Below are 55076 nucleotides of genomic sequence, written 5' to 3' on the forward strand. Positions count from 1 at the left end.
GGGCGGAAGCCCCGCGTGCGGCGCCCAGCCCCCGAGGCGGCGACCAACTCGTCCACCGACGGGCCGGCCGGGACCGGTGTGGTGACGATCTCGTCGCGCCAGTCCGCGAGCAGCGACGCGAGCGCGAACTCGGTCTGATCCGCGGTGGTGACGGCGCCGCCCGCGGCGAGCGCCTCGATCAGGTCGTCGTCGCGGCGGACTGCGGCGACGTCGACCGGAGCACCGTCGTCGGTGACCCGGTCGATGAAACCGGTGTCGTCGCTGCCCAGGTCACGGGGAGCGCCGGGCCGCATCGGGCGGATCGGCGGACCAAGACGGTGAGCGGCCGTGCGCTCGGGGTCGTGCGGGTCGAAGCGCCCGCGGTTCTCGCCCCGCTCGTCGTTGTCGTCGGCCATGTCAGTTCTCACCTTCTTTCGCGATCTGGTTCTTCAGCTTGGTCAGCGCGCGGTGCTGAGCCACGCGGACGGCACCGGCGGTGCCGCCCACGGCCTCCGCGGTCTCCTCGGCCGACAGGCCGACGACCACGCGGAGGATCAGGATCTCGCGCTGCTTCTCGGGGAGCGTGCTCAGCAGTCGGGCCATGTCACGGCTCGCCTCGGTGGCGAGCGCGTGGCTCTCGGGCCCGCCTTCCAGCGACGCTCTCTCTGGAATCTCGCCCACGGGGTCGGATTTGTTACGCGAGGCGTTCCGGAAGCCGTCCGCGACCTTGTGCGCAGCGATGCCGTACACGAACGCCATGAACGGACGCCCCTGGTCCTCGTAACGGGGCAGCGCCGTCATCACAGCCATGCACACCTCCTGCGTGAGATCCTCAGCCGACAGCGAGTGACGCTCGCCGCCCCCGACCCGCGCACGGCAGTACCGCACGACGAGGGGTCGGATGGTGTCGAGAACATCTGCGAGCGCAGACCTGTCGCCGCGCGCTGCCTCGCGCACGGCCCGGTCGAGCTCCTCACCTGTCAGATTCATCGCCAGCCTGCATTCCGCCGTTACACCCCTGCCAGATCCGCGCCATCACGAATCCATTCCTCCTCCAGAACAGCGGCGATCCGCGCCGCAGCCGCCCCCCGCTCCTGTCCTGACGTGCCGCTCATCATTTTCGCACCGGCCCACCTTAGAGGATTCAGTGCCGACTCCGTGGCGACCTGGTACGCGCGCTCGACGAGTTCGCGGGCCCGGCCGGCCTCCCCCGAGGCCATCGCGGCGGCGCCCGCGATGAGGAGCGTCTTCGCGTGGTGACGCGGCCGGCCCGGCCCCGGATCGGCCGTGAGCAGGGCCTCGACGGCGACCCCCGTTCCCTCCGCGTCCCCGGAGTAGACGGCGAACTCGGCGGCGACCCAGTCCCGGCGCAGGCGCGCGCGGGGCACCGTCCACCACGGCGGCGGCACCGGCGGAGCGCTCGCTCCCCCGGCCCGCGCGGCTGCTTCGGCGTCGTACGCCGCGAGGTGCTCGTCGGCGCGGGCGAGGAGGCGCGCACTCAGCGCGTACCGCCCGGTCCCGAGCGCGTCCGCCGCCAATCCCACCGTCGCATCGATCGTCGATGCCACAACCAGCCCGTACGCCGGTTGCCCATCCGTGCCCACCGCGGCGGCGAGGGCGGCACCGTCGGGGACGGCGGCGGCGCGGTGCCGGCCGGACTGCCGCAGCATGGACGCCTCGAGGCACCGCGCGGCGGAGGCGAAGGGGCCGTCGGCCACCCCGGCGGTCAGGGACCGCGCCGCGGCGAACCGTCCGGCGCCCGCGAGCGCCACGGCCCGGAGCCACGCCCGCCCCTGCGGCCCGTCGGCGGGCCCGACGGGACCGCAGTCCGCACCGAACGCGGCGGCGAGGAGCACCGCCGAGGGGGCGCCCGAGTGTCCAGTTTCCAAAGATTTAACCTTCCAGAATTTGCAGCCCGACAATGGATCGGCGGCGCTCTTGACGGGCGACGACGTTAACGTCGTGTTAGAGGATTCCGGTCCCTCAACGGGGTCCGGGCACGCCCGCGTTACACCGTACGATAATTCAAAACAGTAGCACTACCTGCAGAAACCCGCCCCATGACACGCGCTTCGCGGCCGTAATTCCACAGCTGCACTCCGATCCGATGAATGAACACGACGTTAATTCTCACGCTGATCGAATCACCCCCCGGATACCCGGGAACGGGTTGACCTTCGTCTAGCGAACTGCCTACGGTGAGTGCGCGAGAGGAACAACGACGTTTCCACGCCCGCGAGAACGCCGAGTGTCTGGAGAATGCGCATGCCTCAACCCAACGAGCTCCCCGGTCCCAACTCGGACTTCTGGGACTGGCAGATGCATGGCGTGTGTCGCGGGGTCGACAGCTCGGTCTTCTTCCATCCCGACGGTGAGCGCGGCCGCGCCCGCGCCCAGCGCGAGCGGCGCGCCAAGGAGCTGTGCCGCACCTGCCCCGTTCTCGTCCAGTGCCGCGCGCACGCGATCACCGTGGCCGAGCCCTACGGCATCTGGGGCGGCCTCTCGGAGTCGGAGCGCGCCGCCCTCACCGCGAAGTCGCGGGTCAAGACGAGCCGCATCGCGGGCTGAGCCGCACTCCCCCGGAACGCCGGAGCGCCCCCGACCTCGCGGTCGGGGGCGCTCCGTTTCGGTCGAGCCGGGGTCTCCTAGTGGGAGTGTCCCGCGTGCGCGTCCTCGGCCTCCTCGGCCGGCTTGTCGACGACGGTGGCCTCGGTGGTGAGGATCATCCGCGCCACGGACGCGGCGTTCACCACGGCGCTGCGGGTGACCTTCACCGGGTCGATGACGCCGTCGGCGATCAGGTCGCCGAAGGCCAGCGTGGCGGCGTTGAAGCCCTTGCCGGTCTCGGTGACCTCGTTGACGATGACCGCGCCGTCCTCGCCCGCGTTGGTGGCGATCCAGAACAGCGGGGCGGTCAGCGCGCGACGGAACGCGCGCACGCCCAGCTTGAAGTCGCCCTCGGCGCCGTCCTCGAGGTCGGCGAGCTGCGCGCTGACCTTGACCAGTGCGGTGCCGCCGCCGGAGACGATGCCCTCCTCGACCGCGGCGCGCGCGGCGGAGACGGCGTCCTCGACGCGATGCTTGCGCTCCTTGAGCTCGGTCTCGGTGTGCGCGCCCACGCGGATCACGGCCACGCCGCCGGCCAGCTTCGCGAGGCGCTCGGAGAGCTTCTCGCGATCCCAGTCGGAGTCGCTGTTCTCGATCTCGGCCTTGATCTGCGCCGCGCGCTGCTTGACGTCCTCGGAGGAGCCGGCACCGTCGACGATGGTGGTGGCGTCCTTGGTCACCTCGACGCGGCGGGCGCTGCCCAGCAGGTCGATGCCGGCCGTGGCCAGCGAGAGGCCCAGGTCGGTGTTGATGACGGTGCCGCCGGTCACGATGGCGAGGTCCTCGAGGAAGGCCTTGCGGCGATCACCGAAGAACGGCGCCTTCACGGCGACGGCGCGGATGGTCTTGCGCAGGGTGTTGAGCACCAGGGTCGACAGGGGCTCGCCCTCGACGTCCTCGGCGACGATGAGCACCGGCTTGCCGGTCTCGACGATCTTCTCGAGCAGCGGCAGGAAGTCGGGCAGCGACGTGATCTTGTCGCGGACCAGCAGCACCAGGGCGTCGTCGAAGACGACCTTGCGCTCCTCGAGATCCGTGACGAAGTTCGGGGAGATGTAGCCCTTGTCGAACTGCACGCCCTCGGTGACGACCACGTCGGTCTCCACGCCCGAGCTCTCCTCGACGGTGACGACGCCGTCGGCGCCGACCTTGCCCATCGCGGCGCCGATCATCTCACCGAGCTCGGCGTCGCGCGAGCTGACGGTCGCGACCTGCGCGATCGCCTTCTCGCCGTCGACCGGAGTGGCCTGCGAGATCAGGATCTCGGAGGCCTTGTCCGCGGCCGCGCCGATGCCCTTGCCGAACTCCATCGGGTTGGCGCCGGCCGCGACGTTGCGCAGGCCCTCCTTGACGATCGCCTGCGCGAGCACGGTGGCGGTCGTGGTGCCGTCGCCGGCGATGTCGTTGGTCTTGGTCGCGACCGACTTCACCAGCTGGGCGCCCAGGTTCTCGACCGGGTCCTCCAGCTCGATCTCCTTGGCGATGGTCACACCGTCGTTGGTGACGACGGGGCCGCCGAAGGCCTTCGCGAGCACCACGTGGCGGCCGCGGGGGCCGAGGGTGACCTTGACGGCGTCGGCGAGTTCGTCGACACCGGCCTCCAGGCTGCGGCGCGCCGACTCGTCGAATGCGATTTGCTTAGCCATATTTCAAAGCTCCTCAAGCTCTGCTGAAACGGCCGGACCGCCCGTCCCCGGCGGTTTCCCAGGGGCCGGGCGGTCCGGAATTCGCACGTGTGCGCCGTTACTTGCCGATGACGGCCAGGACGTCGCGCGCGGAGAGCACGAGGTACTCCTCGCCGTTGTAGTTGAACTCGGTGCCGCCGTACTTGCTGAACAGCACGGTGTCGCCCTCGTTGATGCCGGTGGGAACCCGGTTGCCCTGCTCGGTCACGCGGCCCTCGCCCACGGCGACGACGGTGCCGGTCTGCGGCTTCTCCTTGGCGGTGTCCGGGATGACCAGGCCCGACGCGGTGGTGGTCTCGGCCTCGGTGGCCTTGACCAGGATCTTGTCGTCAAGCGGCTTGATGTTCACGCTCGCCACAGTTCGCCTCCATGTGTGGAAAATCTTCGTCTCATGTTGGGTGGCCCGAAAGTCACAGCCGTCGTCGCGGGTGCCGGCGTCACCTTGTATGCGCGGATGTCCCCGCACACACGAACCACTTAGCACTCTACCGATGGGAGTGCTAGCACTCAAGGGCGGTCTTCCGACAACTCAGTGCGTGAGGTGCTCCACCATCAGAACCTGCAGCTCACCGACGAGGAAGCCGAGGATCGCGCCCACCATGATGAGCGTCTTCTCGTCCGCTTGGAAGGCGGGGCGCAGCACGCCCTCGAACTCGTCGGGGGTCATCGCCGCCATCTTCTGCACCATCGTCGTGCGGATGTCGAGCTTGGTGTCGAGGTAGTCGTTCGCGTCCGCGAGCATCACCGGCATCGACGCGACGAAGTCCTCCGCGCCCGCCCGCGACATCGGGCCGATCTGCGTCATGTCCAGGCCGCCCGCGACCTTCCCGACCTGCCCGCCGACGGCGCCGCCGACCATCCCCACGGCATCGGCGACCACGCCGACGAGGTTCCCGGCCGTGAGCGGCCCGACGCCCATCCTGTCGAGGCCGAAGCTCTGCGCGTTGCTGCGCAGCGCCTTCTCGACGCTCGGCATCTCGTCCTCCATGGCCTCCCGCAGCACCGCGGCCACGACCGTCACCAGTTGATCGCGCTGCGGACCGGTGAACAGCGAGCGCACCAGCCGCTCCGCGGTGAGCACGCGGGTGGCGATCAGCGCGCCGTACTCCTCCGAGACCGGGATGCGGTGCTTCTGGAACAGGCCCTGCCACGGGATGAAACCGAGGTACTTCTTCGGCTCCTTGGGATTGAAGATCAGCCGCAGCGCCGCCCAGTCCGTGAACCAGCCGGTGAACAGGCCGAACAGCGGCATGATCCAGGGATTGCGGAAGACCGCCCAGCACGCCGCCTGCAGGAGACCGATGAAGAAGCCGAAGACGAGGCCGCTGTTGCGGATGAACGCGAACTCGCGCCGCCCGACGTCGAGGAACATCTTCTCCAGCACGTCGGGGTCGGCCAGCACCTCGCGCGTGACCATCTCCTTGAGATCGAAGACCTCGTCGATGTTCTCCCGGATCGCCACGACCAGCTTCGGCACCAGGTCGCGCGCGATCACCTGCGCGCGCTGGATCACCAGGTCGCGCGCCGCCGTGGGGAGCAGGTTCCACAGGGCGGGCTGGTACTCCGCGGCGACGACCGGCACGATCCGCGCGACCTCGCGCCGCAGCTGCCGCTCCATCCGGTCGCCCAACTCGTCCGCGTCGACCTTCTCGAGGATGTCCGACGCCGAGACCAGCCGGTCGGTGAGGGTGTCGCAGAGCACCTCGACCATCTGCGGCGCCCGCTTCGGGATGATGCCCTGCCACCCGAGCTTGCCGATGCCTTTGAACTGATGCGGCCGGAACATCATCCGGATGGCCACGACCTTGGTCCCGTAGCCGATGAGGGCAGCGATGACCGGCATGGACAGGTAGATGAGCCAGTTCCGCTGAACGTCCGCAGTGATCTCGGCCCAGGTCTGCATGGCGTCACCCTACGCACGGCGATCGGTAAACGTGATGTGAATCACACGAGGGACAGGTATCCCGTGAGATGCGGCGCCCGCTCCAGGACCTCCTCGATCCGCGTGTCCCGCCGACCCGCGGCGCGGTCGAGCCGGCGGCGGGTCGCGTCGTCGATCGGGTAGAAGGCCTCGAGCACGAGGCTCTCGAGGATCACGTCGTGCGGGCCGCCGAAGGTGGTGAGGGTGCTGACGAAGGCGAGCTCGGCCCCGTCGTCGTCCCGCATCCGGAAGGGGACGAAGACGCCCGGCGCGGGATCAGGGTCGACGGTGTCCGTAGGCGCCGGGTAGTCGTTCAGCTCGCGGTACAGCTCGCCGAGTCGCGGGTCCGCGGTGCGCTCGTACGAGCGGCGCACCCGGGCGAGCACGGAATCCCGCACCTGCGCGTGGTTGAGCAGCCGCGGCGCGAGGCCGTCGGGATGCAGCGTCAGCCGCAGGACGTTGAGCGGGGCGGCGAGCAGCGCCGCATCGACGCCCGTGACGAACAGCGCGGCCCCGGCGTTGGCGGTCACCAGGTCGAATCCAGCACCGAGGACGAGGGCGGGGTACGGGGCGTGAGCGGCGAGGACGGTCTCGAGCGCCGCGCGCACCGGACGCATCGGCGCGTCGTCGAGTCCGTGCGCGGTGTAGGCGGGAGCGAACCCGGCGGCCAGCAGGGCCTCGTTGCGGGCGGCGAGCGGCATGTCGAGGTGCTCCCCCAGCGCGGCGACGAGGCGCCGGCTCGGTCGCGCGCGGCCGGTCTCCACGAAGCTCAGATGGCGCGCCGAGACGCCCACCGCCAGCGCGAGGTCGAGCTGCGTCCGGCGCCGCCGCACGCGCCAGTCCCGGATCAACTCGCCGCACGTCACGCCACCGACGGTAGCCCGCGCGGTAGGCGCCCGCTTTACCTCGAAGGTAATCGACGCCCCTGCGCCGCAGCGGAAGACTCCGCACCATGACGACCACGATCACCACCTCCGACCCCCTCTCCCCCGCGTTCACCGCGATGGCCGCGGGCCGCATCGCCTGGGGCGCCGCCGCCGTGCTCGCTCCCCGGACCAACCTGCGGCTCGCGGGCGCCCCGTCGCTCGGCGCGCCGCACACCGACTACCTGATCGGCGTGTTCGGGGTGCGGGCCCTCGCGATCGGGCTCGGCTACGTCACCGGTGACGTCGCGACGCGGGCCCGGTGGCGCCGCCTCGGCCTGCTCATCGACGTGGTCGACACCGCCAACGGGCTCGCCCGGTTCGCGGCCGCGGACGACGCCGAGTCGCGCCGCGCCGGCCGCCTGATGGTGGCGATCACCGGCGCGTACGCGACCGTCGGGCTGGCGGACGCCGTCGCAGGAATCGTCCGATCCCGTCAGGCGGCCCGCCTCGGGCGCTCCGACCGGGCCGCATAGGCGGCGCCGACTCCGAGGAGGGTGACACCGACCAGCAGGAAGGCGATCACCCGCACGGCCCCGTCGAGGGCGGCGAGGTCGAAGAGGAAGAGCTTCGCGACGGCGCCGCCGATGAGCGCGAGGCCCGCGACGGTCCCGGCGGTGCCCCAGGCGTGGCGGCGTTGCAGCAGCAGGTACGCGCCGGCCGCGATCCAGGCGACGGTCGCGATGCCGTGGCCCCAGCGGGCGCCCTCCGCACCCCCGAGCGCCCAGCCGAGGTTCGCGAACAGCGCGGTGGCCGCGCCGAGGGCGGCGACGCCGCAGGCGGCGCCGACGAGGTTCCGGGAATCCGCGGGCACCCGCGGCACCAGGCGCCACGCCGCGACGACGGCGAGGACCAGCGCGAGGGCCGCGGTCGCGAGGGCGGGGGCGGTACCCGCGCCGCGCCGCGCGGCGTCGTCGAGCAGGGTCACCGTCGGGCCGTACCGCTCGAGCGCGGCCGCGAGGCCGACGCCGCCGAGGGCCGCCCCGGCCCAGCAGGCCGACGGTTCGCGGCCGGCCGCGNCCAGTGCGCCGATGCCGAGCGCGAGGACGACCGCCGGCAGCGACGCGGACGGGGTGGCGACGAGGGCGCCGATGAGCGCGGCGAAGGCGGCGACGCCGAACCACACGCCGCGGACGGCGGGCGCGGTGCCGGGCATCAGGCCGAGCGCGACCGTCGCGGCGACCAGGGCCAGGGCGCCGAAGGCCGCGGCCCAGTCGGGCGCGCCGATCAGCGCGAGCAGCACGGGCGCCGACGAGACGATCCCGGCGGAGACCAGGGCCCAGGACCGGCCGGCGCGGGCCTGCGGGTCGGCGGCGGCGAGCAGGCCGACGACGGCGCCGAGCACGGTCGCGCCGAGGATCGGCAGGGCGTCGGACGGCCCGGCGGCGAGCGCGAGCACCGCGAGGGTGAGCGACGTGCCGGTCGAGCGGACCACGTGCAGCCACGGCCAGGCGGCGGGCCGGGAGACGCCGATCGAGGCGATCGCGAGGATGAGCGTGAACCCGGCGAGCAGGTAGGCGTCGTCGGCGAGCGGCGGCGCCAGCAGGTACACCGGGGCGTAGAGCGCGACCCCGAGCCACTGGCTGCGCCAGCGCATCGCCAGCGCGAGGCCGCCGAGGGCGATGAGGCCCGAGAGCGTGAGGCCGACGACCGGCGGCACCCACTCGTAGATCCCGGTGACCGCGACGGTGTCGAGGTAGGCCGCGGCGACACCGGTGGCGGCGAGCGCGGTGGAACCGATGCGGCCGCCGGGCCGGCGGTGCAGCCACAGCGCGGCGCCGAGGAGGCCGGCGGCGAGCNCGGCGNCGAGGCCGACGGGGACGGCGGGGCCGAGCAGGCCCGCCTGCGCGGCGAGGACGAGGAGCAGCGCGACGCCGATCAGCGTGACCAGCACGCCCGCGCCGGCGAGCCGCGGGCACGGGCCGCTGCGCCTGGGTGATGAGGACGGGGACGGCGGCGGGCCGCTGCACGGCGGCGAGCTCCGCCTGCATCCACTGCAGCCGCTGGACGGTGATGGCGAGTTCGGTGGACAGCCGGGCGAGCCGGGCGTCCGTCTGCGGGGCGTTCTGAGGCATGCCCTTACGCTGCCGCGCCGGAACGCGGCGCGGCAGCGTAGGACTACTCAGTGGGTGGCGGTACTTCCCACCTCGGCGGGTGCCTCGTCGAGGTCCGCGGCGGGCGCGGCACCGTCGGACCGGCCCGGGCGGGCCAGGGCGAGGACCGTCACCGTGCCCGCGAGGCCGACGAGGGTGAGCCCGACGACCACCGCGATGGCGGTGATCATGCCGGGCAGCAGCTGTCCCGGCAGGGCCTCGCTGCCCGCGCTGGTGGTGATCGCGGTGACGACCGCCATCATCACGGCGCCGCCCACCTGGATGAAGGTGTTGAGCAGCCCGGAGGCGAGACCCTGCTCGTCGTCGTCCACGCCCTCGGTGGCCTGCGAGTTGACGGCGGGGAAGGTGAGGGCGAAGCCCACGCCGAGCAGCAGGATCGTCGGGAACAGGAACAGCCAGTAGCTGGCGCCCGCCTCCGCCCGGAGGAACCAGACGTATGCGCCGAGGAAGGCGGTGAGGCCGACCGCGACGAGGACGGTGCTGTTCACCCGGTCGAGGACGGCGTCGATCTTGGTGGCCGAGGCCACCACGAGCAGGCCGGCGGGCAGGAAGGCCAGCGACATGGCGACGGGGCTCCAGCCCAACGAGTCCTGCACGTACAGCGTGACCAGGAACTGGAACGCCGCATAGCCGCCGAACATGACGAAGCCGGCGAGGTTGGCGTGCACCAGCCGGACGGAGCGCAGGATGCCCAGCCGGACCAGCGGGTGCCGGTGCTTGGCCTCGATGACCACGAAGGCCACCGCGAGCAGGGCGGACACGGCGAACAGGGTCAGCACCGTCGGCGAGGTCCAGCCGAGGTGGGGCGCCTGGACCACCGTGTAGACGAGGATCAGCAGAGCGCCGGTCGAGGTGACGGCCCCGGCCACGTCGAAGCGCTTGAACGCGAAGGTCTCCGACGGTGCGGTGCGCGGGATCACCTTCCAGCCCAGCACGACGAGCGCGAGCGCGACCGGGCCGGGGAACAGCAGGGTCAGCCGGTAGGAGACCTCCGTGAGGAGGCCGCCGAAGACGAGCCCCATCGAGAAGCCGGAGGCGCCGGCCACCGTGTAGATGGAGAAGGCCTTGTTGCGCGCGGGCCCCTCGGCGAAGGTCGTGGTGATGATCGACAGGCCCGCGGGAACGGTGAACGCCGCGGCCACGCCCTTGACGAAGCGCAGCGCGATCAGCGCGGCGGGCAGGTCGATGAAGGCGGTGGCGACGGAGGCGACGCCGAAGACGAGGACCGCGCCGAGGAAGACCGGGCGCCGGCCGATCAGGTCGGCCGCCCGGCCGCCGAGAAGCAGCAGGCCGCCGTAGCCGAGCACGTAGCCCGAGACGATCCATTGCAGCGCAGACGGTTCCATGCCGAGCGCGGATTTGATGGAGGGCAGTGCCACACCCACCATCGAGATGTCGAGGGCGTCGAGGAACAGGGCGCCGCAGAGGACGAGCAGGAGCAGCCAGGTGCGGGACGTCCACCCGGACGCGGTGGTGACGTGGAGCTCTTCCGGCCCGGGGTTCGGGGTCGACGGTGCTGTCGGGGGTTCGTGTGTCGTGGTCACTCCGCAGACTCTATGCGTGCGCATTAAATGTGTCTACATTTAATGCGTAGGAATATTTTGCGTCGGTCCGGTGTAGACTGCGGGCATGAGCGTCAAAGGCGACGTCGTTCCGGTCGACGCGAGTACCTGCACCCCCGCGGATGACGCGCTGGCCGAGCAGTGGCACCGGCTCATGCGCGACTACTCCCGCATGACCTGCGCCCTCGACCGTGCGCTCTCGGCGCACCAACTCACCTCGTCCGAGTTCGAGGTGCTGGAGCAGCTGGAGCGGGCCCGATCGGGTGCGCTCGACGGTGGCGAGAAGGTGCGGATGGCCGACCTGGCCGAGCACGTGCACCTCTCCCAGTCCGCCCTCTCGCGCCTGGTGGCGCGCCTCGAGAAGGACGGCCTCGCGACCCGCAGCATGTGCGAGAGCGACCGCCGGTCGGTGTTCACCGCCATCACCGACAGCGGCCGCGCGCGCTACGACGCGGCGCGGNCGACCCAGCGCGCGGTCCTGCGCGCCGAGTCGGCCGAGTGCGAGATGCGGGAGTACCTCTGCGGCGAGGAGTGAGCCGCCGCCCGGCCCGACCGTCCGTCCGGAGGTCTACTTCGCCGCGGCCGGAACCTCCTCCTGCGCAACGCTCTCGGCCTGCTCCACCTGCGGCTTGGGAATCAGCAGCGCGATGACGCCGGCGAGCAGCGCGGCGACGGCGGCGACCACGAAGATCGTCTCGAAGGCGCCCTGCGTCGGGATCACGTGGCCCGCCATGGTGACCGACTTCGCGGAGATGATCGCGGCGGCGACGGCGGAACAGATCGTGGTGCCCAGCGAGCGCATCAGCGCGTTGAGGCCGATGGCGGCGCCGGTCTCGTTCTGCGGCACCGACGACATGATGATCGTCGGCATGGCCGCGTAGGCGATCGCGACGCCGACGGTGCCGACGATCGACGCGAGCGAGAGCTTCCAGGCGGCGTCCATGAGGAAGTAGGCGAGCACGTAGCCGCCGGCCACGACGAAGGCGCCGATGGCGAGGGTCACGGCGGGGCCGACCTTCGTGATGAGGATGCTGGAGACCGGCGCGAAGATCATCATCATGATGCCGCCGGGCATCATCCACAGGCCCGCCTCGAGCATGCTCTTGCCCAGGCCGAAGCCGGTGGCGGTGGGGTACTCCATGATCTGCGGGACACAGAGCATCATCGCCATCATGCCGAAGCCGATGGTCACGGTCGCGATGTTCGTGATGAGCACGCGCGGCCGCGCGGAGGTCCGCAGGTCGACGAGCGGATCGTCGTGCCGCATTTCGTAGGCGCCCCACGCGAGCAGCACGATCAGGCCGCCGACGAGCAGGCCGAGGGTGGTGCCGGAGGTCCAGCCCCAGTCGTTGCCCTTGGAGACCGCGACCAGGGTGGCGACCAGTCCGACGGCGAGGCCGATCGAGCCGATCACGTCGATGCGGCCGCCGACGCCGGGGGCACCGTCGGGCAGGACGAACAGGACGGCGGCGAGGATGAGCCCGGCGAGCACCGTCGAGACCCAGAAGAGCATGTGCCAGTCGTAGGTCTGCGCGATCCACGCCGACAGCGGCAGGCCGATGGCGCCGCCGACGCCGAGGGTCGCGCTCATGGCGGCGACGGCCGTCGCGGTCATCGCCGGGGGCGTGACCTCGCGCATCATCGAGATGCCGACGGGGATGAAGGCCATGGCCAGGCCCTGCAGCACGCGGCCGACGAGCATGAGCAGGAGCCCGGTGGACAGCGCGGCGGCGAGCGAGCCCGCGACGAGCAGCGCAGCGCTCAGGATGAGGACGCGGCGCTTGCCGATCATGTCGGCGAGGCGGCCGCCGATGGGCATGGCGACCGCGGCGGCGAGCAGCGTGGCCGTGATGACCCACGAGGCGTTCGCCGTCGAGGTGTTGAGCAGCTGCGGCAGCTCGGGCTGGATCGGGATCACGAGCGACTGCATGAGCGCTGCGACCATGCCGCCGAAGCACAGGATGATCACGGTCACGAGCGGGTGGTTCCGGCGGGAGCCGCTCGATGCGAGCGCGCCCTGCCCGGTAACGGTGCTGGTCACGAGGACCACCTCTCTACGTGGGAGAACGACTGAATGTGTGTAACATACATATCGTTGAACTGTGCAACCATATGCCTCGTGTCCGCACCGTGCAACACGGACATTCCGCCGGCCTGACAGAATCGGCGGATCGATCCTCGAGGGAGGAAGCATGGACGACGCGGCGCGCCGCCTCGAGCGGGAGATCAACGCCCTCGGGCGGCACATGCGGGCGCGCCCGCGGTCGATGGAACTGCACCTCGACCGCTCCGCCTACCTCGTGCTCCTGCTCCTCGACTACGCCGGGCCGAGCACGCTCAAGGAGATCGCGCACGAGCTCGAACTCGAGCAGTCCACCGTGAACCGGCAGGTCAACAAGGCCATCGAGCACGGACTGCTCGAGGCCGACGGTGCCGTCTCCGGCCCGAAACGCATCCGCGCGACCGCGGCGGGGAGGGCGGCCTTCCAGCGCGACCGCGACGTCAAGCTGCGTGGCATCGGCTCGATCATGGCCGACCTCGAGGAGAGCGATCGCGAAGCGCTGATCTCCGGTCTCACCGCGTTGAACGCGGCCCTGGCCGCCCGCGCCGGGGAGCCCTGAGCCTCAGAGCTTGGTCAGGGTGACCGAGAGGCCCGGGTCGGTCGCGGCACCGAGGTCCGTGGGCGTGGGATCGGCGTCGATGACGTGCGCACCGAGCGCCGCGATCATGACGCCGTTGTCGGTGCACAGCCGCGGCTTGGGCACGCGCAGTTCGATGCCCGCGGCGTCGCAGCGCTCCTGCGCCAGCGAGCGGATGCGGGAGTTGGCGGTGGCGCCGCCGCCGAGCACCATCGTCTCGACGCCGACGTCCTGCGCGGCGCGGATCGCCTTGAAGGTCAACACGTCCGCGACGGCCTCCTGGAACGAGGCGGCGATGTCGGGCACGTTGAGCGCGCGGCCCGCGGCGTTCTCCGCCTCGACGTGCCGGGCGACGGCCGTCTTGAGCCCGCTGAAGGAGAAGTCGTGCCGCGCGTCCTGCTGCCGGGTCATGGCGCGCGGGAAGCGGATCGCCCGCGGGTCCCCCTGGCGCGCGAGCTCGTCGATGACGGGCCCGCCGGGGTAGCCGAGGCCGAGCAGGCGGGCCACCTTGTCGAAGGCCTCACCCGCAGCGTCGTCCACGGTGGTGCCGAGCTCGGTGATCGGGGCGCCCAGGTCGGTCACGTGCAGCAGATGCGTGTGCCCGCCGGAGACCAGCAGCGCGACGCAGGGCGGCATGGGGCCGTGCTCGAGGGTGTCGACGGCGACATGCCCGCCGAGGTGGTTGAGGCCGTAGAAGGGCACGTCCCACGCCGCCGCATAGGCTTTCGCGGCCGCGACGCCCACGAGCAGGGCGCCGGCGAGGCCGGGGCCGATGGTGACCGCGAGCGCGTCGGGCCGGTCGACGCCGGCCGCGGCGAGGGCGCGGCGCATCGTCGGGACGATGGCCTCGAGGTGCGCGCGCGAGGCGACCTCGGGCACGACGCCGCCGTAGCGGGCGTGCTCGTCCTGCGACGAGGCGACCTCGTCGGCGAGCAGTCGCGCCGTCTTCGACTCCGGATCCCAGTCGACGATGCCGACCCCGGTCTCGTCGCACGAGCTCTCGACACCCATGACGATCATCGCTGTCCCTGCGCTTCCCGCTTCATCGTGTACGCGTCCGCCCCGGACGGCCGGTAGTAGTTCTTCCGCACCCCGACGGTGGCGAATCCGTTGCGCTCGTACAGGGTCCGGGCAGCGTCGTTGTCGGTGCGTACCTCGAGGAAGACGGCGCCGCCGTGCCGGTCGGCCTCGTCGAGGAGGGTGCGCAACAGCGCGTAGCCCACTCCCCTGCCCTGGTACTCGGGATCGACGCCGATGGTGAGGACCTCGGACTCGGGGAAGAAGGTATTGCCCAGCAGGCCTATTCCGGCGTAGCCGACGAGCCTGCCGTCCGCGTTCTCGTCGCGGGCGGCGAAGAAGCGCGTGTGCCGCTCGGGCACGAACGCCGAGGCGGGCCAGGGGCTGTCGCCGGCGAAGAGGACGGTCTCGAGTTCGGCGCAGCGCTCCGCCTCGTCGGGACGCAGCGGTCCGATCGGGATGTCAGGCACGCGATGCCATTTCGACGGCATCGGGGCGGCGCAGGTACAGCGGCACGAGCGGCTGCGGCGCGGTGCCGAGCAGGTGCCGGCCGACCGCCACGAGGCTCGACGGGGTGGGCGCACCCTCGACGACGCGCGCGCCGTCGGTCTCCAGCTCGGCGGGCTTGATCACGCCGGGGCCCGCGGTGCGCACCCCGTCGACGTACCGGGCCCAGTAGACCTCCTTGCGGCGGGCGTCGGTCACCACGAGCACATCGCCGGACTCGCCGCGCGTCAGGGCGTCGGCGGCGATGGCGTCGAGGCTGCACACGCCGTGCACCTCGATCCCCAGCGCGTCGCCGAAGGCGGCGCCGGTGGCCATGCCGACCCGCAGCCCGGTGAACGGGCCGGGGCCGCAGCCGACGATGACCGCGCCCAGGTCCTCGCGGCGCAGTCCCGCCTCGGCGAGGCACTCCAGCAGGTAGGGCACGAGCACCTCGGCGTGGCCGCGTGCGTGCGTGCGGTCGCGGCGGGCGAGCACGGCGCCGGTGTCGGAGTCGACGATCCCCACCGTGAGCGCCGGCGTGGCGGTGTCCAGGGCGAGCACGTACATACCTGCAGGTTACCGCCTCGGCGTCCCAGGCCCCGAATCCGCGAGGGCCTCACTGCGGGAGCATCAGGCCGCGCACGACGCGCGCGATGACGGCGCGCATCTCGGCCAGCGCGGCGTCGGAATCGTCGGCGCGGGTGATGTACAGGGCGGATTCGTCGAGCATGCCGAGCAGCGCATGCGCGAGCGGCCGGGTCGGCTCCGCGGCGATGTGCCCCTGCTCCATCGCCGCCGCGAGCAGCGCCTCGATCACTGCCAGCCCGTACTTCTCCCCGCGGGCGCGCCAACCGTCCCAGCCGAGCACCGCGGGGGCGTCGATCATGGTGATCCGCGTGACCCCGGGGTCCGCGATGGCGGCCATGAAGGTGTCGACGGCGACGAGCATGGTGTCGACCGGCCCGAGATCCTCCGCTGCCGCCACGGCGGCCCGTCCGGCGGCCCCGATGCTCTCCTCTTCCACCGCGTCGAAGACGGCCTCGAACAGGCCGCGCTTATCGCCGAACTGGTGGTAAAGCGCGCCGCGGGTCACGCCCGCCGCCTCGACGATCGCCTGGGTGCCGACGCCGGCGTAGCCGTGGTCGGCGAACAGTCTCCGCGCCGCAGCGATCAGGGCGGCGCGGGTCGCGGCGGTGCGCTCCGCCTGTGTGCGACGGCCGGTCCGTTCCTCACCATTGACTTCCATACAGGTTGCACGTAACTTTCATACCGAGTGTTCGTAACTACGCTCCGACCTTAGCCCCCGACTCCCCGGACGGTGCACCATGCGGTGGTTCTACCTGGTCATGATGGTGATCGGCACCGTGGTGCCGTGGGCCTTCTTCGGCGGCTTCTTCGCCGCCGAGGGCCTCGACCTCCCCCTGTTCCTGACGAGCCTCTTCCCCAACGGGGCAGCCGCGGGCTTCACCGCCGACGTGCTGCTGTCGATCGTCGTCTTCCTCGTCTGGTCGGCGACGGACGCGCAGCGGGTCGGCGTCCGGCGCTGGTGGCTCGTGCTCCCCGCGACCTGCCTCGTCGGGCTGTCGCTCTCGCTCCCCCTGTACCTCTACCTGCGCGAGACCGGGGCCGACCGAGAAGCCACCGGCGCCGCGCCCGCACCGTCAGGAGTCCCCGCATGAGCCTCGCCTCGCTCCCCACCGGCACCGTCGACTTCCACGTCTACGGCCCCGAGACCTCCGACCGTCCGCCCGTGCTGTTCGTGCACGGCGCCGTCGTCGACCTGCAGCTGTGGGACCGCGTCGCGGGCGCGCTCGGCGCCGCCGGACACCGTTGCTGGTCGGTCACGTGGCCGCTGGGCTCGCACCGCATCGCCTGCCCGGACGCCGTCGCCGACGGTCCGCGTGGCGTCGCCCGGATGGTCGCCGACTTCATCGAGGACCAGGGCCTGCAGGGCTGCACACTGGTCGGCAACGACACCGGCGGCGCGATCTGCCAGTTCCTCCTGCACGAGCGGCCCGAGCTGATCGGCCGGGTGGTGCTCACCGATTGCGATGCCTTCGAGGTCTTCCCGCCGCAGCCCTTCGCGACGTTCTTCGCGCTGCTGAGCCGTCGCGCGCTGGTCCGCCCGATGATGGCGATGTTGGGCTCGACGGCGCTGCGGCACTCGCCGGTCGGCTTCGGGCTGCTCGTCACCGATCCCGACCCGGGCGTGACCTCATCCTGGGTGCGGCCGACGCAAGTGGCCGCCAAGATCCGCGCCGACCTCGCGGCGCTGCTGGCCGGGATCGATCCGTCCGACCTCGCCCGGGTCTCACCGACGATGCGCGACTTCCCCGGCCCGGTGACCCTGGTCTGGGGCACGGCCGATCGCTGCTTCACACCCGCGTTGGGCCGGCGGCTCGCCGCCGCCTTCGGGGACGACCGGCCGGGTGGTACCCGGTTCACCGAGGTCGACGGTGCCCGCACCTTCGTCTCCCTCGACGAGCCGCAGGCCGTCGTGCGGGCGGTCACCGAGATCGCCGCGCTCCCCGCGCGCTGACTCCGTCCACTGCGTGGCCGGTGAGGCGGCCGGTCAGAAGGGCGGGGGTTCGTCCGGTGGTGGGTGGTGCGCCGGGTCGCGTCCGGCGAGGACGGTGTCGAGGTGGTGTTCGACGGGGCTGGCGTGCTCGCGTTCGTCGCGTTCCCGGGTGAGGGCGTCGAGATGCGCGGCGCGGAGTCGTTCGCGCCGGTCGTGTTCCTTCTGCAGGCGGGTGGGTCCGCGGGGTGCGGGCACCTTCCGTTGCACCGTGACCGCGGGTGTGGTCCAGGTGATGCGGGTGAGGTCGGGGAACAGGCCGAGGATGGTGCGGGTGGGGTCGACGATGATGCGTTCGCCGGTGGGGCCGATCCAGAGGATGCGGCCGTCGGGGAGGTGGGCGTCGGTCCACAGGCCGGCGGTCTTGAGCTGGTGGTGCGGCACGCAGAGGGGTTGGCCGTTGCGGGCGGTGGTGGCGCCGCCGCGGGTGGGGTCGCGGTGGTCGTACTCGCGGGCGTGGTCGAGTTGGCAGCGGGAGGCCGGGCGGGTGCAGAGCGGGAACACGCACCGCGGGTACAGGAGTGCGAGGTAGCGGGTGAGGTCGGCGGAGAAGCGGTATCCGCTGCTGCCCTGCGCGATCACCAGCGCCCGCGGGCTCACCGCGCTGGGCGCCGACGAAACCGCTGGCGTGATGGAAGCTGCTGACGCGGCTGAGGCCGCTGGCGTGGCGCGGTTCTGGTCGACTGCGGGCAGAGCTGTCCCCTGAACCTCGATCGCGGGTTCGCCGACCTCCCCATTCGAATCACGTTCTGTACGCTGCACTTCCGATTCACATGGAGGCGCCGGATCATGCACCTCGGATCCGGATGCGGGCGCGGCCTCCTTGGACTGGGGTGCGTCGTCCGACACGAACTCGGGGCCGTCGATCACGGCGAGGTCCGCGTGGCAGCAGCGGGCGGCGAGCAGGATCCCGGCGGGCTCACGGTGGGCGAGGTCGATACCGGTCGCGCGGAACCACGCCGACCGCGGTTGCCGGGGCGCAGGGCCGGCCGCGGGTTCGCGACCGACCGGCACCGGCACCGGCATGACATCGGCGTCGTGCGGTGCGGCGTCGTCCTCGTCGGCATCGCTCTTGTCGGCATCGCCCTCGTCGAGGACGCTCCACTCGGTGGCGCTCGACTCGGTGGCGCTCGACTCTGCTTTAGCGTGTTCCGCCGCAGCGTGTTCCGCCGCAGCGTGTTCCGTCCCAGCGGGCTCCGGGTCGGCGGGCTGGGCGGTGTCGGGGAGTTCGTCGCCGAAGGGACGGAGCACTGCTTCGCCGCGGGCGGCGAGGTCGCGGGCGTGCTGCGCGGTGACCGGGCCGTGCCCGATCAGGAACCCCGCATCCGCGTCGCCCGGATCGGTGAGGGTCTTCTCGTTGACCACCACCTGGATCAGGGTGCGGTACCGGATCACCACCCGCACGCCCTCGTCGTCGGTGTCGTCGCCGACCGCGCGGGCCTCCCGCCACGGACAGCCCGGCACCGCGCACCAGCACCCCAGCGTCGCGTAACCGCGGGCCAGCATCATCAACCCGTCCGCCCGCCGCTGCGGCACCGTCCGCGGATCCGATTCGCACACCGTGCCGGCGATCTCATCGACCCGCACCCCGAGCTCGAGGCCCTCGTGCGCGGTCAGCAGCGCGTACGCCGCGGCCATCCCGTCCTCCGCCGGACGGAAGGTCACCCGACGATCCTCCTCCGCCATCCGCCGCCGACGCTCCGCCGCCACCGGATCGATCTCGTACACCAGATGATCCGCCGCCTCCCGCAGCGCCGGCACCGACACCAACGCCAGCGGATCCGCGGTGAGCAGTTCCCCCAGCCGCTCGTCGAACTCGATCGCCTGCCCACCGGTCAACGCCCGCGCGCGACTGAGTGCCTCCATCCCGCCCCGCGGGGAGAGCACGTTCCGCCCGATCAGCCCGAAACACCCGCGGCAGGCGTTCGACGAAACCCACCGCCTGTTCGATCACCGTCTCCGTCGCCGACGGCCCGATCCGTAGCGCCACCGAGATCTCCGCCTTCACCGCCTCGTAGGCCAGCGACAGCTCCCGCCGCACCGCGTAGAAATCGGCACCACCGATCGGATCCGACGACAGGAACGCCGACTCCCGCTCCCCGTACCGATCCCGGAACAGCGCATACACCGACGACACCGTCCGGCAGAACGCGACGTTCTCGCACCGTCGCTGCTCCAGCAGCACCGCCCCCAGCGCCCCGGAACCCGCGGCACCGTCGGCCAACCCCGCAGGCACCAGGGCCTCCGGGAGGTTCGCCAACGCGCCGGATCCGTCCATACCTCCATCGTACTCCTGTTCGATGGTATCGCAAGAGCCGAACATGATGGGAACTCTCGACCTCGTCGGTGTCGGAGCGCACCATGGAGTCATGAGCGAGAACACCGAAACCCCTCCCGACTGGGCGCCGCTCGTCCGCGGCCTGCACACCCGGTTCCGCACCCGCGACTTCACTGCCGGCCTCGAGCTGGTCACCGCGTTCGCCGCCGAGGCCGAGGCCGCCAATCACCACCCGGACCTCACGCTGCGGTACGGCACAGTCGACGTGCTGCTCTACAGCCACGACGCCGGCGGTGTCACGGACCGAGACCGGAAGCTCGCCGCGCGGTTCTCCGAGATCGCCCGCGAGCGGGAGGTCGGCGCCCACCCCGGCGAATCGTCGGTCGTCGAGCTCGGCCTCGACACGGCCGACGCCGCCGAGATCGCGCCGTTCTGGTCCGCGGTGCTCGGCGCCGAGGTGCAGGACGACGACGGCGACCTCGAGGTCCGCGCCCACGGGGCCGACGCGATCCTGTGGTTCCAGCGCACCGAACCCCACGAGGCGCCGCGGCAGCGCTTCCACCTCGACGTCTGGGTCGATCCGCGGGAGGCCCGCGGCCGTATCGACGCCGCGGTCGCGGCGGGCGGTCGCCTCGTCTCGGACGCGCACGCGCCGAGCTTCTGGGTGCTCGCGGACGCGCAGGGCAATCACGCCTGCATCTGCACCGTGGCCGGCCGGCCCTGAGTCGACACCCCGAGCCGACCGCGGGCGTCAGGCCCCGCCGACCCACTCCCAGGTGACGGTGCGGACGTCGGTGCCCTCGGCCCGCCGCAGGCGGACCATGAGGTGCCGGTCGGCGAGGCGTTCGGCCACGCCCTCGCCCCACTCCACGACGACGACGCAGTCCTCGAGATCGGTGTCGAGGTCGAGGGCGTCCAGCTCGTCGAGGCCGCCGAGCCGGTAGGCGTCCACGTGCACGAGCCCCGGACCGCCCGGCGACCCCGGCCGGTGCTCGCGGGCGATGATGAAGGTGGGCGAGGAGACGCGCCCGGCCACGCCCAGACCGGCCGCGATCCCGCGAGTCAGTGCGGTCTTGCCCGCACCGAGCGGGCCGTCGAGGATCACCAGATCGCCTGCCGTCAGCTGCGCGGCGAGCTCCCGGCCGAGGGCCTCGGTGTCCTCGACCTCCGGCAGGACGCGCTCGCCCCCGGTCGGCGCGCCGCTCATGCGGGCACCGCCCGCGCCACGAGGTCGGCGATCGCCCGGGCCACCCGCGGGGCCGACTCCAGGATGAGCATGTGCCCCGTGTCGGCGAGCACGATGAGTTCGGAGTCGAGCTCCTCGGCGAGTGCCTTCGACTTGCGCAGCGGCGTCATCCAGTCGTGGTCGCCGCACACGACCGACGTCACGATGCGGCGCAGCACCGGCAGAGCGGCGCGCTCGTCGTAGTCCTCCAGCGCGGGCATGAAACCCGCGTAGGTGCCGAGCGGCGCCGACAGGCTCATGGTCGACGAGAACTCGGTCATCGTGGCGCTGCGGTCGCCGGGCGCGTAGGCGCCCGCGGTGACGAACGGCGTCGCGATCGGTGTGATCATCTCGCGGCCGCGGCCCACGACCGAGGGCAGGAACCGGATCGCGGCGCGGACCACGTCGAGCACCGGATTGCGCAGCGCGGCCGCCAGTCCCACGTCGGTGAGGGCGTGGGAGGCGGTCCCCAGCAGCGAGGCGCCGACGACCCGCGGGCCGATCAGCTCGGGGTGCCCGGTGGCCAGCGCGCAGATCGCCATGCCGCCCATCGAATGCCCGACCAGCACCACCGGCCCCGTCGGGATCAGGGTGCGGATGACGGTGGCGATGTCGTCGCCCAGCAGGCCGACGGTGCTCTGCTCGGGAGAGCACGCACCGGAATCCCCGTGGCCTCGGCAGTCGGGGAAGACCATGCGCACGTCGTCTCCCCAGCGCGCCTGCAGCTCGTTCCGCACCAGGACCCATGAGGCGGTCCGCAGCGTGAAGCCGTGCACGAAGAGCACCGTCACCGGGGCGTCGCGCGGGCCGACCTCGCGGACGTGGAGCGGCACCCCGTCAGCGCTCATCACGATCGATTCGCGGTCGGACCGGAACACCAGGTCGGCGGGCGCGACGGGATCGTCGCCCGCGCCCCGGACGCCGAGAACCCTTGCCGCGGCGGCGATCCCCGTCAACGTCGCCACGGCGACGCCCGTACCGAGACCCGCCAGCAGCGCCGGTCCGGGCAGGCGCTCGGGGATGTGGACACGGCCGCGCTTCTCGTCGTTCACTGCTCCCCCGGGTACGTCCGAACGGCGCGCCCACGCACGCCGGTGAGGACCTCGTAGTCGATGGTGCCGAGCCGCTCCGCCCAGTCGGAGGCGCGGTCCGCGCCGGGCGCGTCGCCGAAGAGCACGGCGGTGTCGCCCTCGGACACCCCGCCACCGTCGGGGCCGAGGTCGATCACGCTCTGGTCCATGCAGACCCGCCCGACCTGCGGGAACCGCCGGCCGCCGATCGCCACCTCGATCCGGCCGCTGAGCGGCCGCCACACACCGTCGGCGTACCCCGCGGGGATCAGCCCCACCACGGTGTCGCGCGGTGCGATCCAGCTGTGCCCGTAGCTGACGCCGTCGCCCGCGCGGATCCGCTTGATCAGGATCACCGGCGCCGCGAAGGTCATCACCTGCCGCAGCCCGAAGTCCCTGCCGGGCACCGGGATCCCGCCGTACAGGGCGATGCCCGGGCGCACCAGGTCGAAGTGCAGGTCGGGCCGGGTGAGCGCGGCGGCCGAGTTCGCCGCGTGCACCCGAGTGGGCGCGAGGCCGTGCGCCCGGGCGTCGGCGACGGTGGCGGCGAGCGCATCGCGCTGCACGTCCAGGAACGGATGCTCGGGTTCGTCGCCGTGCGCGAGGTGGGTGAACACGCCCTGGAGGTGGACGTGGCCGGCGCGCTCCGCGTCCACCAGGGCGTCGCGCACCGCGACCCATTCGGCGGCGGAGACGCCATTGCGGTTCAGGCCCGTGTCGACCTTGACGTGCACCACGGCGGGCCGGCCGACGGCCCGCGCCGCGGCCACGACGGCGGCCAGCTGGCGCGGCGAGCTCACGCCCAGCCGGACGTCGGCGTCGATGGCGCGCTCGTACCCGCTCGTGCTGAGCCAGCTCAGCAGGGGGACGGTGACGCCGCCCTCACGGAGAGCCACGGCCTCGTCGACGGTGGTCACGCCGATCTCGGTGGCGCCGCCGGCGAGGACCGCGCCGGCGACGGGCAGCGCGCCGTGGCCGTAGGCGTCGGCCTTGAGCACCGCCATCGTCGCGGCGCTCGGCGCGTGCTCGGCGACGATCCGCGTGTTGTGCGCGACCGCGCCCAGGTCGATCTGCGCGGTGAGGCGCTCCAGGCCGGACGCGGGAATCGATGTCTTCATGGCGCTGCTCAGCCTAGCCGCGCAGCACGTCGCGCAGGACGCCCGGCACCGCGGCGCTGATCGCCGCGGCGTGCGTCGGGGCGCCGTCGGCGGCGCGGGCCGCGGCCAGGCCGTGCACCCGCGCGGCGCAGGCGGCCGCGTCGAGCGGGGCCAGGCCCGAGCCGAGGAGCTTGCCGACGATGCCGGTGAGCACGTCGCCCGAGCCGGGCGTGGCGGCCCACGCGGAGCCCGCGGTGTCGGCCACGGCGGTGCCGTCGGGCGCCGCGATCACCGTGACGTGCCCCTTGAGCAGCACCGTCGCGTCGAGCTCCCGGGCCGCCTCGCGCACGGCCGCGATCCGGTCGTTCCCCACCGGTCCCACGAGTCGGGCGAACTCCCCGGCGTGCGGCGTGAGCACCGTCGGCGCGGTGCGGCCGGCCAGCAGGCCCGGGTGCTCGGCCAGCAGGGTCAGCGCGTCGGCGTCGAGCACCGTCGGGAGGTCCTGGTCGAGGACGCGGGCCAGACGGTCCGCGGCGGCACCGTCGACCCCCATGCCCGGGCCGGCGGCCCACGCCTGGACCCGCCCGGCGTCCGCGACGCCGTCGCTCGCGACCGCCTCGGGCCAGGCGGCGAGCACCGCGGCGCGGGCGGTGCCGGCGTACCGGACCATGCCGGACGTCGCGCGGATCGCCGCGCCCGTCGCCAGTACCGCGGCGCCCGGGTAGGCGTCGCCGCCGGCCACGACGCCGAGCACGCCGAGGCTGTACTTGTCGTCGCCCGGGCCGGGGACGGGCCAGCGCGCGGCCACGTCGGCATCGGCGTAGGCGCGCAGCTCGCCCGCATCGAGCGTGAGGCCGATGTCGATGAGCTCGACGCGGCCGCAGTGAGCGGGCGCGAGCGCGTGCACGGGCTTGAGCGCGCCGAAGGCGACGGTGACCGCGGCGGCGACCGCCGGGCCGTGGACGACGCCGGTGCGCACGTCGACGCCCGACGGGGTGTCAGCCGCCACGATCGGCGCGCTGATCCCGGCGACGAGGTCCGCGGCCTCGGGGCGGAGCGCACCCCGCGCGCTGATCCCGACGATGCCGTCGACCACGAGGTCGGGGCGCGTCGGCGCCGCGACGATCCGCCCGCCCGCGCGCCGCAGCGCCCGGAGCCCGGCGGCGTGGGCGCGGTCGGGCGCGAGCAGCACCGCCTCGACCGCGACGCCGCGGCGGCGGAGGACCGCGCGGGCGTGGTCCTCGGGGCAGGGGTCGGTGCTGCTCACCGTGTCTCCTAACTCCCGCTGACCGCGAACTCTGCACCGGTGCCCTGGTCCGCGGATTCGCCGGGCGGGCACGGCTCGCCCGCGGGCGCCGGGTCCTGCGCGCCGGTGGTCGAGGGCTTGGCCGGGGCGGCCGGCGCGGTGGGCACGACGGGCGCGACGGTGCTCGGGGCGACCGACGGGGTCGCGCCGCCGCCGGTCGACGGGGCCGTGCCGTCACCGCTCGACGGAGTCGCGCCGGACGGGGACGCGGGCACGGGTGCGATTCCGGTGTCGTTCTGCGTCGTGGGCTTCACCTCGACCGGTTTCGCGTCGCCCGCTCCACCAGTACCGTCCTGGCCCTTGCCACCGGCACCGGCGCCGTCCTTGCCCACTCCGTCCTTGCCTACACCGTCCTTGCCATCGACGGCGAGCTTGCCGTCCTCGCCGACCGTGAGCGTGACCTTCTCCGTGGTGCCGTCCGGCTTCTTCGCCGTGACCTCGACGGTCTTGCCGTCGGGGCTCAGCGTGGCGGTGACGGTGCGGCCGAGGGCGTCGACGCCCAGCACCTTCTCGCCCTTGCCGTTCTTCGCGTCCGCGGCGCCCTTCTCGTCCTTGTCGCCGGTCTTGTCCGCGGACCTGTCGGCGCTCTTCTCCCCGTTCTTGTCCCCACTCTTGTCCCCCAGGCGCAGCTGCTCGGCGATCTTCGGGAGCAGCTGCGAGAGCCAGGACGGCGTGCCGCTTCCCGCGCCCGTGCCGGTGCCCGTGCTCGGTGTCGCGATCGAGGGGGTGGTGCTCGCGCCGTTCGTGGTGGCGGGCGTCGTGGAGCCGGTCGACGTCGGGCTGGTGCTGGACGGACTCGCGCTGGACGGGGTCGCGCTGGTCGGGCTGGAGGACGTCGGGCTCGCGCTGGACGGGCTCATGGAACTCGGGGACGTGCTGGACGGCGACGACGTGGTGGGCGACCCGGTGCCGCCGCCCCCACCGCCTCCGCTGGTGACCGGCGACGCAGTGGTCGGGCTCGTCGGGGTCTGCGTGGTGGTCGCCGTGATCGTGCCGAACGACGGTGCCGGGAACGCCGAGGCGTCGATGCCCTTCGCCGCAGCGGGCACCGCCGCGTAGGCGGCCTGGACGGCGGAGACCGCGGCCGCGACGACCTGATCGAAGCGGGCCAGGTCCTTCGCCAGCTGGGCCTCGAACCGCTGCACCGTCTCCTCCGTCGCGTTCGCGCTCGTGATGGTCCCGGCGGGGTTCGCGACGGCGACGACCAGTCCGCCCACGATCTTGGCGGCGTTCCAGTAACCGACGTCGCCGAGGCCGAACGCCTCCTTGTCGAACTCGCTGAGGTCGGAGACCTTCGTCGCGACGGCGGCCACCACGGCGTCGGGCACGGCCTCGGCCGCGGTGGCGGTCCGCTCCAGGGTCGTGGCCACCGGCTCGCTCCGGGTGTGGTGGGCGTCCAGCGTGGCCACGGCCTGTGCACCCGCGTTGTCGGGCCACGCCGTCCGCACGGTGGCCTTCGCCGTGGCCTGGTCCGTCACGGCCTGCCGGGCCGCCGTCGCCTGCTGCCGCAGCATGACCGCATCGCCCCGCAGCGACGCGAGGTCGATGCCGCGCTCGTTGTCGTAGTTCCGGCACACGTGGTCCCGCCAGTCGGGCCACTGCTTGCTCGAGATCCGCTTCGCCAGGTCGAGCATCTCCCGGAAGTACTGCAGGCAGCTCGCACCCCCGTCGAGCATCTGATCGACGGTCTGCTCCGCCACGGATCAGGCCCCGGTGACCGCGGCGGCGCCGCCGTCGTCGGTGGTCCTGTGCGCCGACGCGGAGGTGGTCAGGCCGGTACCGCAGGCGCGCGCACCGACCTGCCAGGCGTCGACGCCCTGCGCGATGCCCTGCAGCGCGGCGGCGTAGGCGGCACCGTCGGACGGGTACTTCCGGCCGAAGTCACCGGCCTCCGCGGTGAAACCGCGGATCCGGCCCGCGGCGGTCCCGAGATGGTCGGCCACCGTCGAATAGCTGCCCCCGGCCCTCGATACGGCGGCCGGATCGATCTTCGTGCCCATGCGATCCCCCTCGCTCACACGTCCCCTTACTCATTGGACGCACCAGCCGGTGGATCGGTTCCCGCGAACCGCGTCAGATCGCGCCGGCGGACCGCACCGCTGCGAGCAGCCCGTCCGGGCGGGCGGCGACGGGGAGCGGTTCGACCTGCGCGAAGCCGCAGCCGATGTCGCGGGAGGCGCCGTCGGCCTCGGCGCTGTCGCCGACCATGAGCACCTTCTCCGGGGGCAGGCCCAAGGCGGCAGTGGCGGCGCGGAAGACCGCGAGGTCGGGCTTGGCGTGGCCCACCTCGAAGGAGAGCACGAACTCGTCGACGAGGCCGGCGATGCCCTCGCGCTCGAACGCGGGGCGGATGTCGTAGCCGATGTTGGAGAGCACGCCCACCTTCAGGCCGGCGTCGCGCGCAGCGCGGAGCACGGCGGCGGTGTCGGCGTAGACCGTCCAGTTCAGCGGGTTCGAGAACTCGCCGTAGAGCCGTTCCCGCTCGCTCGCGTCGGCGACGCCGGAGTGCTCGAGGACGTGCAGGTAGGCGCCGCGGTGATCGGCGGAGGAGAGGTCGCGCGCGTGCCAGGTGCGCAGCGCCGCGCCCTCCATCGGCACCGGGAGGCCGACGGGCACCGTCATCCGGTGCAGGAGTTCGCGCTGGGCGGCGTCGTCGAGGACGCGGCCCCGGTCGTCGGTGAGCCCCGCGAACCATGCCGGGTCGGGCTCCAGTCGGAACAGCGTCCCCGAGAAGTCGAACAACACACCCTCGTAACCGGTCATACCCACACGCTACCGGCTATGAAAACGTTTCGACAAGGAACTCCGGGAACGGCGTCGTTCAGGAGATCAGACCCGCGAGCCGCTCGGCGGTGCCGCGGGCGACCTCCTCGGTGGGCGCCTCGACCATGACGCGGACCAGCGGCTCCGTGCCGGACGGGCGCAGCAGGATGCGGCCGGCCTCGCCGAGCGCGGCCTCCTCCGCGGCCAGCGCGGCGACCAGGTCCGACGAGGCCATCGCCGCGGCCTTGTCGATCACGCGCACGTTCACCAGCACCTGCGGCAGCACCGTGAGCACCGACGCCAGCTCGGCGAGCGACGAGCCTGTCTGCGCCATCCGCTCCATGATCTTGAGCCCGGTGAGCACCCCGTCGCCCGTGGTGCCGAGCGCGGGCAGCACGATGTGCCCGGACTGCTCGCCGCCCAGGGCGTAGCCGCCGGTGCGCAGCTCCTCGAGCACGTACCGGTCGCCCACCGCGGCGGTCCGCAGCGTGATGCCCGCGGCCTTCATCGCGAGGTGCAGACCGAGGTTGCTCATCACCGTGGCGACCAGCGTGTGATCGGTGAGCTCGCCCGCCTCGTCCATCGCGATGGCGAGGATCGCCATGATGGCGTCGCCGTCGACCGTCCGCCCGGCGGCGTCGATGGCGAGGCAGCGGTCGGCGTCACCGTCGTGCCCGATCCCCAGGTCGGCCTCGTGCGCGAGGACCGCCGCCCGCAGGCCCTCCAGGTGCGTCGAGCCGCAGTCACGGTTGATGTTGAGGCCGTCGGGGGCGTCGTGAATGGCGATCACCTCGGCGCCCGCGTCGCGGTAGGCCTTCGCGGCCACCGTCGAGGCGGCGCCGTTGGCGGCGTCGACGACCACCTTCAGGCCCGCGAGGGAGACGTGCACCGCGGACTCCAGGTGCGCCACGTACCGGTCGACGGCGTCGAAGGCGCGCTTGACCCGGCCGATCGCGGCCCCCGTCGGGCGCGGCGGGGCGGGGTCGTCGAGGGCCGACTCGATGGCGTCCTCCTGCGCGTCCTCCAGCTTGTGCCCACCGCGGGCGAAGAACTTGATGCCGTTGTCCGGCATGGGGTTGTGCGAGGCGGAGATCATCACGCCGAGCGCGGCGTCGTACTCGGCCACCAGGTGCGCGACGGCCGGCGTGGGCATGACGCCGACGAGCAGCACGTCGACGCCAGCGCTGGTCAGACCCGCGGAGACGGCCGCGGAGAGCATCTCCGACGATGCCCTCGGGTCCCAGCCGACCACGGCGAAGGGCCTGGTCCGGCCCTCGAGGTCGTGCGCTCCGAGCACGGCCGCCGCGGCCGCGGACAGCCGCAGCGCCAGATCGGCGGTCAGATCCTTGTTGGCCAGGCCGCGCACACCGTCGGTCCCGAACAGACGCCCCATGGGTCATACCTCGCAGGTCAGAAGAGGAGAAGGGTGGAAACGAGACCAGGGCAGGCGCCCGCACGGATGCGGGTGCCTGCCCTGGTGAAAGCCAGCAATCAGCGCTTGCTGTACTGCGAAGCCTTGCGGGCCTTCTTCAGGCCGTACTTCTTGCGCTCGACGGCACGCGGGTCACGCGTGAGGAAGCCGGCGCGCTTGAGCGCGGGGCGATCCTCGGGCGAGACCTCGATCAGCGCGCGGGCGATGGCGAGGCGCAGCGCGCCCGCCTGGCCCGACGGGCCGCCACCGCTGAGGTTGGCGGCGATGTCGAAGGACTCGAGGCGCTCGACGGTGTTGAGCGGGTCCTTCACCAGCTGCTGGTGCAGCTTGTTGGGGAAGTAGTCCTCGATGGTGCGGCCGTTCAGCACGAAGTTGCCGGTGCCGGCGGTCAGGCGCACGCGGACCACGGCCTCCTTGCGGCGGCCGACGGTCTGGATGGGGCGCTCGATGACGACCGGGCCACGGGGGGCGCGGGTCTCGGTCGAGGCCTCAGGGGTCTCGGAGGTGTACTCGTTCGGAACGACCTCGGCGGACTCGTTGTTCTCGATCGTGTCGCTCACTGCTGCGCCACCTGCTTGATCTCGTAGGGAACCGGCTGCTGCGCGGTGTGGGGGTGGTTCGGGCCGGCGTAGACCTTCAGCTTGCCGCCGATGGCGCTGCCCAGCTTGTTCTTCGGGATCATGCCGAGAACAGCCTTCTGCACCACGCGCTCCGGGTTCTTGGAGCCGAGCACCTCACCGATCGAGCGCGAGCTCAGGCCGCCCGGGAAGCCCGAGTGACGGTAGTGCCGCTTGTCGGTGAGCTTGGCGCCCGAGAGGGCGACCTTCTCAGCGTTGATGATGATGACGTAGTCGCCGCTGTCCACGTTGGGGGCGTAGGTCGGCTTGTGCTTGCCGCGCAGCAGGTTGGCAGCTGCGACGGCGAGGCGGCCGAGCACCACGTCGGATGCGTCGATGACGTGCCACTGGTGGGTCACGTCACCCGCCTTCGGGGTGTAAGTAGGCACAGGAGATCCTCTGCTCGATGGTTCGGTGCCGGTCCATGCGTGACGAAGGCACTCCCGGCGACCAACGGAGACCCGGGACCCGACTCCGCATCACCCTCGATCTTCCGATCAGAGGGCAGCACGGCGCCACACACCAGCGGACCAGAGTACGCGGGTGCCCCGCCGCAGGTCAAAACGGGCGCGTCCGGATGCCCGGGCCGCCCGCCCGGCCCGACGGTGCCGCACCTCAGGGTCCGGTAGGGGGCTTTCCCGGATGTGGCGGGGCACCGTCGGGAAATAGCTTCGACGACATGACCACTCCGACCGTGGCGGCGCCCGCCGCGCCCGCGACCGACGCCCCGCCCCCGCGCTGGACCACCGCCCAGCTGATCGGCTTCCGCCTGCTCTTCACCCTGGGCGGCGGCCTGATGATCCTGTCCGTCTTCGGCTGCCTGCAGTTCGCGCCCGTCATGTCCGTGGTGCAGGAGCCGTTCGCGCGACTCGGCGCACTCGTCACCGGCACCGCGCTGGAGCTCCCCGAGTTGAGTACCTCGGGCGATTCGATGGGCATCTGGCAGTACCACATCGGGTGGGCCGTCGTGGCGGTCGTCATCACCGCCGTCTGGACGGTCCTGGACCGGCGCCGCGGCGACTACCGCAGCCTCGGCGGGCTGCTGTGGCAGGTGGGTCGCATCGCACTGGCGAGCGGCATGATCTTCTACGGCCTGGGCAAGGCGATCCCCACCCAGATGGGATACATGCAGCTGCCGACGTACGCGTTGCAGCCCGCGGGCGACATCAGCCGGATGAACATGCTGTGGGGCTTCATGGGCGCCTCCGACGGCTATTCGATCGTCACGGGCCTCGTCGAGCTGGTCTCGGGCATCCTGCTGCTCTCGCGCCGCACGTGGATCCTGGGCGCGCTCGGCTCGATCGTCTCCATGGTGCAGGTGCTGCTCATGGACAGCTTCTACAACGTGCCGGTGAAGTTCCTCTGCTTCGAGTTCCTGGTGATCGCGATCGGCCTCCTCGCGCCGCAGTGGCTGAACCTCATCCGCGCGGGCTTCGGCCGCGCGACGGGACCGATGCCCGCGATCTGGCCCGCCGCGGGCGCCGACCGCACCTGGCTGCGCCGCACCGGGAAGACCGCCGCGGCGCTCGCCCTGATCGCCATCACGGGGGTCGGCCTCGCGGCCGGGATCATGGTGAAGTCCGCGCTCTCGGAGACACGCGGCGACATCGACGGCACCTGGCACGCGACGTCCTTCCGGGTCGACGGTCGCGAGGCCGCCCTCGCCACCGACCCGGCGTGGATCAACGTCGCCATCACCTACCGCGGCCGCGGGATCTGGGAGGCCGCCGGCGAGTCGTACAACTCCTTCGTCACGCAGGACTCCACCGCGCGGGTCACGCCCTGGCTCCTCGACGTCAGCGACACCGCGCTGACCATCAAGGCTCGCAAGTCCGGCCCGGAGACGGTGCTGCAGTACACGCAGCCGGACCGGGACCGCCTGTCGATCACCGGACGGGTCGACGGCCGCGAGATCGTGGCCGCCTACGAGCGACGCCCGATGAAGCGCGACTCCGAGCCGCTGCGGTTCACCCACCCCATGCCGGACACGGACGCACCGAGCCTCGACTTCCCCTGAGCCCCCGTTACATCTGTCACTAGGAGTGATCGTGAGCCGGACTTACGATGACGGCATGAGCGCACCCCAGAGCCCCCTGGACCAGTCCGCACCGTCGAACCACCCCGGGCCGGGGGTGCCGCCCCTGCCCGTTCCCCCGGTCGGCCCGCCCGCCGGGCCGCCGGCGCCGGAGCCCGTGTGGTCGAGCGCGCAGAAGCTGGCGTTCCGGCTGCTGTTCGTGCTCGGCGGGGGCATCCTGCTGTTCTCCGTGTACGGCAACGCCGGACTCGCCGTCGTGTGGAAGCTCACCGGCATCTGGTGGCTGCTCGCGCAGATCGGCAGCTACGTCAGCCGCGGCGAGGGCGTCGACATCGTGATCTCCGGCGGCGGCGACAACATGTGGCAGTGGTGCATGCACCTCGGCTGGATCGTCGTGGGCCTGGTGATCGTGGCGGTGTGGACGGCGCTCGACCGGAACCGCCCGAACTACCGCTCACTGCTGGGGCTGCTCGGTGTGTTCGCGCGGTTCGCGCTGGCGCTGTCGATGCTGTTCTACGGCATCGCCAAGGTGCTCCCCACGCAGATGGGCTTCATGGCGCTGCCCGCGAACCAGCTGCAGCTCACGGGCGACACCAGCCTGTTCACCACGCTGTGGGGCTTCATGGGCGCGTCGATCCCCTACATGGTGGTCACCGGCCTCATCGAGCTGACGGCGGGCGTGCTGCTGCTCTGGCGGCGCACGGCGATCCTGGGATCGCTCCTCGCGATCGTCGCGATGGGGCAGGTGTTCCTGCTCAACCTGTTCTACGACGTGCCCGTGAAGATCATCGCGGGCGAGCTGCTGCTCATCGCGATCGCGCTCACCGTGCCGTACGCGCCGAACCTGTTGCGGGCGGCGCTCAATCGCCCGGCGCCCACGCCGGTGCCGCCGCTCCCCGTCGCGGGCGCGAGCCGCTCGTGGGTCCGGATCACGGGGCAGGTCCTCAAGTTCGGCGTCGCCGGGCTCCTGATGATGGTGCTCACCGCGAGCGGCGCGCTCATGACCTACGTGATCCACACGCCGCGCTCGGCCCTCGACGGCGTGTGGCGCGCCACGTCCTTCACCATCGACGGTGCGCCCGCCGGGCTCGCGCAGCGCGGCCCCGCGCCGTGGTCGAACGTGGCGATCACCCTGCGCGGCAGCGACTCCAACGCGGCGCTGAAGCAGCTCGGCTCGGCGTACGACAGCGTCGTGACGCAGGAGCCCGCCGGCTACACCACCTCGTGGCTGCTCGAGGTGGAGGGCGACGTGCTCGAGTTGCGCAAGAAGGAGGACGACGCTCCCCTGCGCGTGACCGCGCGCGTCGACGGCGACCGGCTGCGGCTGAGCGGCACGGTGGACGGCAAACGCATCGAGGGCGTCTACGAACGCCGATCCATGGAGCGGGACCGGTCGCACTTCCGGCTCGTCCAGCCCGACGACCCCGGTACCGCAGCACCCGAACGAGGAGGTTCCTGACATGACACGACCATTCCGCTTCGCGGTGACCGCACTGCCGGTGCCGCAGCTCGGCGACTGGGCGACGTACGCCCGGTCCGTCGAGTCCGACGGCTTCGACGTGCTCGCGCTGCCCGAGAACTACCCGCTGCCCGACGGTTTCACCTCCGCGGCGGTGGCGCTGGGCGCCACCTCGACGCTGGAAGTGACGAACTACGTGGTGGCCTCGCCGCTGCACGACCCGAAGCACGCGGCGTGGCAGGCGCATTCGCTCGCGACGATCAGCGGCGGCCGGTTCCGGTTCGGCATCGGCACCGGCCGGCCCGACGTGGCCGCCGACGCCGCCGCGCTCGGCGTGTCCTTCGGCACGGGCGCCGAGCGCCTGGCCCGGGTCGTGGACACCCTCGACGCGCTCGCCGCTCTCGACGGTGCCGGGCACACCCCGGTGCTCATGGCCGCGGGCGGGCCCAAAGCTCTTGCCGTGGCGCGGGAGCGGGCCGACACCGTGGCAGTGGCCGCGCCGCCGACGTTCACGCCCCAGCAGCTGGCGGAGCTCACGGCGCCGCTCCGGGACCGGGTGGAGCTGGCGACCTCGATCTTCGCGGTGAACGGCGTCGCGCCCGACTACGTGAGCGCGTTCATCGGCGGCGACCTCGACGCCCTGCGGGCCGTGGACAACCCCGCGCTGGTGGACGGCTCCGTGGACGAGATCTGCGAGACCCTGATCCGCCGCCGCGAGGAGTACGGCTTCTCACTCATCGCGCTCGGCGGGCACACGCTGGAGGCGATGCGTCCGGTGGTCTCGCGCCTGGCCGGAACGTGACCCGCCGACGGTGCCACTCCCCCACCGTGCAGGCGCATGATGGAGGCATGCGCCCAGAACTGAGGTCCGTGCCCGGTACCGCCCCGCGGGGCGTGGTGTTCGGCGATCCGCACGTCACGCCCGACGGGACGACGGTCATCACCGTCTCCCGGATCCGGCGGAGGCGCACCGGCGAGGACCGCGTCTCCGCGATCGGCGTCTACACCGTGCGGGACGGGCAGGCGGTGTGGTCGCCGGCCGTCGACGCGGACCGGATCGCGCTGCTCGGCGTGGCCACGGGTCTCATCGCCGCGACGCTGGCCTCGCTCGCCGTGCTGCGACAGCCGCCGTGGCCGCTGCTCACGGGGACGATCACGGTGCACCGGGACCGCTAGGCGGCTCCGGCTCGGCCACCATCGCGACCTGCACCAGCTCCACGCCCCCGGGCACGCGAGACCCACGTGCCGCGGCCCGGCGGCTGCGGCGACATCTTGACGGCGCCGAGCACGCTGTAATTCCTGGCAGGAGCCAGTCATCTTGAACCCGCGGAAAGTCTTGGCCCACTCGCGAGCATGGCGCTCCGAGCCCGATGACCATCAAAGAGGATGGCCCCGACATAACCTCATCGAGCACCCCGGCAGGGGAAGCTCGTGCCTTGCCGATGATAGTGACCGCTGGCCGGTCCCCTGAGCGGATGCATCCCCTCAGACCGACCGACAGTTCGAGCCCCCGGGAGTCCCAGACCGGGTCGAAAGGCGGCCACGACGTCGGTAGCACAATAGACCGAGATATCGTAATGACGTACGGGCGGCGTAGCGCATTGAGCTCACCTCTCATCGGTTCACTACGCCCGTCCCAGGATACGGTCAGCGTCGAAGCGCCTGGCTCGTGGTAGCGCCCCTCGTGGTAGATTTGAGCTACAACACAATCTACCGATCAGAAGCGGGGCAATCACCCATGAGATTCGTCGTGGTTGATCGATTCGCCACTGCACATTCAACCAAGAATCGACCCCACGTCGTCCTCGAACGCAATAACTGGGACGATTTCGGACTCAGAACACTATTCGATACCACACTGTACATTCCGAACCAAGCCCCGATCAGCCTCGGAGGCGTAAAGGTCTTGAAGCGTGGGCAAACCGTCGGCTCGACGCCTGTTCCTCCCAAATTTACCGAACTGCAATCAAACTTCTGCTCTCTAGGGCAGGACTCGGACTACTACCGAAAGCTCGAACAGGTACCTCCCGCCATCGCTGCCGAGTACCTTGCCGCCATTCGCGACGCCGCCTCTAACAGAACCATACGAGCCGCTTTCGAGAACGAACCCGGTTGGAGAACGTCGCTTCTTCGCTTTGGAGAAGCAGAGAACGCACTCGTAGTTGGCGCAGACATCGCACAAGGAAACCGTCGACCCAACGGAGTCGCTTCTTTCAGGTTTAACTGGATTCACCACGGCGGGGAGACACCGATAGATTTCGCGTTCGACGATTCCGGCCCGCTGCCCGGGCGATGCAACGTTCTCGTAGGCTACAATGGCGTGGGCAAGACAAGCCTTCTCGCCGACCTCGCCCTCGCGGTCAGTAAGGTAGGGCTCACCAAGAACGAAACGCCGATCTCGGCCCTCACAGGCGAAGATACAACCTTCGGCGCCGTCATCGCAGTCTCTTACAGCGCGTTTGATACTTTCAAAACCCCGGCGCACGATACGGAAGGTGCGACAAGCAAATTTGGATACACGTACTGCGGGTTGAGAAAACTTGACAAAGCGCCGCCCGCCGACGACAACTACGACACCATGAAGCATGCTATTGCGCCTCCGAGGTACGAACTTAAATCAATAAACGAGATCGACCTGGAGTTCACTGCGGCACTGAACGAGGCCAATGCCACCATCGCTAGTCACACAAATCTACTTTCCGCCTTTAAGGTCTTGTCGCGCGAGCCATCGTTCGGCCGAATCGGCGTAGATCTCAATCAGCTCGGGCAAGGTAGCGAAACAGTCAAGGCACTTGAAAGCTTCGGCGCACTCAGCACGGGTCACAAGATTGTACTCAACATCGTAACCCAGCTCGCAGCCCATTTACGACCACGCTCGCTCGTCCTAATCGATGAGCCCGAAACACACCTCCATCCGCCGTTAGCTGCCGCTCTCCTTCGATCCGTACAGGTCTTGCTTGAATCAACTGACTCATTTGCCGTGATCGCTACCCACAGCCCAGTTGTGGTTCAAGAAATTCCAGCAAAATTCGTCACCGTCATCGAGCGGGTGGGCAGAGAAACATCTACTCAATCCTCGGAGATTGAAACGTTCGGCGAATCGATTGGCACCATTACGCGATTTGTGTTTTCAATGGATTCAAGCGCCACGGACTACCAGGGGGTCTTGTCGCGACTAGCAGCTGGCTATAATATCGACCAAATCGATCGAATGTTCCACCCGGGGATAAGCACACAGGCTCGCGCCCTCGTCTTGAACTACATGCATCGTGATCAGCGCGACTAGGCCAACGGTCGACGGCGAAGCACTCTACAATGAGGTCGCGTCCCGTCGAATGAACAGAGCTCGTCTAAACGAGCTAGCAACCATCGTATTCCAAAGATACCGCCAATACTCCAATTCTGAAGGTATGTGCACTCCAGCCTTGTGGCCAGGTACCGACAAAGCTCTACTCTCGGGGAATTGGACCTACCTGTCGTCCGACGGGCGACTCTCTGATCTTCACCCCCATCTGACGAGACTCACCAGAGGGTATTGCTTCCTCTGTGGAGACAGGAAGGCCGGCGAGGTTGACCACTATCTTCCAAAATCATCCTTTCCAGAATTTTCAATATTGCCATTGAATCTAATTCCGGCGTGTCATGAATGCAATAAGACGAAGCGCGCCAAGTATACATCTACGCAGCCGTACCTCTACTTTCATCCGTATCTCATGAACTTTCCCAGCCATCAATTCTTGAAGGCAGAGATAACCCTGATCAATACGGTGGCTATAGAGTATCGCATCGATACGAGCGTGAAAAGCCCAGAGGTTAGGGCCCTGGCACATCAGTTCGACGACCTGAAACTTGGAGAAATTTATAGCGACCAAGCTGTTCAGTTCATGAACGATCAGCTCAATTCCTACCATCAAGACTATCGCAATGGCGGAGCGCACCTTATGCGCAAGAACCGACGCAACGATGCGAATTCAGCTCTCGCTTCTCGTGGCCCGAACCATTGGAAGCCGGTATTACTCAACGCACTGGCCGACAATGACGAATTCTGCGACGGCAGATTTGGGCTACTGGGCGCGGAAGTTCCTCTCGACCTCTGAATGATCCCGTGTGATGCACCCTGCGGCGCACGCAATCGTCGCTGTTCGCCTACTCATGTCGCTCAACGGCGATAATTAGACCAGATTCAGCTGGAGGCGAATCGCGTGTGAGAGGTGTGCGCGCCGGAACCAAACGGGTAGGCGGACTGCATGAGTCAGAAATTTGTCGCCTCCTACAAGGGCGAATTATCGCCACACCCGGGCCCTACAAATATTGCATCGTTGTATCTCTACCTGGTGGGCTAGCTCTTTAGGCTACCCTCCTTTGATTCTCTGCACTAAGCGCCACCACTCGCGCTCTTTCGCGAGGTACACCTCAACCCAATTGGGCAGATTCCCCCTCTCGCCTTCAATCGTGAGATCCTCGGCGAGTCGTCGCGTGGCTGATCGGCGTCAAGATTCACGATTCGACCCCGCTCTGCCCAGGCGAGTACTCGTAGGGTATCGCACTAATGCCAGCAAGCCGCATCAAGAGCACACGCCCGCCGACGAGTCCTCCGCGTACGAGAGAACATCGGCGCGCGCCCCAAGCGAGTCGGGGAGTGCCGGTGATCAGGCTTCGTCGCGGGCGCCGAAAACGCTGGGCGCCAGCACTGTCCAGCTGCGCGACCGGCACTGCCGCTCACCGGGTGGACCAACCACTGCGCCCGCAGTTCGCCTTGCGTCCCGCGGGCGCGACGAACCAGTCGCAGTTCGCCAGCGCGGCCGTCGACCGCGCGGCTCCGTCCGGAGCGCGTCCGCATCAATCATCCCCGCGTAGTCGATGGCAATGCACTCCGACTTGCCAGACTTCTCGAGCCCCCAGCCATGCGGTGAAAGCAGGTGCTGCAGTCCGGAACCGCCAAGGTTTCGCCAACTTCTGATAGACAATCGACCTATGTTGACAACATTAGCAATAGTCGGAACTATCGCATCGGTGATCGCAGCGTTCGCATCAGTGCTCTCACTGCTGCATTCACGGTCCGGTGGTCCATTCCTAGTCGAGGCGGTCGGCCCTGACGCGCTACGGCTAACACGACGACGGTGGCCTCCTGTACTGTTGGACTCCGCCAAGCAGAGCCTTAACGATATAGAGCTCCTACCGATCGCAAGGGCAAACATCGGACACGGCGTCTATCTCGGCAATAGGGACTCAGCCGATCGCTCGATCATCTTTGACGTCCGCGAAGTTCCCCTCGGGGACCTCCTAAACGTCGAGTATCGTCGCGTTTTCACGCTCAAGAGAGTGCCGACGACCGAGCACATTGAGAAGCGCGCTCAGAGCTCACTACACTCACAAACGTGGTTCTTCGCTCGCCCTTAGAAGCGCTGCTCATTCGCTGAACGAACGGACAGCGGCGAGCGTTCAACCAATAGAAGGAGCGGCCCATCTGCTGGACTAACCGACCTTAGACGAGGTGCGTAGGCCCTTCCACTCCAGCCCGGCCGGCGTCCCACCCGATCGCGTTGGCAGACGGTCCGGATGGTTGCCCGGCCAGCATGGCCGGCAGCTCTTGCCTGTAGAACGCGACCGGCAAGGTCGACTCGGAGTGCTGGTCCATGGTCTCCGCAGCCGACAACCGACATCGCGGCTGATGGCGGGCCTCCGGCAAACCATCAGGTTCTCTATGGCGCAACATCCGGGTCTCCAACTCGATCATGCTGAAGGGACTACGGCGTCACGGGTTCCGCTGGGGCGGATTCGCGCTTGCGGGCGCGGCGGCGGGTGATCACGGTGATGGCGATGGGGATGATGATCGTCAGCGCGGAGCCGATGAACAACACCTCGAGGTGGTCGCGCAGCAGCGGGATGCCGCCGAGGAAGTAGCCCAGCAGCACGATGCCGTCGCACCACAGGATCGAGCCGAGCACCGAGAACAGCGTGAACTTGCGGTGATCCATCTTCGAGAAGCCGGCCAGCACCGGCACCAGCGTGCGGACGATGCCGATGAACCGCGCGAAGAGCACCGTGAACGGGCCGTACTTGTCGAAGAAGGCGTACGTCTTGTCCACCGGCCCCTGCCCGATGAAGTTCATGACCCTGCCGCGCATCACCTTCGGGCCGGCGTACCGGCCGAGGGCGTAGCCGCACTGGTCGCCGATGATCGCCGCGATCGGCAGGAACAGCAGCAGCTGCCACAGCTGCGCGAACGGGGTGGGCTGCGCCGCGAAGATGCCCGCGGTGAACAGGATCGAATCCCCCGGGAAGATGAAGCCCACCAGCAGACCGGTCTCGATGAAGATCAGCAGCACCAGGCCGATCAGGCCCGCGGAGCCGAGGAAGCCGGCGACGTCGAAGGGGTTCACATCGCCCGAGTATCCACGCGGCGGGCATCGCGATCATGAACGCCGGGCGAACGGCGCCGCAACCTCCGCCGGGCGGGCGGAGCAGCCGCCCGGCGGGGCGGTCAGCCCACGTCGCGCGCGTGCGTGCCGTCCCCGTCGAGCCCCCACGACACGATGCGCTGCGGACGGATGCGGATGATGTCGCCACTGAATCCCCCACCCGCGCCCGGGAGCAGCTGCCCCTCGCCCCGGATCTCGATCCCGTGGGCCTTCGGCGGCGTCACGGAATCCACCGTGTCCACGATGAACGCGACCTGCGGCTCGCGCCGCACGTTACGCCACTTCTGCGTCGCGGCGAGCGCGTGCCCGACGATGTCGATGGCCGTCCCGTCGGGGCTCAGATGCACGCCCACCGGCCGGATCTGCGGGCCGCCCGCCGGGCCGATCGTGCTGAGCCGGCCGATCGGCTGGCTGCGCAGGTAGGTCAGTTCCGCACTGGTGAAGGTCATCGGGTGTCCTCTCGTCGCATTCCCGTCTAGTATATGCATGCATGCACGCAATTAATTCCGAGCAGGACGGCGACCTCCCGAACGCGCTGGTGGCACTGCTCGAAGTGCTGCACCCGCCGAGCGGCAGCGGGCTGCTCGCGCTGCTGGACGAGGCGCACCTGACCCCCTCGCAGCTCAAGGCGCTGCTCGCGATCGACGCGGAGCCCGAGACGCTCACGGTGAAGGCGCTCGCCGAGCGCGTCGGGCTGTCCGAGGCCGCGATGAGCCGCTGCGCCGACGGCCTGGTCGAGCGCGGCCTCGTCGAGCGGAGTCGGCACGGCGCGGACGGCCGGGCCAGGTCGATCACCGCGACGGCGTCGGGTCACGGGCTCGCCGCGCGGATGGCCGCCGTCCGGCACGATCGGATCGCGGCCTTCGCGCAGTCACTCGCGCCCGCGGACCGTCGGCGGCTGGCGGAGGCGATCGACGCGGCGCTGGGCCGCTGACGGTCAGTCGCCGCAGCAGCCGCCGGCGCCCGCCCCGGCGCCGTCGACCTCGCGCTTCTCGCGGGTGATCCGGTTGCGCTCGGCGAGCTCGTCGTCGGCGGGATAGTCGACGCGCACCAGCGTCAACCCGCAGGCGGCGGCCACGTTGATGGCGCTGGAGCGCTCGCGCTCGTCGAGGAGCCCGGCGACCCAGTCGGCGGACCGTCGGCCCTCCCCGACCGCGGCGACCGCCCCGACGAGGGACCGCACCATCGACCAGCAGAACGCGTCGGCGGAAACCTCGGCGGTGAACACCCCGTCAGCGTCGCGGCGCCAGGCGAAGCGTTGCAGCTCGCGGACCGTCGTGGCGCCCTCGCGGCGGCGGCAGAAGGCGGCGAAGTCGTGCAGGCCCAGCAGGCGGTCGCTCGCCTCCTGCATCCGCTCCAGGTCGACGGGCCGGCGCCACGGCGCGGTGTCGCGGGCGCGCAGCGGGTTCGCGCCGAAGGGGGCGTCGGTGAGCCGGTACTCGTAGTGACGGCGCAGCGCCGAGAAGCGGGCGTCGAACTCGGGCGGGGCGGGGCTGATCCCGGTGACCCGGACGTCCTGCGGAAGCATCCGCGCGAGCCGGCGGACCAGGCCGTCGGGTAGCGCGACGTCGGTGTCGAGGTGCGCTACCTGGCCCGTCGCGTGGACACCCGCGTCGGTGCGGCCGGCGACGGTGAGCTGCACGTCCGTCCGCAGCACGGTGCCGATCGTCTCTTCCAGCACGCCGCACACCGTGCGCTGCTCGGGCTGGCGGGCCCAGCCGCTGAAGTCGGTGCCGTCGTAGGCGATGTCGAGGCGGTAGCGAGTCATGTCGCCGACAGACTCTACCGGTGCGCGGCCGGCGCGAGGCCCGCCGCCAGGCCGTCGAGGTAGCGCGTGAGCGCGGTGTCGAGCAGCACGTCGGCGTCGTACGGGTAGCTCGTGTGCAGCATCTCCGCCATCACCGGGAAGCGGTCGGCCGGCGCCGCGTCGCGCAGCTCGTCCAGTTGGGTGTCGATCCACTCGTCCTCGGTGACGCCCGTCGCCGCGCGGTCGGCCAGCTCCGGCTCGATCGTCGCGCCCAGGCCGCGCACCAGGTTGAGCAGGCACAGGTACTCGGTGAAGGCCTCGCGCTGCGCGAGCCCGGCGGCGCGCAGCGCGGCGAGGAGGTGCTCCGACATCGGCATCGCGCCGGGCAGCACCGCCGGCCGGGTCATCGACATGGCCGCGGCGAGCCACGGGTGCGCCTTCATGGCCTCCCACAGGGCGCGGAGCAGCGCCTCGACGTCGGCACGCCAGTCCGTCGTGCGGGGCGGGATGGGCAGGTCGGCCAGCACGCGGTCCAGCATCGCCGACTGCAGCTCGTCGCTGCTCGGGACGTACCGGTACACGGCCATCGTGGGGATCTCGAGGGCCGCCGCGAGCCGGCGCATCGAGACCGCCTGCAGCGACTCGGCGTCGGCGATGGCGACGGCCGCGGCGATCACGTCGGCGGCGGTCAGCGCGGGGGCGCGCGGGCGGTCCGGCGCGAGCACGACGCTCCCCCGGCCCGGGGCGGAGTCGATGAGCCCGTCGGCCTGGAGCAGGGCCAGGACCTTCGAGGCCGTCGCCATCGCCACGCCGTGATCGCGCATGATCGCCCGGGTCGACGGTGCCCGGTCCCCCGGCCGCAGCCGGCCGGACGCGATGCGTTCGCGGAGCACCGCCGCGACCTCCTCGGCGCGGGTCACCGGTTCCCCGCAGCACCAGGTGCACTAGTGCACTTCCTGCGAATCTCCACGTCAACACTGTAGCGCGATGCATTCGATACGGCGTACGTTCGCCCTATGAATCAGCTCCGAGTCCTCATCAGCGGCGCCTCCATCGCCGGTCCCGCCGCCGCCTTCCTGCTCGCCCGTCAGGGCCACCGCGTGACGATCGTCGAGCGCGCACCGTCGCTGCGGGCGGGCGGCCAGACCGTCGACCTGCGCGGCGCCGGCCGCACCGTGATCGACCGGCTCGGCCTCGGGCCCGCCAGCACCGCGCGGCTGCTCGACCAGCGCGGCATCGTCAAGGTCGACGGCCGCGGGCGACGCGGCGCGTCGATGCCCGTCGAGGCCTTCGGCGGCAACGGCGTGGTCTCCACCCACGAGATCCTCCGCGGCGACCTCGCGGAGGTACTGGTCGGCGCGGTCCCCGCCGACGTCGAGTACCTGTGGGACGACACCGTGACCGCGATCGAGCAGGACCGGGACGTCGCGCGCGTGACCTTCGAGACCGCGGCGCCCCGCGAGTTCGACCTGGTGATCGGCGCCGACGGCCTCGGCTCCGCGGTGCGTCGCGCGGCCTTCGGCCCCGACGCCGCCGCGCTCGAGCCCATCGGCCTGCGGTACGCGTGGTTCACGGCCGCCATCGACGAGGACACACGCGGGTGGTACCTGATGCACACCGCCCGCCGTGGGCGCGTGGTCTCGGTGCGCCCCTCGCGCACCGGCGGCACCGTCAAGGCCGGCCTCGCGATCCGCGGCACCGACGCCCACCGGCTGCACCGGGACGAGCAGTTCGCGCTGTTCGAGCGGGAGTTCGCCGACATCGGCTGGGTCGCACCGCAGTTGCTGCGGGCCATGCGCACCGCGGACGACTGGGCGTACCAGGATCTCGCGCAGGTGAAGCTGGAGGCGTGGACCCGCGGCCGCGTCGCCCTCGTCGGCGACGCCGGCTACTGCCCCACCCCGCTCACCGGGCTCGGCACCACGCTCGCGCTCGTGGGCGCGTACGTGCTCGCCGGGGAGCTGGGCCGGGCGGGCGGCGACGTACCGCGTGCGCTCGCTCGGTACGACGCGGTGATGCGGCCCTTCGTGACGGCGGCGCAGGAGCTGCCGCCCGGCAGCCCCGCGGGGTTCGCGCCGATGGGCCGGATCGGCGTCGCGCTCGGCGATCTCACGTACCGCACGGCCACGACGTGGCCGATGCGGCTGATCTGGGCCGCCCAGTTCGCGAAGGCCGATGGGATCGACCTGCCGGACTACTGAGCCGGCTCACGATGTCGCGTTCTGCGGCGGTACGCGTGCGCCTGCGCACCTCCGCGTGCGCAGAACGCGACATCGTGAGCGGCGTAGCGTCGGGAGGATGAACGAGACCGCGCAGACCGTCACCGTGACCACCGATCTCCCTCCCGCCGTCCTGTTCGAGGCCCTCACTCGGCCCGCGGTGCACGCGGCCGCCGACGGCTCCGGGATGCTCCGCGGCGTCTCAGCCGACAGCCCCGAGAAGATCACGGGCGTCGGCGACGTCTTCGGGATGGAGATGACCGCGGAGGACGGGCGGGAGTACTCCGTGGACAACCACGTCACCGTGTTCGAGCCGGACACCAGGCTGGCGTGGCTGCCCGCCGGGCGCGGGAAGGACCCGGTCGGCGTCGAGTGGACCTGGGAGTTCACCCCGCACACGGACAACGGGATCGACGGCACGCTGATCGCCGTCACCTGCGACTGGTCGCGCGTGACGAACGAGGCCTACCTGGCGCGCTTCACCCTGCCGCGCGTGTCGGCGGAGAAGGTGCGGGCCACCGTCGACGCGGTGATCGCGGCGACGCGCGACTGACCCGCGAGTAGGTAGCACCGCACGCAGCGGAAGTCCCAGGTCGACATCCGGGCTAACGCTGTTAAGTCAGAGACGACGGAACCCGCCGCACCTGGCGGTGCGACGGGTTCCGTTGTGACGTGCGGGTGACTACTCCGAGTCGGAGGCGTCCTCCTGCTGCGACTTCGGCAGCGAGTAGCCCGCGGCCTCGGCCGAAGCCTCGTCCGCGAACCAGATCTCGGCGACGGTCGACTCGAAGAAGCGGGTACCGGGGCGGTGGTACAGCTTCGAATCGGCGTTGCCCTTGATCGGGAAGCCCTCGGGAGCCTCGTTGACGTCCTCGAGCGGCGCGTGCGCGCCGGCGGGGAGGTCCGAGCCCTCGGCCGAATCCGCGGCCGGAGCCTCGGTCTCGGTGATCTCCGCAGCCTCGACGGCGGCGGACTTGGCAGCGGCCTGCGAGGCGGCGACGCGGGTGGCGCGCGACGCCTCGGTGGCGGCGAGCTGCTCGGTCACGATCTCGATGACCGCCATCGGGGCGTTGTCGCCCTTCCGGTTCTCGGTCTTGATGATCCGGGTGTAGCCGCCCTGACGGTCGGCGACGGCCGGAGCGATCTCCGCGAACAGCACGTGCACGACGTCCTTGTTGCGGATCTCCTTCATGACCTCGCGGCGGTTGGCCAGCTTGCCGTGCTTGGCATGGCTGATCAGCTTCTCCGCGTAGGGACGCAGGCGCTTGGCGCGGGACTCGGTGGTCTCGATGCGGCCGTGCTCGAAGAGCGCGGTCGCGAGGTTCGCCAGAATGTGCTTCTGGTGCGAGGCCGAGCCGCCCATCCGGGCGCCCTTAGTGGGCCTAGGCATTGTTTCTCCTGTGGGTGTTTACGAGCTCTTCAGCTCAGAGCTGCTCGGTCTCGGCGTAATCCTGGTCGCCATCGGCGTCGCCCGAGAACGACGGCTCGTCGCTCCAGGTGCCGGTGGCCGGGTCGTACCCGTCGACCTGCGACGGATCGAACGACGCGGGGCTGTCCTTGAGGGCCAGACCCAGCGCGTGCAGCTTGACCTTGACCTCGTCGATCGACTTCTGACCGAAGTTGCGGATGTCGAGAAGATCGGACTCGGTGCGGGCCACGAGCTCGCCCACGGTGTGCACACCCTCGCGCTTGAGGCAGTTGTACGAGCGCACCGTCAGGTCGAGGTCCTCGATCGGCAGCGAGAACGCCGCGATGTGGTCGGCCTCGGCCGGCGACGGCCCGATCTCGATGCCCTCGGCCTCGACGTTGAGCTCGCGGGCCAGGCCGAAGAGCTCGACCAGGGTCTTGCCGGCCGAAGCCAGCGCGTCCCGCGCGGTCATCGAGTTCTTGGTCTCGACGTCGAGGATCAGGCGATCGAAGTCGGTGCGCTGCTCGACACGAGTCGCCTCGACCTTGTAGGTCACCTTCAGCACGGGCGAGTAGATCGAGTCGACCGGGATGCGGCCGATCTCGGCGCCCGACGCCTTGTTCTGCACGGCCGGCACGTAGCCGCGGCCCCGCTCGACGACGAGCTCGATCTCGAGCTTGCCCTTGTCGTTCAGGGTGGCGATGTGCAGATCGGGGTTGTGGACGGTGACCGACGCCGGGGGGACGATGTCGCCCGCGGTGACGGCGCCCGGGCCCTGCTTGCGCACGTACATGGTGACCGGCTCGTCGTCCTCCGACGAGACGACCAGGCCCTTGAGGTTCAGGATGATGTCGGTGACATCCTCCTTCACGCCGGGGACCGTGGTGAACTCGTGCAGCACGCCGTCGATGCGGATGCTGGTCACGGCCGCGCCCGGGATGGACGACAGCAGCGTGCGGCGGAGCGAGTTGCCCAGCGTGTAACCGAAGCCCGGCTCCAGCGGCTCGATGATGAACTTCGAGCGCGCGTCGGAGATGACCTCTTCGCTGAGGGTGGGTCGCTGCGAGATGAGCATTGAGTATTCCTTCTCTCTGGGCGTCCGCTATTTGACGCCCGTAGAAGGCCGCCGGCGGCTGTTCCGCCGGCGACCGTGCACTACTTACTTCGAGTAGTACTCGACGATGAGCTGCTCCTGGAAGGGCACGACGATCTGCTCACGCTCGGGCACGCGGTGCACGAGGATGCGCAGGGTCGACGGAACCACCTGGAGCCACGCCGGCGCGGTGCGCTCGCCGAGGGTCTCACGCGCGATCTGGAACGGCGTGGTGCCCAGCGACTTCGGACGGACGTCGATGATGTCGTACTGCGAGACGCGGTACGAGGGGACATCCACGCGGACGCCGTTCACCGTGAAGTGACCGTGCGTCACGAGCTGACGCGCCTGACGGCGGGTGCGCGTGAGGCCGGCGCGGTAGACGACGTTGTCGAGGCGGGTCTCGAGGATCTGCAGCAGAGCGTCACCGGTCTTACCGGTGGCGGCCTTCGCCTCCTTGTAGTAGCGCGAGAACTGCTTCTCCATCACGCCGTACATGAAGCGGGCCTTCTGCTTCTCCTTGAGCTGCAGGAGGTACTCGGACTCCTTGATCCGCGCGCGGCCGTGCTGGCCGGGCGGGTACGGACGACGCTCGAACGCCTCGGAACCGCCGACGAGGTCGACGCCCAGACGACGGGACTTACGGGTGACAGGGCCGGTATAACGAGCCATGGTTTCTCTCTCCTACCTTCCCTAGACCCGACGCCGCTTGGGCGGACGGCAGCCGTTGTGCGGCTGCGGCGTCACGTCGGAAATGGTGCCCACCTCGAGGCCTGCGGCCTGCAGCGAGCGGATTGCGGTCTCGCGGCCCGAGCCCGGGCCCTTGACGAAGACGTCGACCTTCTTGACGCCGTTCTCCTGCGCCTTGCGGGCAGCGTTCTCGGCGGCGAGCTGCGCGGCGAAGGGGGTGCTCTTGCGCGAGCCCTTGAAGCCGACGTGGCCCGAGGAGGCCCAGCTGATCACGTTGCCGCTGGGGTCCGTGATCGAGACGATCGTGTTGTTGAACGTGCTCTTGATGTGAGCGTGGCCGTGCGGGACGTTCTTCTTTTCGCGGCGACGCGAAACGCCCTTCTTCGCGCCCGTGGCGCGCGACTTCGGAGGCATTACTTCTTCTTTCCGGCGATGGTCTTCTTCGGACCCTTACGGGTGCGAGCGTTGGTCTTGGTGCGCTGGCCACGCACGGGCAGGCCACGACGGTGGCGGATGCCCTGGTAGCACTGGATCTCGATCTTGCGACGAATGTCGGCCTGCACCTCGCGGCGCAGGTCACCCTCGACCTTGTAATCCGTGCCCTCGATGAAGTCACGGAGCTTGGTCAGATCCTCGTCGCTGAGGTCCTTGCTGCGCAGATCCGGGCTCACACCGGTCTCGGCGAGAATCTCAGTCGCGCGGGTACGGCCGATGCCGTAGATGTAGGTCAGTGCGATCTCCATGCGCTTCTCGCGCGGGAGGTCGACACCCATGAGACGTGCCATTCTTGGCGGTTTCCTTCTTCTAGTCGGAGGTCTGCTCCCCGTCCGTCCCCGGTGGTTCCGGCGCTTTCACGCCGGCCGAGGCCCCGGCCTCCGAGCCGGGGGTTGACAGGGGCTCGTCTGCCCCTGCTGGTGCGGAGAGGTCATCGTGTGTTCAAGCGGCGAACCGCTCGAAGCGCACTGATCTAGCCCTGACGCTGCTTGTGACGCAGGTTGTCGCAGATCACCATGACCCGACCGTTACGGCGGATCACCTTGCACTTCTCGCAGATCGGCTTGACGCTGGGGTTGACCTTCACGTCAGTCCTATCCAGTTGTTCTCAGTGTTTTTCCGCACCGCCACCGGTAGCCGGAGGGGTGCCACGACACGCACGACGAAGCCGCGCACGCACGCGATGATCCAGTGTACGCTTCGCGGCCGTCGGCCCCAAATCAGCCGCCGACCGCACGCGGAGTGCCCGCGCGCAGGGACTCTCATGCTAGCCTCAGGAACGACCGGTGAATGCACTATTCACCACTGAAGATCCGTGATCTGATCCCTCGATCCCGATAGGACCCGCGATGCGTCTGTCCCTCCCCCGCCGCCTGGGCGTCGCCACGACCGTCGTCGCCGGCGTCGCGACCTCCTTCCTGGTCTCCGCCGCCCCGGCGACGGCCGCCCCGCGCGTCGTCGTGGGCCCCGGCTCCGAGATCGACATCGTGCAGAACGAGACGGCCGACGGCATCGAGGTGGCCGCGTGCACCCTCGGCGTGCTCGCCACCACCCCCGACGGCCGCCGCGTGGGCGTCACCGCCGGGCACTGCGGCAAGGTCGGCCAGGAGGTCACGGTCCCCGCGCCCGGCCAGGCGCGCGCCCTCATCTCCGTCGGCAAGTTCGAGAAGTCGTCGAACCCGCCCACCAAGATCGTCGACGGCCGCGAGGTCTCGACCAACATCTCGCACCCCGACTGGGGCACCGTCTCCTTCAAGCCGGGCGTGCCGCTCGCCAATCGCCTCGGCAAGGCCGCGCCGCGCTCGCTCGGCAAGGCCCGGATCGGCGACAAGGTGTGCAGCCAGGGCCGCACCAGCGGCTGGGTCTGCGGCGCCGTCACCGACGTGACCGCCAACCGCTTCCGCACCGACCTCAAGCTGCGCTCCGGCGACAGCGGCGCCTCGCTGATCCGCCTGTCCGACGGTGCCGCGCTCGGCATCCACGCGACCGGCTCGTCCGAGCCCGGCCGCGACGGCTCCGAGGTCTCCGACTACTGGGACCTGGGCTTCGTCCTCGCCCAGGCCGGTAGCCTGCGCCTGGCGGTCTAGCACCGCCGGGCCGGGCCGGGCGCGCACCGTCGCCCCCGGCCCGCTCGAACCCCGAACACGAAGAAGACCCACCCCGCGGGGTGGGTCTTTCTCGTATCAGGCTGCGCTACGCGGTCACTTGTACCGGTAGACGATGCGCCCGCGCGTCAGGTCGTAGGGCGAGAGCTCCACGACGACCCGGTCCTCGGGCAGAATACGAATGTAGTGCTGCCGCATCTTGCCGCTGATGTGGGCGAGCACCTTGTGCCCGTTCTCCAGCTCGATGCGGAACATTGCGTTGGGGAGCGGCTCGACGACGCGGCCCTCCACCTCGATGGCTCCGTCCTTCTTCGCCATACCCTCCACGATCCTGTTGTCTTCAGCGGACGCCGTGTGCGACCTGTGCCCCTCCTGAGCGGACGGGCGTGCGGCCGAACGCCGCGCTACCCGACTATTCTACGCGCTCAGGACTCGTCCGACGAATCCTGCCCGGAACCGCCCCCGCCGCTGACGAGGTGCAACGCGAGTTCGACCGAGTCGGGGACGAAGTCGGCGGGGTCCGCCGCGACGGCGGCGAGCAGATCGGCCGGCGCCATCCAGCCGCCGCTCTCGACCTCCTCCGGCTGGTGCACGACGGCACCGTCGTACGTGCAGACGTACTGGAAGCAGACGAACCGGGTACGCGCATCGGCGTACGCGCGCACCCCGACGGGCCGCAGCGCGGCCCCGTGCACCCCGAGCTCCTCGAAGGCCTCCCGCGCGGCACCGTCGGCGGGCTCCTCCCCCGCCAGGAGCACTCCGCCCGCGCAGAAGTCGCGCAGCCCCGGGTAGACGTCCTTGATCGGGGTGCGCCGGTGCACGTAGATCCGCCCGGCGGAGTCGAAGACGAGGATGCCGGTGGTGCCGTGCCGCAGGTTCTCGGCGCGCACGCGGGACCGGGGCGCCGCGCCCGAGGGGCGCCCGGCGTCGTCGTACAGCGCGACGATCTCGTCCACGGCCCGGCCTCCTTTTCTCCACAGTATGAGCCAAACCCTGGACACCGCAGCGCTCGTGCACTTGTATCGGGGCCATGAGCAATCCGGACAGCCCGAACTGGCATTTCGAGACCACGCAGATCCACGCCGGGCAGACGCCCGACGGGGCCACCAACGCGCGTGCGCTCCCGATCTACCAGACCACGTCGTACACGTTCAACAACACCGATCACGCCGCGGCGCTGTTCGGGCTGGCCGAGCCGGGCAACATCTACACCCGCATCATGAACCCGACGCAGGACGCCGTGGAGCAGCGGATCGCCGCGCTCGAGGGCGGCGTCGCCGCGCTGCTCGTCGCCTCCGGGCAGGCCGCGGAGACGCTCGCGATCCTCAACGTCGCGGAGTCGGGCGATCACATCGTCAGCTCGCCCTACCTCTACGGCGGCACCTACAACCTGCTGCACTACACCCTCGCCAAGCTGGGCATCGAGGTCAGCTTCGTCGAGAACCCGGACGACCTGGAGCAGTGGCGCGCCGCCGTCCGCCCCAACACCCGCGCCTTCTTCGCGGAGACCATCTCGAACCCGCGCGGCCACGTGCTCGACGTCGCCGGCGTCTCCGGCGTCGCGCACGAGAGCGGGGTGCCGCTCATCGTCGACAACACCGTCGCGACCCCGTACCTGCTCAACCCGCTGGCACACGGCGCCGACATCGTGGTGCACTCGGCCACCAAGTACCTCGGCGGCCACGGCTCGGCGATCGGCGGCGTCATCGTCGACGGCGGGAACTTCGACTGGACCCAGGGCCGGCACCCGAACTTCACCACCCCGGACCCGTCGTACCACGGTGTCGTCTTCGCCGACCTGGGCGCGCCCGCCTTCGCGCTGAAGGCCCGCGTCCAGCTGCTGCGCGACCTCGGCCCCGCGATCTCGCCGTTCAACGCCTTCCTGCTCTCGCAGGGCATCGAGACGCTGAGCCTGCGCGTGGAGCGGCACATCGAGAACGCGCAGAAGGTCGCCGAGTACCTCGCCGGCGCCGACGGCGTCACCGACGTCATCTACGCCGGGCTGCCCTCGTCGCCGTACCACGAGCGCGCGAAGGAGCTGCTGCCCAAGGGCGCCGGCGCGATCGTCGCCTTCGAACTGGCCGGCGGCGTGCCCGCGGGCAAGGCCTTCGTCGACGCCCTGCAGCTGCACAGCCACGTCGCGAACATCGGCGACGTGCGCTCGCTGGTGATCCACCCCGCGTCGACCACGCATTCGCAGCTCACCGAGCAGGAGCAGCTCGAGGCCGGCGTCACGCCGGGCCTGGTGCGCCTGGCCGTGGGCATCGAGCACATCGATGACATCCTCGCCGACCTGCAGGTCGGCCTCAAAGCCGCGGCGAACGCGTCCTAGGGGCCGGTGATGCGCGCGCTGCGGTGGTTGCGACGGACGGTCCGTTCCGCCCTCCGGGACGACGGTGCCTGGACCACCGCCGTGCAGCGCGGTTGTACGTAGCCCGGTGACACCGACAGCACCCCCGAGCGCTCAGCTCGGGGGTGCTGTCGTCTCAGCCCTCGAGGGCCGCGCGGACCTGGTTCTCCAGCGCGACCGTCGCGGATCTCGGCAGGTCGATGAGGCCGTCGAGCTCGGCGCGGGCGCGCTGGTAGGCCTGCTGGCGCTCCGGGCCGGTGGCGGAACCGTCGAGCGCGACGGCCAGCAGGCGCTGCGCCTTGGCGAGCCGCTCCTGCTCCAGCGGCGTGAAGTCGCCGCGGCGGCGGCGCTTCGCCTCCTGCTCCGCCACGTCGAACGCCGCGGCGTAGGCGTGCACCGCGTCGCGGTACTGCTCGACGTCGCCGGCCGCGGCACCGTCGGGCCCCTCGGGGCGGAGCAGGTCGGCCCGACGCTTGGCCTTGTGGAAGTCGACGGTGAGCGGCTCCCGCATGTCGATCATCATCGGATGGTCGAGGATGGTCGCGAGGTCCGTCTCGTAGCCGAACCAGCGGGTGTCGACGGCGTCGTGCTCGGCGACGGCGCGCTCCAGTTCCCGTTGGACCTGCGCCGCGTCGATCCGCCCCATGCCCTTGGCCTGCGCGAGGGCGACCTTCGTCTCCTGCTTGATGCGGTACCGCTCGAGACGGCGGGTGGCGCGGCGCTCGTTCCACGCCGCGACCGCCCGCGCGCCGCCCGCGAGAGAACCTCCCAGGGGGAACACCAACCACCAGAAGTTCCTGGCGAACTCGAGCACCTGGTCCACACGACCAGCGTACTGACCGCCACGAAGGACCGAGGACTACTTCTGCAGCTCCGCGTTGGCGACGATGACGTCGTGCACGTACTGGGCCAGGCCCGGCGCGACGTCGTCGTAGTGCTTCGTGAAGCGCTCGTCGGCGAGGTACATCTGCGCGAGGCAGACCTGCATCGCGTAGTCGCAGTCGTAGAACTTCTCGATGCTCGCCCGGTGCCGCTCGGCGAGGGCGTTCCCCTCCTCGGAGCCGGGAGCCACGCCCCGCGCCAGGCCGTCCGCCAGGGCCGCCTCGAGGGCGTCGGTCTCGGCCTTGATCGCCTTCCAGTCGTCCTTGGTGAAGCCGGCCTCGCGCTGCTTGCTCTGCTTCCACTGGTCGGTCTCGCCCCAGCGCTGCTCGGCCTCCTCGGCGTACTCCTCGCCCGGCCAGTTGTCCCCGAAGATCTCGGTCTGCTCCTCGGCGGTCAGCTGGATGCCCTGCTTCTTGCTGTTCATCATGTCCTCCACAGCCGCGACCATCCGGTGCAAACGGTCGATCCGCTCGGACAGCAGCTTGTGTTGCTGCTCCAGGTGCGCCACGGCATCAGCGGACGGATCGTCGAGCAGGGTCGCTATCTGCTCGAGCGGGAAGCCCAGCTCGCGGTACGTCAGCACCTGATGCAGGCGCTCGACGTCGGCGTCGTCGTAGACGCGGTAACCGGCCGACGTGCGCCCCGACGGGACGACGAGACCGATCTCGTCGTAGTGGTGCAGGGTGCGCACGCTGATACCGGTCAGTCGCGCGATCGTGCCGACCGTGTGCTGTGCGGGTCTTCCTTCGTTCACAGCGACCACACTCGCGCCTCACGTCGCGTGAGGGTCAAGCCGGATTGCATCGGCGCAGGTCAGGGACGGGGCGTCAGGATGCGGGGGCCGTCGGCCGTGACGGCGACGGTGTGCTCCCAGTGCGCCGCGCGCGCACCGTCGTCCGTGACGACTGTCCAGTCGTCCTCGAGGACGGAGGAGTCGGGGGTGCCGAGGGTGAGCATCGGCTCGATCGCGAGGGTCGAACCGACGACCAGCAGCGGGCCCTTGCCCGGGTCGCCCTCGTTCGCGAGGAAGGGCTCCATGTGCATCTCGCGGCCGATGCCGTGGCCGCCGTAGCCGTCGACGATCGCGAGGTCGCGGCCCAGGCGCGCGGCCTGCGCGTAGGTGGCGGTCTCGATGGCGTGCGAGACGTCGGTGAGGCGGTTGCCGTCGAGCATGGCGGCGATGCCCGCCTCCATCGCGAGGCGCGTGGCCTCGGACAGGTCCTCGTCCTCGGCCGAGAGCTCGCCCACGCCGAAGGTCCACGCGGAGTCGCCGTGCCAGCCGTCCAGGATGGCGCCGCAGTCGATGGAGACGAGGTCGCCCTGCGCCAGCACCGTCTCCCGGTTCGGGATGCCGTGCACCACGACCTCGTTGACCGAGGAGCAGATCGAGCCCGGGAAGCCGTGGTAGCCCTTGAACGACGGGATCGCACCGGCGTCGCGGATCACCGTCTCGGCGACCTCGTCGAGTTCGAGGGTGGAAACGCCGACGCGGGCGGCGTCGCGGACCGCGACGAGCGCGCGGCCCACGACGGCGCCCGCGGCGGCCATCGCGTCGAGCTCTCCCGCGGAGCGGAAGGGCACGGTCTTCTTGCGGCGGAAACGACTCACTTGTCGAGCTGCGAGGTCACGCGGCCCAGCACCTCGTCGACGGTGCCGACCGCGTCGATGTGCGTGACGAAGTCGCCGTAGTAGGCGAGCAGCGGCGCGGTCTGGTTCTCGTACACGTGCAGGCGGTTGCGGATGACCTCTTCGGTGTCGTCCGCGCGGCCGCGGGCGAGCATGCGCTCGACGACGGTGTCCTCGGGGACCTCGAAGGAGATGACGGCGTCGAGCTTCTGGCCGCCCTCGGCCAGGATCTCGCCGAGCGCGTCCGCCTGGTCGGTGGCGCGCGGGAAGCCGTCGAGGATGAAGCCGTTCGTCGCGTCGGGCTCCGTCAGGCGCGAGCGCACCATGTCGACTGTGACCGAGGACGGGACGAGCTCGCCGGCGTCCATGTACTTCTTGGCCTCGACACCGAGGGCGGTGCCCTCGCTGATGTTGGCGCGGAACAGATCGCCCGTCGAGATGTGCGGAATGCCGTACTTCTCCGACAGCCGCTCCGCCTGGGTGCCCTTGCCCGCGCCGGGAGGGCCGAGAATAACGAGTCTCACTTGAGGAATCCTTCGTAGTTTCGTTGCATCAACTGACTCTCGATCTGCTTCGTGGTGTCGAGCGCCACGACCACGATGATGAGGACCATCGTGCCGCCGAACGGCAGATTACTCAGGTTCGAGCCGCTACCGGTGAGTTCGATGAAGAGGTTCGGGAGAATCGCGATGATGCCGAGGTACAGCGAGCCGGGCAGCGTGATGCGCTGCAGCACGTAGTTCAGGTAGTCGGCGGTCGGCTTGCCGGGCCGGATGCCCGGGATGAAGCCGCCGAACTTCTTCATCTCGTCCGCGCGCTCCTCCGGGTTGAAGGTGATCGCGACGTAGAAGTAGGTGAAGAAGATGATCAGCGCGAAGTAGATCACGATGTGCCAGGTACTGCCGGGGTTCACCAGGTTCGTCTGGATCCACTGCACCCAGCCCGCGGTCGAATCGCTCGCGACGAGCTGGATCACCAGCTGCGGCAGGTACAGCAGCGACGAGGCGAAGATGACCGGGATGACGCCGGCGGTGTTCACCTTGAGCGGCAGGTAGGTCGAGGAGCCGCCGTACATCTTGCGGCCGACCATGCGCTTGGCGTACTGCACCGGGATGCGGCGCTGGCCCTGCTCGACGAAGACGACGGCGACGAGGATCAGGAAGACCGCGAAGCAGACGAGGCCGAAGGCGAGGCCGCCCTGGCTCTGCAGGATCTGCTGGCCGTCGGCGGGCAGGCGCGAGGCGATGCCGGCGAAGATGAGCAGCGACATGCCGTTGCCGATGCCGCGCTCGGTGATCAGCTCACCGAACCACATCACCAGGATCGCGCCGGCGGTCATGGTGGCGACGATGACGGACAGCGAGAAGATGCCGTTGTCGTCGAGGATGCCGGGGCAGTCGGGCAGCAGGTTGCCGCGCGAGGCCATCGCGACGATCGCGGTGGCCTGCAGCAGCGCCAGCGCCACCGTGAGGTAGCGGGTGTACTGCGTGATCTTCGCCTGGCCGGCCTGGCCCTCCTTACGAAGGGTCTCGAAGCGCGGGATGACCACCATCAGCAGCTGGATGATGATCGACGCCGTGATGTACGGCATGATGCCGATCGCGAACACCGACAGCTGCAGCAGCGCGCCGCCGGAGAACATGTTGATCAGCGAGTACACCTGGCCGCTGTCGCCGCTCGTGGCCTTGTCGACGCACTCGGTGATCGTCCCGAAGTTCACACCGGGCGACGGCAGGGTGGCGCCGAGCCG

The 55076-nt window shown here is 70.5% G+C and carries 59 protein-coding genes and 2 pseudogenes (1 of these 61 running past the window's edge); 18 read left to right on the forward strand and 43 right to left on the reverse strand.

The features are described from left to right. The 3 genes from ACNAYW_RS05420 to ACNAYW_RS05430 all read right to left on the reverse strand — a co-directional run. Positions 1-395, reverse strand: a 395-nt coding sequence (locus tag ACNAYW_RS05420; protein WP_415848734.1) for an anti-sigma-D factor RsdA, incomplete at its 3' end; no start/stop codon positions are given. A 1-nt stretch (position 396) separates the two neighbouring features. After that, complete coding sequence (locus ACNAYW_RS05425) at positions 397-969, reverse strand: sigma-70 family RNA polymerase sigma factor (protein WP_068741593.1); 573 nt, start codon at positions 967-969, stop codon at positions 397-399. A 20-nt stretch (positions 970-989) separates the two neighbouring features. Beyond that, complete coding sequence (locus ACNAYW_RS05430) at positions 990-1868, reverse strand: hypothetical protein (protein WP_415848735.1); 879 nt, start codon at positions 1866-1868, stop codon at positions 990-992. A gap of 376 nt (positions 1869-2244) precedes the next feature. On the opposite strand from ACNAYW_RS05430, the gene ACNAYW_RS05435 reads away from it, so the two are divergent. After that, a complete protein-coding gene (locus tag ACNAYW_RS05435) occupies positions 2245-2547 on the forward strand; it encodes a WhiB family transcriptional regulator (protein ID WP_415848736.1) in 303 nt (100 codons plus the stop codon). A 77-nt stretch (positions 2548-2624) separates the two neighbouring features. Here the strand turns inward: ACNAYW_RS05435 and groL are convergent, their stop codons facing one another. The 4 genes from groL to ACNAYW_RS05455 form a co-directional block, all read right to left on the reverse strand. After that, positions 2625-4232 (reverse strand): chaperonin GroEL, encoded by a 1608-nt coding sequence (gene groL / locus ACNAYW_RS05440; RefSeq protein WP_415848737.1) that lies wholly within the window; start codon positions 4230-4232, stop codon positions 2625-2627. A gap of 97 nt (positions 4233-4329) precedes the next feature. Next, positions 4330-4629, reverse strand: a complete 300-nt coding sequence (gene groES, locus ACNAYW_RS05445; protein WP_068522534.1) for a co-chaperone GroES — start codon at positions 4627-4629, stop codon at positions 4330-4332. Between the two features lie 171 nt (positions 4630-4800). Continuing rightward, entirely contained in the window at positions 4801-6174 is a 1374-nt protein-coding gene (locus ACNAYW_RS05450) for a DUF445 domain-containing protein (protein WP_415848738.1), read from the reverse strand. A 41-nt stretch (positions 6175-6215) separates the two neighbouring features. Further along, the gene (locus tag ACNAYW_RS05455; protein ID WP_415848739.1) at positions 6216-7058 is read right to left on the reverse strand and encodes an MmyB family transcriptional regulator; all 843 of its coding nucleotides are present in this window, start codon (positions 7056-7058) and stop codon (positions 6216-6218) included. Between the two features lie 86 nt (positions 7059-7144). On the opposite strand from ACNAYW_RS05455, the gene ACNAYW_RS05460 reads away from it, so the two are divergent. After that, the gene (locus ACNAYW_RS05460) at positions 7145-7591 is read left to right on the forward strand and encodes a hypothetical protein (RefSeq protein ID WP_415848740.1); all 447 of its coding nucleotides are present in this window, start codon (positions 7145-7147) and stop codon (positions 7589-7591) included. A 544-nt stretch (positions 7592-8135) separates the two neighbouring features. Here ACNAYW_RS05460 and ACNAYW_RS05465 read toward each other — a convergent pair. The 3 genes and pseudogenes from ACNAYW_RS05465 to ACNAYW_RS05475 form a co-directional block, all read right to left on the reverse strand. Continuing rightward, positions 8136-8914: pseudogene (locus ACNAYW_RS05465) on the reverse strand (DUF2339 domain-containing protein); the annotation flags it as partial. Positions 8915-8921: 7 nt separating this feature from the next. Then, a pseudogene (locus tag ACNAYW_RS05470) lies at positions 8922-9009 on the reverse strand (hypothetical protein); the annotation flags it as partial. A 228-nt stretch (positions 9010-9237) separates the two neighbouring features. After that, the gene (locus tag ACNAYW_RS05475; protein ID WP_415848741.1) at positions 9238-10797 is read right to left on the reverse strand and encodes an MFS transporter; all 1560 of its coding nucleotides are present in this window, start codon (positions 10795-10797) and stop codon (positions 9238-9240) included. Positions 10798-10858: 61 nt separating this feature from the next. Between ACNAYW_RS05475 and ACNAYW_RS05480 the strand changes: the two genes are divergently transcribed. Beyond that, positions 10859-11251, forward strand: a 393-nt coding sequence (locus ACNAYW_RS05480; protein WP_415848742.1) for a MarR family winged helix-turn-helix transcriptional regulator, incomplete at its 3' end; no start/stop codon positions are given. A gap of 108 nt (positions 11252-11359) precedes the next feature. On the opposite strand, the gene ACNAYW_RS05485 is transcribed toward ACNAYW_RS05480, so the two are convergent. Further along, a complete protein-coding gene (locus ACNAYW_RS05485) occupies positions 11360-12832 on the reverse strand; it encodes an MFS transporter (RefSeq protein WP_415848743.1) in 1473 nt (490 codons plus the stop codon). Positions 12833-12983: 151 nt separating this feature from the next. Between ACNAYW_RS05485 and ACNAYW_RS05490 the strand changes: the two genes are divergently transcribed. Beyond that, complete coding sequence (locus tag ACNAYW_RS05490; RefSeq protein ID WP_415848744.1) at positions 12984-13412, forward strand: MarR family winged helix-turn-helix transcriptional regulator; 429 nt, start codon at positions 12984-12986, stop codon at positions 13410-13412. A gap of 3 nt (positions 13413-13415) precedes the next feature. Here the strand turns inward: ACNAYW_RS05490 and tsaD are convergent, their stop codons facing one another. Genes tsaD through ACNAYW_RS05510 form a run of 4 tightly spaced genes read right to left on the reverse strand, consistent with a single transcriptional unit; the run spans position 13416 to position 16179 of the window. After that, positions 13416-14450, reverse strand: a complete 1035-nt coding sequence (tsaD, locus tag ACNAYW_RS05495) for a tRNA (adenosine(37)-N6)-threonylcarbamoyltransferase complex transferase subunit TsaD (protein WP_415848745.1) — start codon at positions 14448-14450, stop codon at positions 13416-13418. Beyond that, entirely contained in the window at positions 14447-14938 is a 492-nt protein-coding gene (rimI, locus tag ACNAYW_RS05500; protein WP_415848746.1) for a ribosomal protein S18-alanine N-acetyltransferase, read from the reverse strand. Before rimI ends, tsaD begins: the two co-directional genes overlap by 4 nt. Then, entirely contained in the window at positions 14910-15500 is a 591-nt protein-coding gene (gene tsaB, locus ACNAYW_RS05505; RefSeq protein WP_415848747.1) for a tRNA (adenosine(37)-N6)-threonylcarbamoyltransferase complex dimerization subunit type 1 TsaB, read from the reverse strand. Before tsaB ends, rimI begins: the two co-directional genes overlap by 29 nt. A 49-nt stretch (positions 15501-15549) precedes the next feature. Next, positions 15550-16179 carry a TetR/AcrR family transcriptional regulator gene (locus ACNAYW_RS05510; RefSeq protein WP_415848748.1) on the reverse strand — a complete coding sequence of 210 codons (630 nt, stop codon included), beginning with the start codon at positions 16177-16179 and terminating at the stop codon, positions 15550-15552. A 79-nt stretch (positions 16180-16258) separates the two neighbouring features. On the opposite strand from ACNAYW_RS05510, the gene ACNAYW_RS05515 reads away from it, so the two are divergent. Then, positions 16259-16612, forward strand: coding sequence for a DUF2834 domain-containing protein (locus tag ACNAYW_RS05515; RefSeq protein ID WP_415848749.1), 354 nt, complete (start codon positions 16259-16261; stop codon positions 16610-16612). After that, positions 16609-17472, forward strand: coding sequence for an alpha/beta fold hydrolase (locus ACNAYW_RS05520; protein ID WP_415848750.1), 864 nt, complete (start codon positions 16609-16611; stop codon positions 17470-17472). The genes ACNAYW_RS05515 and ACNAYW_RS05520 overlap by 4 nt, the downstream gene beginning before the upstream one ends. A gap of 33 nt (positions 17473-17505) precedes the next feature. Here ACNAYW_RS05520 and ACNAYW_RS05525 read toward each other — a convergent pair whose 3' ends face one another. Beyond that, entirely contained in the window at positions 17506-19374 is a 1869-nt protein-coding gene (locus ACNAYW_RS05525; protein ID WP_415848751.1) for an HNH endonuclease signature motif containing protein, read from the reverse strand. A gap of 503 nt (positions 19375-19877) precedes the next feature. Here ACNAYW_RS05525 and ACNAYW_RS05530 point away from each other — a divergent pair. Further along, a complete protein-coding gene (locus tag ACNAYW_RS05530) occupies positions 19878-20510 on the forward strand; it encodes a VOC family protein (RefSeq protein ID WP_415848752.1) in 633 nt (210 codons plus the stop codon). A gap of 27 nt (positions 20511-20537) precedes the next feature. Here ACNAYW_RS05530 and tsaE read toward each other — a convergent pair whose 3' ends face one another. From tsaE to rplM, 10 genes are all read right to left on the reverse strand, one after another. Continuing rightward, complete coding sequence (tsaE, locus tag ACNAYW_RS05535) at positions 20538-20993, reverse strand: tRNA (adenosine(37)-N6)-threonylcarbamoyltransferase complex ATPase subunit type 1 TsaE (RefSeq protein ID WP_415848753.1); 456 nt, start codon at positions 20991-20993, stop codon at positions 20538-20540. Beyond that, positions 20990-22063: an alpha/beta fold hydrolase gene (locus ACNAYW_RS05540; protein ID WP_415848754.1), complete on the reverse strand. Its 1074-nt coding sequence runs from the start codon at positions 22061-22063 to the stop codon at positions 20990-20992. The genes tsaE and ACNAYW_RS05540 overlap by 4 nt, the downstream gene beginning before the upstream one ends. Then, positions 22060-23199 carry an alanine racemase gene (gene alr, locus ACNAYW_RS05545; protein ID WP_415848755.1) on the reverse strand — a complete coding sequence of 380 codons (1140 nt, stop codon included), beginning with the start codon at positions 23197-23199 and terminating at the stop codon, positions 22060-22062. The genes ACNAYW_RS05540 and alr overlap by 4 nt, the downstream gene beginning before the upstream one ends. A 13-nt stretch (positions 23200-23212) precedes the next feature. Continuing rightward, positions 23213-24445 carry an NAD(P)H-hydrate dehydratase gene (locus tag ACNAYW_RS05550; RefSeq protein WP_415848756.1) on the reverse strand — a complete coding sequence of 411 codons (1233 nt, stop codon included), beginning with the start codon at positions 24443-24445 and terminating at the stop codon, positions 23213-23215. Between the two features lie 8 nt (positions 24446-24453). Continuing rightward, positions 24454-26184, reverse strand: a complete 1731-nt coding sequence (locus ACNAYW_RS05555) for a hypothetical protein (RefSeq protein ID WP_415848757.1) — start codon at positions 26182-26184, stop codon at positions 24454-24456. Positions 26185-26187: 3 nt separating this feature from the next. Further along, positions 26188-26484 (reverse strand): hypothetical protein, encoded by a 297-nt coding sequence (locus ACNAYW_RS05560; protein ID WP_415848758.1) that lies wholly within the window; start codon positions 26482-26484, stop codon positions 26188-26190. A 73-nt stretch (positions 26485-26557) separates the two neighbouring features. Beyond that, complete coding sequence (locus ACNAYW_RS05565; protein ID WP_415848759.1) at positions 26558-27247, reverse strand: HAD family hydrolase; 690 nt, start codon at positions 27245-27247, stop codon at positions 26558-26560. 58 nt (positions 27248-27305) lie between these two features. After that, a complete protein-coding gene (glmM, locus tag ACNAYW_RS05570; RefSeq protein WP_415848760.1) occupies positions 27306-28640 on the reverse strand; it encodes a phosphoglucosamine mutase in 1335 nt (444 codons plus the stop codon). Positions 28641-28738: 98 nt separating this feature from the next. Continuing rightward, positions 28739-29239, reverse strand: a complete 501-nt coding sequence (rpsI, locus tag ACNAYW_RS05575) for a 30S ribosomal protein S9 (RefSeq protein ID WP_415848761.1) — start codon at positions 29237-29239, stop codon at positions 28739-28741. Further along, positions 29236-29685, reverse strand: coding sequence for a 50S ribosomal protein L13 (gene rplM, locus ACNAYW_RS05580; protein WP_146485485.1), 450 nt, complete (start codon positions 29683-29685; stop codon positions 29236-29238). The genes rpsI and rplM overlap by 4 nt, the downstream gene beginning before the upstream one ends. A gap of 290 nt (positions 29686-29975) precedes the next feature. Here rplM and ACNAYW_RS05585 point away from each other — a divergent pair, with 290 nt between their 5' ends. The 6 genes from ACNAYW_RS05585 to ACNAYW_RS05610 all read left to right on the forward strand — a co-directional run bounded on the left by ACNAYW_RS05585 (position 29976) and on the right by ACNAYW_RS05610 (position 36887). Further along, positions 29976-31313, forward strand: coding sequence for a hypothetical protein (locus tag ACNAYW_RS05585; RefSeq protein WP_415848762.1), 1338 nt, complete (start codon positions 29976-29978; stop codon positions 31311-31313). A 55-nt stretch (positions 31314-31368) separates the two neighbouring features. Next, entirely contained in the window at positions 31369-32790 is a 1422-nt protein-coding gene (locus tag ACNAYW_RS05590; RefSeq protein ID WP_415848763.1) for a hypothetical protein, read from the forward strand. Position 32791: 1 nt separating this feature from the next. Then, positions 32792-33592 (forward strand): LLM class flavin-dependent oxidoreductase, encoded by an 801-nt coding sequence (locus ACNAYW_RS05595; protein ID WP_415848764.1) that lies wholly within the window; start codon positions 32792-32794, stop codon positions 33590-33592. Positions 33593-33639: 47 nt separating this feature from the next. Continuing rightward, on the forward strand, positions 33640-33966 hold the full coding sequence (locus tag ACNAYW_RS05600) for a hypothetical protein (RefSeq protein WP_415848765.1): 327 nt from the start codon (positions 33640-33642) through the stop codon (positions 33964-33966). Positions 33967-34540: 574 nt separating this feature from the next. Further along, a complete protein-coding gene (locus tag ACNAYW_RS05605) occupies positions 34541-36076 on the forward strand; it encodes an AAA family ATPase (protein WP_415848766.1) in 1536 nt (511 codons plus the stop codon). Between the two features lie 427 nt (positions 36077-36503). Beyond that, positions 36504-36887: a hypothetical protein gene (locus tag ACNAYW_RS05610; RefSeq protein WP_415848767.1), complete on the forward strand. Its 384-nt coding sequence runs from the start codon at positions 36504-36506 to the stop codon at positions 36885-36887. A gap of 1650 nt (positions 36888-38537) precedes the next feature. Here the strand turns inward: ACNAYW_RS05610 and ACNAYW_RS05615 are convergent. Next, positions 38538-39173 carry a DedA family protein gene (locus tag ACNAYW_RS05615; protein ID WP_415848768.1) on the reverse strand — a complete coding sequence of 212 codons (636 nt, stop codon included), beginning with the start codon at positions 39171-39173 and terminating at the stop codon, positions 38538-38540. A gap of 101 nt (positions 39174-39274) precedes the next feature. After that, positions 39275-39661 (reverse strand): PPOX class F420-dependent oxidoreductase, encoded by a 387-nt coding sequence (locus tag ACNAYW_RS05620; RefSeq protein WP_415848769.1) that lies wholly within the window; start codon positions 39659-39661, stop codon positions 39275-39277. A gap of 41 nt (positions 39662-39702) precedes the next feature. Between ACNAYW_RS05620 and ACNAYW_RS05625 the strand changes: the two genes are divergently transcribed. Then, a complete protein-coding gene (locus ACNAYW_RS05625; protein ID WP_415848770.1) occupies positions 39703-40146 on the forward strand; it encodes a MarR family winged helix-turn-helix transcriptional regulator in 444 nt (147 codons plus the stop codon). 3 nt (positions 40147-40149) lie between these two features. Here ACNAYW_RS05625 and truA read toward each other — a convergent pair whose 3' ends face one another. Both truA and ACNAYW_RS05635 read right to left on the reverse strand, forming a co-directional pair. Further along, the gene (gene truA / locus ACNAYW_RS05630) at positions 40150-40980 is read right to left on the reverse strand and encodes a tRNA pseudouridine(38-40) synthase TruA (protein ID WP_415848771.1); all 831 of its coding nucleotides are present in this window, start codon (positions 40978-40980) and stop codon (positions 40150-40152) included. 14 nt (positions 40981-40994) lie between these two features. Further along, positions 40995-41879 (reverse strand): TetR/AcrR family transcriptional regulator C-terminal domain-containing protein, encoded by an 885-nt coding sequence (locus ACNAYW_RS05635; RefSeq protein ID WP_415848772.1) that lies wholly within the window; start codon positions 41877-41879, stop codon positions 40995-40997. A 96-nt stretch (positions 41880-41975) separates the two neighbouring features. Between ACNAYW_RS05635 and ACNAYW_RS05640 the strand changes: the two genes are divergently transcribed. Both ACNAYW_RS05640 and ACNAYW_RS05645 read left to right on the forward strand, forming a co-directional pair. Further along, on the forward strand, positions 41976-43160 hold the full coding sequence (locus tag ACNAYW_RS05640; RefSeq protein WP_415848773.1) for an FAD-dependent monooxygenase: 1185 nt from the start codon (positions 41976-41978) through the stop codon (positions 43158-43160). A gap of 97 nt (positions 43161-43257) precedes the next feature. Then, positions 43258-43731 carry an SRPBCC domain-containing protein gene (locus ACNAYW_RS05645; protein ID WP_415848774.1) on the forward strand — a complete coding sequence of 158 codons (474 nt, stop codon included), beginning with the start codon at positions 43258-43260 and terminating at the stop codon, positions 43729-43731. Positions 43732-43860: 129 nt separating this feature from the next. On the opposite strand, the gene rplQ is transcribed toward ACNAYW_RS05645, so the two are convergent. The 6 genes from rplQ to rpmJ all read right to left on the reverse strand — a co-directional run bounded on the left by rplQ (position 43861) and on the right by rpmJ (position 47450). After that, positions 43861-44568 (reverse strand): 50S ribosomal protein L17, sunset domain variant, encoded by a 708-nt coding sequence (gene rplQ, locus ACNAYW_RS05650; RefSeq protein WP_415848775.1) that lies wholly within the window; start codon positions 44566-44568, stop codon positions 43861-43863. Positions 44569-44602: 34 nt separating this feature from the next. Beyond that, entirely contained in the window at positions 44603-45661 is a 1059-nt protein-coding gene (locus ACNAYW_RS05655) for a DNA-directed RNA polymerase subunit alpha (RefSeq protein ID WP_146561220.1), read from the reverse strand. An 84-nt stretch (positions 45662-45745) separates the two neighbouring features. After that, positions 45746-46351 carry a 30S ribosomal protein S4 gene (gene rpsD / locus ACNAYW_RS05660; RefSeq protein WP_068532986.1) on the reverse strand — a complete coding sequence of 202 codons (606 nt, stop codon included), beginning with the start codon at positions 46349-46351 and terminating at the stop codon, positions 45746-45748. A gap of 21 nt (positions 46352-46372) precedes the next feature. Continuing rightward, positions 46373-46783 carry a 30S ribosomal protein S11 gene (gene rpsK, locus ACNAYW_RS05665; RefSeq protein ID WP_068522638.1) on the reverse strand — a complete coding sequence of 137 codons (411 nt, stop codon included), beginning with the start codon at positions 46781-46783 and terminating at the stop codon, positions 46373-46375. Then, complete coding sequence (gene rpsM, locus ACNAYW_RS05670; protein WP_068522639.1) at positions 46783-47154, reverse strand: 30S ribosomal protein S13; 372 nt, start codon at positions 47152-47154, stop codon at positions 46783-46785. Before rpsM ends, rpsK begins: the two co-directional genes overlap by 1 nt. Before the next feature lie 182 nt (positions 47155-47336). After that, a complete protein-coding gene (gene rpmJ, locus ACNAYW_RS05675) occupies positions 47337-47450 on the reverse strand; it encodes a 50S ribosomal protein L36 (protein ID WP_013127970.1) in 114 nt (37 codons plus the stop codon). 262 nt (positions 47451-47712) lie between these two features. Between rpmJ and ACNAYW_RS05680 the strand changes: the two genes are divergently transcribed. Continuing rightward, positions 47713-48450: a chymotrypsin family serine protease gene (locus tag ACNAYW_RS05680; RefSeq protein WP_415848776.1), complete on the forward strand. Its 738-nt coding sequence runs from the start codon at positions 47713-47715 to the stop codon at positions 48448-48450. A 114-nt stretch (positions 48451-48564) separates the two neighbouring features. Here ACNAYW_RS05680 and infA read toward each other — a convergent pair whose 3' ends face one another. Together infA and ACNAYW_RS05690 are read right to left on the reverse strand one after the other, a co-directional pair. Next, entirely contained in the window at positions 48565-48786 is a 222-nt protein-coding gene (gene infA, locus ACNAYW_RS05685; protein WP_005140011.1) for a translation initiation factor IF-1, read from the reverse strand. Between the two features lie 107 nt (positions 48787-48893). After that, entirely contained in the window at positions 48894-49424 is a 531-nt protein-coding gene (locus ACNAYW_RS05690; RefSeq protein WP_415848777.1) for an NUDIX domain-containing protein, read from the reverse strand. Positions 49425-49498: 74 nt separating this feature from the next. On the opposite strand from ACNAYW_RS05690, the gene ACNAYW_RS05695 reads away from it, so the two are divergent. Continuing rightward, the gene (locus tag ACNAYW_RS05695; protein WP_415848778.1) at positions 49499-50800 is read left to right on the forward strand and encodes a bifunctional o-acetylhomoserine/o-acetylserine sulfhydrylase; all 1302 of its coding nucleotides are present in this window, start codon (positions 49499-49501) and stop codon (positions 50798-50800) included. Between the two features lie 154 nt (positions 50801-50954). Here the strand turns inward: ACNAYW_RS05695 and ACNAYW_RS05700 are convergent, their stop codons facing one another. The 5 genes in view from ACNAYW_RS05700 to secY are tightly spaced (at most 59 nt apart) and all read right to left on the reverse strand, a layout consistent with a single transcriptional unit that may run on beyond the window. Continuing rightward, positions 50955-51641, reverse strand: a complete 687-nt coding sequence (locus tag ACNAYW_RS05700) for a hypothetical protein (protein WP_415848779.1) — start codon at positions 51639-51641, stop codon at positions 50955-50957. 36 nt (positions 51642-51677) lie between these two features. Continuing rightward, a complete protein-coding gene (locus ACNAYW_RS05705) occupies positions 51678-52454 on the reverse strand; it encodes a MerR family transcriptional regulator (RefSeq protein ID WP_415848780.1) in 777 nt (258 codons plus the stop codon). Between the two features lie 59 nt (positions 52455-52513). Beyond that, positions 52514-53308 (reverse strand): type I methionyl aminopeptidase, encoded by a 795-nt coding sequence (gene map / locus ACNAYW_RS05710; RefSeq protein ID WP_415848781.1) that lies wholly within the window; start codon positions 53306-53308, stop codon positions 52514-52516. Next, positions 53305-53850 (reverse strand): adenylate kinase, encoded by a 546-nt coding sequence (locus ACNAYW_RS05715; protein ID WP_415848782.1) that lies wholly within the window; start codon positions 53848-53850, stop codon positions 53305-53307. Before ACNAYW_RS05715 ends, map begins: the two co-directional genes overlap by 4 nt. After that, on the reverse strand, positions 53847-55076 hold the 3' portion of the coding sequence (gene secY, locus ACNAYW_RS05720; protein ID WP_415848783.1) for a preprotein translocase subunit SecY. The gene runs 84 nt beyond the window's last position; 1230 of the gene's 1314 nt are visible here — the last part of the coding sequence; its start codon lies off the right edge, out of view — the gene reads right to left on this strand; the stop codon is at positions 53847-53849. Before secY ends, ACNAYW_RS05715 begins: the two co-directional genes overlap by 4 nt.

The organism is Tsukamurella ocularis (genome assembly GCF_965138335.1).
Classification (GTDB): domain Bacteria; phylum Actinomycetota; class Actinomycetes; order Mycobacteriales; family Mycobacteriaceae; genus Tsukamurella; species Tsukamurella ocularis_A.

Bases quoted from the DNA above. Each gene is read 5' to 3' on its own strand.
- ACNAYW_RS05680 (WP_415848776.1), top strand. From the start codon at position 47,713: ATGCGTCTGTCCCTCCCCCGCCGCCTGGGCGTCGCCACGACCGTCGTC.
- ACNAYW_RS05425 (WP_068741593.1), bottom strand. From the start codon at position 969: ATGAATCTGACAGGTGAGGAGCTCGACCGGGCCGTGCGCGAGGCAGCG.
- ACNAYW_RS05560 (WP_415848758.1), bottom strand. From the start codon at position 26,484: ATGGGCACGAAGATCGATCCGGCCGCCGTATCGAGGGCCGGGGGCAGC.
- ACNAYW_RS05435 (WP_415848736.1), top strand. From the start codon at position 2,245: ATGCCTCAACCCAACGAGCTCCCCGGTCCCAACTCGGACTTCTGGGAC.
- ACNAYW_RS05625 (WP_415848770.1), top strand. From the start codon at position 39,703: ATGCACGCAATTAATTCCGAGCAGGACGGCGACCTCCCGAACGCGCTG.
- ACNAYW_RS05695 (WP_415848778.1), top strand. From the start codon at position 49,499: ATGAGCAATCCGGACAGCCCGAACTGGCATTTCGAGACCACGCAGATC.
- ACNAYW_RS05620 (WP_415848769.1), bottom strand. From the start codon at position 39,661: ATGACCTTCACCAGTGCGGAACTGACCTACCTGCGCAGCCAGCCGATC.
- ACNAYW_RS05520 (WP_415848750.1), top strand. From the start codon at position 16,609: ATGAGCCTCGCCTCGCTCCCCACCGGCACCGTCGACTTCCACGTCTAC.
- tsaE (WP_415848753.1), bottom strand. From the start codon at position 20,993: ATGAGCGGCGCGCCGACCGGGGGCGAGCGCGTCCTGCCGGAGGTCGAG.
- ACNAYW_RS05530 (WP_415848752.1), top strand. From the start codon at position 19,878: ATGAGCGAGAACACCGAAACCCCTCCCGACTGGGCGCCGCTCGTCCGC.
- ACNAYW_RS05450 (WP_415848738.1), bottom strand. From the start codon at position 6,174: ATGCAGACCTGGGCCGAGATCACTGCGGACGTTCAGCGGAACTGGCTC.
- rpsM (WP_068522639.1), bottom strand. From the start codon at position 47,154: ATGGCACGTCTCATGGGTGTCGACCTCCCGCGCGAGAAGCGCATGGAG.
- tsaD (WP_415848745.1), bottom strand. From the start codon at position 14,450: ATGATCGTCATGGGTGTCGAGAGCTCGTGCGACGAGACCGGGGTCGGC.
- tsaB (WP_415848747.1), bottom strand. From the start codon at position 15,500: ATGTACGTGCTCGCCCTGGACACCGCCACGCCGGCGCTCACGGTGGGG.
- groL (WP_415848737.1), bottom strand. From the start codon at position 4,232: ATGGCTAAGCAAATCGCATTCGACGAGTCGGCGCGCCGCAGCCTGGAG.
- ACNAYW_RS05460 (WP_415848740.1), top strand. From the start codon at position 7,145: ATGACGACCACGATCACCACCTCCGACCCCCTCTCCCCCGCGTTCACC.
- rplQ (WP_415848775.1), bottom strand. From the start codon at position 44,568: ATGCCTAGGCCCACTAAGGGCGCCCGGATGGGCGGCTCGGCCTCGCAC.
- glmM (WP_415848760.1), bottom strand. From the start codon at position 28,640: ATGGGGCGTCTGTTCGGGACCGACGGTGTGCGCGGCCTGGCCAACAAG.
- rpsD (WP_068532986.1), bottom strand. From the start codon at position 46,351: ATGGCTCGTTATACCGGCCCTGTCACCCGTAAGTCCCGTCGTCTGGGC.
- ACNAYW_RS05525 (WP_415848751.1), bottom strand. From the start codon at position 19,374: ATGGAGGCACTCAGTCGCGCGCGGGCGTTGACCGGTGGGCAGGCGATC.
- ACNAYW_RS05490 (WP_415848744.1), top strand. From the start codon at position 12,984: ATGGACGACGCGGCGCGCCGCCTCGAGCGGGAGATCAACGCCCTCGGG.
- ACNAYW_RS05565 (WP_415848759.1), bottom strand. From the start codon at position 27,247: ATGACCGGTTACGAGGGTGTGTTGTTCGACTTCTCGGGGACGCTGTTC.
- rpsK (WP_068522638.1), bottom strand. From the start codon at position 46,783: ATGCCTCCGAAGTCGCGCGCCACGGGCGCGAAGAAGGGCGTTTCGCGT.
- ACNAYW_RS05585 (WP_415848762.1), top strand. From the start codon at position 29,976: ATGACCACTCCGACCGTGGCGGCGCCCGCCGCGCCCGCGACCGACGCC.
- truA (WP_415848771.1), bottom strand. From the start codon at position 40,980: ATGACTCGCTACCGCCTCGACATCGCCTACGACGGCACCGACTTCAGC.
- ACNAYW_RS05645 (WP_415848774.1), top strand. From the start codon at position 43,258: ATGAACGAGACCGCGCAGACCGTCACCGTGACCACCGATCTCCCTCCC.
- ACNAYW_RS05475 (WP_415848741.1), bottom strand. From the start codon at position 10,797: ATGCGCACGCATAGAGTCTGCGGAGTGACCACGACACACGAACCCCCG.
- ACNAYW_RS05600 (WP_415848765.1), top strand. From the start codon at position 33,640: ATGCGCCCAGAACTGAGGTCCGTGCCCGGTACCGCCCCGCGGGGCGTG.
- ACNAYW_RS05590 (WP_415848763.1), top strand. From the start codon at position 31,369: ATGAGCGCACCCCAGAGCCCCCTGGACCAGTCCGCACCGTCGAACCAC.
- rimI (WP_415848746.1), bottom strand. From the start codon at position 14,938: ATGCCGTCGAAATGGCATCGCGTGCCTGACATCCCGATCGGACCGCTG.
- infA (WP_005140011.1), bottom strand. From the start codon at position 48,786: ATGGCGAAGAAGGACGGAGCCATCGAGGTGGAGGGCCGCGTCGTCGAG.
- ACNAYW_RS05595 (WP_415848764.1), top strand. From the start codon at position 32,792: ATGACACGACCATTCCGCTTCGCGGTGACCGCACTGCCGGTGCCGCAG.
- ACNAYW_RS05655 (WP_146561220.1), bottom strand. From the start codon at position 45,661: ATGCTCATCTCGCAGCGACCCACCCTCAGCGAAGAGGTCATCTCCGAC.
- ACNAYW_RS05640 (WP_415848773.1), top strand. From the start codon at position 41,976: ATGAATCAGCTCCGAGTCCTCATCAGCGGCGCCTCCATCGCCGGTCCC.
- ACNAYW_RS05610 (WP_415848767.1), top strand. From the start codon at position 36,504: ATGAACTTTCCCAGCCATCAATTCTTGAAGGCAGAGATAACCCTGATC.
- ACNAYW_RS05515 (WP_415848749.1), top strand. From the start codon at position 16,259: ATGCGGTGGTTCTACCTGGTCATGATGGTGATCGGCACCGTGGTGCCG.
- ACNAYW_RS05510 (WP_415848748.1), bottom strand. From the start codon at position 16,179: ATGGAAGTCAATGGTGAGGAACGGACCGGCCGTCGCACACAGGCGGAG.
- alr (WP_415848755.1), bottom strand. From the start codon at position 23,199: ATGAAGACATCGATTCCCGCGTCCGGCCTGGAGCGCCTCACCGCGCAG.